The sequence below is a fragment of the Streptomyces sp. NPDC051940 genome, assembly GCF_040680895.1.
Lineage (GTDB): Bacteria > Actinomycetota > Actinomycetes > Streptomycetales > Streptomycetaceae > Streptomyces.
Genome location: NZ_JBFAXR010000045.1, coordinates 1 through 56317, shown reverse-complemented (window position 1 = coordinate 56317; position 56317 = coordinate 1). Strand labels below are relative to the sequence as shown.

The 56317-nt window shown below is 72.1% G+C and carries 53 protein-coding genes and 2 pseudogenes (1 of these 55 cut by a window edge); 32 read left to right on the top strand and 23 right to left on the bottom strand.

Annotated elements, in window-relative coordinates:
- Positions 1-642, top strand: the final stretch of a protein-coding gene (locus tag AB0M28_RS19350) for a glycosyl hydrolase family 28-related protein (RefSeq protein ID WP_365405921.1). It extends 1032 nt beyond the left edge of the window; only the last 642 of its 1674 coding nucleotides appear in the window; its start codon lies beyond the left edge, outside the window; it ends in the stop codon at positions 640-642.
- 51 nt (positions 643-693) lie between these two features.
- Here AB0M28_RS19350 and AB0M28_RS19345 read toward each other — a convergent pair whose 3' ends face one another.
- Positions 694-1956, bottom strand: a complete 1263-nt coding sequence (locus tag AB0M28_RS19345; protein WP_365405918.1) for an MFS transporter — start codon at positions 1954-1956, stop codon at positions 694-696.
- 421 nt (positions 1957-2377) lie between these two features.
- Here AB0M28_RS19345 and AB0M28_RS19340 point away from each other — a divergent pair, with 421 nt between their 5' ends.
- From AB0M28_RS19340 to AB0M28_RS19330, 3 genes are read left to right on the top strand one after another with little or no spacing between them, the layout of a single operon-like run.
- Entirely contained in the window at positions 2378-4642 is a 2265-nt protein-coding gene (locus AB0M28_RS19340) for an RNA degradosome polyphosphate kinase (RefSeq protein ID WP_365405915.1), read from the top strand.
- A 52-nt stretch (positions 4643-4694) separates the two neighbouring features.
- Positions 4695-5603, top strand: a complete 909-nt coding sequence (locus AB0M28_RS19335; RefSeq protein WP_365405937.1) for a CHAD domain-containing protein — start codon at positions 4695-4697, stop codon at positions 5601-5603.
- Positions 5600-6019: an NUDIX hydrolase gene (locus AB0M28_RS19330; protein ID WP_365405912.1), complete on the top strand. Its 420-nt coding sequence runs from the start codon at positions 5600-5602 to the stop codon at positions 6017-6019. Before AB0M28_RS19335 ends, AB0M28_RS19330 begins: the two co-directional genes overlap by 4 nt.
- Positions 6020-6193: 174 nt before the next feature.
- On the opposite strand, the gene mshD is transcribed toward AB0M28_RS19330, so the two are convergent.
- The gene (gene mshD / locus AB0M28_RS19325; RefSeq protein WP_365405909.1) at positions 6194-7123 is read right to left on the bottom strand and encodes a mycothiol synthase; all 930 of its coding nucleotides are present in this window, start codon (positions 7121-7123) and stop codon (positions 6194-6196) included.
- A 194-nt stretch (positions 7124-7317) separates the two neighbouring features.
- Here mshD and AB0M28_RS19320 point away from each other — a divergent pair, with 194 nt between their 5' ends.
- On the top strand, positions 7318-9093 hold the full coding sequence (locus AB0M28_RS19320; protein WP_365405906.1) for a bifunctional metallophosphatase/5'-nucleotidase: 1776 nt from the start codon (positions 7318-7320) through the stop codon (positions 9091-9093).
- A gap of 59 nt (positions 9094-9152) precedes the next feature.
- Here AB0M28_RS19320 and AB0M28_RS19315 read toward each other — a convergent pair whose 3' ends face one another.
- The 6 genes from AB0M28_RS19315 to AB0M28_RS19290 all read right to left on the bottom strand — a co-directional run bounded on the left by AB0M28_RS19315 (position 9153) and on the right by AB0M28_RS19290 (position 15333).
- Positions 9153-9695: an SSI family serine proteinase inhibitor gene (locus tag AB0M28_RS19315; protein ID WP_365405903.1), complete on the bottom strand. Its 543-nt coding sequence runs from the start codon at positions 9693-9695 to the stop codon at positions 9153-9155.
- Positions 9696-9718: 23 nt separating this feature from the next.
- The gene (locus AB0M28_RS19310) at positions 9719-11242 is read right to left on the bottom strand and encodes a HAMP domain-containing sensor histidine kinase (protein WP_365405900.1); all 1524 of its coding nucleotides are present in this window, start codon (positions 11240-11242) and stop codon (positions 9719-9721) included.
- Positions 11239-11961 (bottom strand): response regulator transcription factor, encoded by a 723-nt coding sequence (locus AB0M28_RS19305; RefSeq protein ID WP_365405896.1) that lies wholly within the window; start codon positions 11959-11961, stop codon positions 11239-11241. The genes AB0M28_RS19310 and AB0M28_RS19305 overlap by 4 nt, the downstream gene beginning before the upstream one ends.
- 4 nt (positions 11962-11965) lie before the next feature.
- On the bottom strand, positions 11966-13135 hold the full coding sequence (locus tag AB0M28_RS19300; protein WP_365405893.1) for a trypsin-like peptidase domain-containing protein: 1170 nt from the start codon (positions 13133-13135) through the stop codon (positions 11966-11968).
- A 324-nt stretch (positions 13136-13459) separates the two neighbouring features.
- Positions 13460-14476: a LacI family DNA-binding transcriptional regulator gene (locus tag AB0M28_RS19295; protein ID WP_365405890.1), complete on the bottom strand. Its 1017-nt coding sequence runs from the start codon at positions 14474-14476 to the stop codon at positions 13460-13462.
- Positions 14477-14574: 98 nt separating this feature from the next.
- Positions 14575-15333 (bottom strand): response regulator transcription factor, encoded by a 759-nt coding sequence (locus AB0M28_RS19290; RefSeq protein WP_365405888.1) that lies wholly within the window; start codon positions 15331-15333, stop codon positions 14575-14577.
- A 337-nt stretch (positions 15334-15670) separates the two neighbouring features.
- Between AB0M28_RS19290 and AB0M28_RS19285 the strand changes: the two genes are divergently transcribed.
- Entirely contained in the window at positions 15671-15964 is a 294-nt protein-coding gene (locus tag AB0M28_RS19285; protein ID WP_365405886.1) for a hypothetical protein, read from the top strand.
- Positions 15965-16082: 118 nt separating this feature from the next.
- Entirely contained in the window at positions 16083-16820 is a 738-nt protein-coding gene (locus AB0M28_RS19280) for an alpha/beta hydrolase (RefSeq protein WP_365405934.1), read from the top strand.
- Between the two features lie 63 nt (positions 16821-16883).
- On the opposite strand, the gene AB0M28_RS19275 is transcribed toward AB0M28_RS19280, so the two are convergent.
- The 7 genes from AB0M28_RS19275 to AB0M28_RS19245 all read right to left on the bottom strand — a co-directional run bounded on the left by AB0M28_RS19275 (position 16884) and on the right by AB0M28_RS19245 (position 22466).
- On the bottom strand, positions 16884-17126 hold the full coding sequence (locus AB0M28_RS19275; RefSeq protein WP_365405883.1) for a DUF3099 domain-containing protein: 243 nt from the start codon (positions 17124-17126) through the stop codon (positions 16884-16886).
- A 131-nt stretch (positions 17127-17257) separates the two neighbouring features.
- Complete coding sequence (locus AB0M28_RS19270; RefSeq protein ID WP_365405880.1) at positions 17258-17545, bottom strand: DUF1416 domain-containing protein; 288 nt, start codon at positions 17543-17545, stop codon at positions 17258-17260.
- Positions 17546-17580: 35 nt separating this feature from the next.
- Positions 17581-18423, bottom strand: a complete 843-nt coding sequence (locus AB0M28_RS19265) for a sulfurtransferase (protein WP_365405877.1) — start codon at positions 18421-18423, stop codon at positions 17581-17583.
- Between the two features lie 486 nt (positions 18424-18909).
- Complete coding sequence (locus AB0M28_RS19260; RefSeq protein WP_365405874.1) at positions 18910-19593, bottom strand: DUF2993 domain-containing protein; 684 nt, start codon at positions 19591-19593, stop codon at positions 18910-18912.
- A gap of 118 nt (positions 19594-19711) precedes the next feature.
- Positions 19712-20428, bottom strand: a complete 717-nt coding sequence (locus tag AB0M28_RS19255) for a DUF2993 domain-containing protein (RefSeq protein WP_365405872.1) — start codon at positions 20426-20428, stop codon at positions 19712-19714.
- Between the two features lie 106 nt (positions 20429-20534).
- The gene (locus tag AB0M28_RS19250) at positions 20535-22196 is read right to left on the bottom strand and encodes a hypothetical protein (protein WP_365405869.1); all 1662 of its coding nucleotides are present in this window, start codon (positions 22194-22196) and stop codon (positions 20535-20537) included.
- Between the two features lie 6 nt (positions 22197-22202).
- Complete coding sequence (locus AB0M28_RS19245; protein ID WP_365405866.1) at positions 22203-22466, bottom strand: MoaD/ThiS family protein; 264 nt, start codon at positions 22464-22466, stop codon at positions 22203-22205.
- A gap of 207 nt (positions 22467-22673) precedes the next feature.
- On the opposite strand from AB0M28_RS19245, the gene AB0M28_RS19240 reads away from it, so the two are divergent.
- The 6 genes from AB0M28_RS19240 (at position 22674) to AB0M28_RS19215 (ending at position 29818) form a co-directional block, all read left to right on the top strand.
- Positions 22674-24407, top strand: a complete 1734-nt coding sequence (locus tag AB0M28_RS19240; RefSeq protein WP_365405863.1) for an ABC transporter ATP-binding protein — start codon at positions 22674-22676, stop codon at positions 24405-24407.
- 122 nt (positions 24408-24529) lie between these two features.
- Complete coding sequence (locus tag AB0M28_RS19235) at positions 24530-26428, top strand: ABC transporter ATP-binding protein (RefSeq protein ID WP_365405931.1); 1899 nt, start codon at positions 24530-24532, stop codon at positions 26426-26428.
- Between the two features lie 131 nt (positions 26429-26559).
- Positions 26560-27102 (top strand): hypothetical protein, encoded by a 543-nt coding sequence (locus tag AB0M28_RS19230; protein ID WP_365405860.1) that lies wholly within the window; start codon positions 26560-26562, stop codon positions 27100-27102.
- Between the two features lie 141 nt (positions 27103-27243).
- The gene (locus AB0M28_RS19225) at positions 27244-28173 is read left to right on the top strand and encodes a hypothetical protein (RefSeq protein ID WP_365405857.1); all 930 of its coding nucleotides are present in this window, start codon (positions 27244-27246) and stop codon (positions 28171-28173) included.
- A complete protein-coding gene (locus AB0M28_RS19220) occupies positions 28170-28973 on the top strand; it encodes a hypothetical protein (protein WP_365405855.1) in 804 nt (267 codons plus the stop codon). Before AB0M28_RS19225 ends, AB0M28_RS19220 begins: the two co-directional genes overlap by 4 nt.
- On the top strand, positions 28970-29818 hold the full coding sequence (locus AB0M28_RS19215) for a hypothetical protein (protein ID WP_365405852.1): 849 nt from the start codon (positions 28970-28972) through the stop codon (positions 29816-29818). The genes AB0M28_RS19220 and AB0M28_RS19215 overlap by 4 nt, the downstream gene beginning before the upstream one ends.
- A gap of 42 nt (positions 29819-29860) precedes the next feature.
- Here AB0M28_RS19215 and AB0M28_RS19210 read toward each other — a convergent pair whose 3' ends face one another.
- A complete protein-coding gene (locus AB0M28_RS19210) occupies positions 29861-30229 on the bottom strand; it encodes a DsrE family protein (protein WP_365405850.1) in 369 nt (122 codons plus the stop codon).
- Positions 30230-30481: 252 nt separating this feature from the next.
- On the opposite strand from AB0M28_RS19210, the gene AB0M28_RS19205 reads away from it, so the two are divergent.
- The 6 genes from AB0M28_RS19205 (at position 30482) to AB0M28_RS19180 (ending at position 35592) form a co-directional block, all read left to right on the top strand.
- On the top strand, positions 30482-31411 hold the full coding sequence (locus tag AB0M28_RS19205; RefSeq protein ID WP_365405847.1) for a hypothetical protein: 930 nt from the start codon (positions 30482-30484) through the stop codon (positions 31409-31411).
- Positions 31408-32310, top strand: coding sequence for a hypothetical protein (locus tag AB0M28_RS19200; protein ID WP_365405845.1), 903 nt, complete (start codon positions 31408-31410; stop codon positions 32308-32310). The genes AB0M28_RS19205 and AB0M28_RS19200 overlap by 4 nt, the downstream gene beginning before the upstream one ends.
- Positions 32307-33287: a hypothetical protein gene (locus AB0M28_RS19195; RefSeq protein ID WP_365405843.1), complete on the top strand. Its 981-nt coding sequence runs from the start codon at positions 32307-32309 to the stop codon at positions 33285-33287. The genes AB0M28_RS19200 and AB0M28_RS19195 overlap by 4 nt, the downstream gene beginning before the upstream one ends.
- Before the next feature lie 256 nt (positions 33288-33543).
- Complete coding sequence (locus AB0M28_RS19190; protein ID WP_365405840.1) at positions 33544-34125, top strand: FABP family protein; 582 nt, start codon at positions 33544-33546, stop codon at positions 34123-34125.
- Between the two features lie 56 nt (positions 34126-34181).
- On the top strand, positions 34182-34607 hold the full coding sequence (locus tag AB0M28_RS19185) for a transcriptional repressor (protein ID WP_365405837.1): 426 nt from the start codon (positions 34182-34184) through the stop codon (positions 34605-34607).
- Between the two features lie 10 nt (positions 34608-34617).
- Positions 34618-35592, top strand: a complete 975-nt coding sequence (locus tag AB0M28_RS19180) for a folate-binding protein (protein ID WP_365405834.1) — start codon at positions 34618-34620, stop codon at positions 35590-35592.
- Between the two features lie 13 nt (positions 35593-35605).
- On the opposite strand, the gene AB0M28_RS19175 is transcribed toward AB0M28_RS19180, so the two are convergent.
- The 3 genes from AB0M28_RS19175 to dtd all read right to left on the bottom strand — a co-directional run bounded on the left by AB0M28_RS19175 (position 35606) and on the right by dtd (position 39137).
- Positions 35606-37135 (bottom strand): insulinase family protein, encoded by a 1530-nt coding sequence (locus AB0M28_RS19175; protein WP_365405831.1) that lies wholly within the window; start codon positions 37133-37135, stop codon positions 35606-35608.
- A 3-nt stretch (positions 37136-37138) separates the two neighbouring features.
- Positions 37139-38002 carry a hypothetical protein gene (locus AB0M28_RS19170; RefSeq protein WP_365405830.1) on the bottom strand — a complete coding sequence of 288 codons (864 nt, stop codon included), beginning with the start codon at positions 38000-38002 and terminating at the stop codon, positions 37139-37141.
- 709 nt (positions 38003-38711) lie between these two features.
- Positions 38712-39137, bottom strand: a complete 426-nt coding sequence (gene dtd / locus AB0M28_RS19165; RefSeq protein ID WP_365405827.1) for a D-aminoacyl-tRNA deacylase — start codon at positions 39135-39137, stop codon at positions 38712-38714.
- A gap of 166 nt (positions 39138-39303) precedes the next feature.
- Here dtd and AB0M28_RS19160 point away from each other — a divergent pair, with 166 nt between their 5' ends.
- The 3 genes and pseudogenes from AB0M28_RS19160 to AB0M28_RS19150 all read left to right on the top strand — a co-directional run bounded on the left by AB0M28_RS19160 (position 39304) and on the right by AB0M28_RS19150 (position 42389).
- Entirely contained in the window at positions 39304-39918 is a 615-nt protein-coding gene (locus AB0M28_RS19160; RefSeq protein WP_365405824.1) for an ABC transporter substrate-binding protein, read from the top strand.
- 145 nt (positions 39919-40063) lie between these two features.
- Positions 40064-40999 (top strand): annotated as a pseudogene (locus tag AB0M28_RS19155) (asparaginase); the annotation flags it as partial.
- A gap of 142 nt (positions 41000-41141) precedes the next feature.
- On the top strand, positions 41142-42389 hold the full coding sequence (locus AB0M28_RS19150) for a GNAT family N-acetyltransferase (protein ID WP_365405821.1): 1248 nt from the start codon (positions 41142-41144) through the stop codon (positions 42387-42389).
- A gap of 223 nt (positions 42390-42612) precedes the next feature.
- Here the strand turns inward: AB0M28_RS19150 and AB0M28_RS19145 are convergent, their stop codons facing one another.
- On the bottom strand, positions 42613-42801 hold the full coding sequence (locus AB0M28_RS19145) for a hypothetical protein (RefSeq protein ID WP_365405818.1): 189 nt from the start codon (positions 42799-42801) through the stop codon (positions 42613-42615).
- A gap of 229 nt (positions 42802-43030) precedes the next feature.
- Between AB0M28_RS19145 and AB0M28_RS19140 the strand changes: the two genes are divergently transcribed.
- The 7 genes from AB0M28_RS19140 to AB0M28_RS19110 all read left to right on the top strand — a co-directional run bounded on the left by AB0M28_RS19140 (position 43031) and on the right by AB0M28_RS19110 (position 51402).
- A complete protein-coding gene (locus AB0M28_RS19140; protein WP_365405815.1) occupies positions 43031-43936 on the top strand; it encodes a GntR family transcriptional regulator in 906 nt (301 codons plus the stop codon).
- Positions 43937-44197: 261 nt separating this feature from the next.
- Positions 44198-45241, top strand: coding sequence for an aminoglycoside phosphotransferase family protein (locus tag AB0M28_RS19135; protein ID WP_365405812.1), 1044 nt, complete (start codon positions 44198-44200; stop codon positions 45239-45241).
- A 243-nt stretch (positions 45242-45484) separates the two neighbouring features.
- A complete protein-coding gene (locus AB0M28_RS19130; RefSeq protein WP_365405809.1) occupies positions 45485-46486 on the top strand; it encodes a phosphotransferase in 1002 nt (333 codons plus the stop codon).
- Positions 46487-46645: 159 nt separating this feature from the next.
- Positions 46646-47383 (top strand): HAD-IA family hydrolase, encoded by a 738-nt coding sequence (locus AB0M28_RS19125; RefSeq protein ID WP_365405806.1) that lies wholly within the window; start codon positions 46646-46648, stop codon positions 47381-47383.
- A gap of 43 nt (positions 47384-47426) precedes the next feature.
- Complete coding sequence (locus AB0M28_RS19120) at positions 47427-49868, top strand: hypothetical protein (protein WP_365405803.1); 2442 nt, start codon at positions 47427-47429, stop codon at positions 49866-49868.
- Positions 49869-49895: 27 nt separating this feature from the next.
- Positions 49896-50942: a phosphotransferase gene (locus AB0M28_RS19115; RefSeq protein ID WP_365405800.1), complete on the top strand. Its 1047-nt coding sequence runs from the start codon at positions 49896-49898 to the stop codon at positions 50940-50942.
- Between the two features lie 55 nt (positions 50943-50997).
- Complete coding sequence (locus tag AB0M28_RS19110; protein ID WP_365405797.1) at positions 50998-51402, top strand: ankyrin repeat domain-containing protein; 405 nt, start codon at positions 50998-51000, stop codon at positions 51400-51402.
- 4 nt (positions 51403-51406) lie between these two features.
- On the opposite strand, the pseudogene AB0M28_RS19105 reads toward AB0M28_RS19110, so the two are convergent.
- Positions 51407-51601, bottom strand: a pseudogene (locus AB0M28_RS19105) (DUF6228 family protein); the annotation flags it as partial.
- A gap of 109 nt (positions 51602-51710) precedes the next feature.
- Here AB0M28_RS19105 and AB0M28_RS19100 point away from each other — a divergent pair.
- The 3 genes from AB0M28_RS19100 (at position 51711) to AB0M28_RS19090 (ending at position 53171) form a co-directional block, all read left to right on the top strand.
- A complete protein-coding gene (locus AB0M28_RS19100) occupies positions 51711-52142 on the top strand; it encodes a helix-turn-helix transcriptional regulator (protein WP_365405794.1) in 432 nt (143 codons plus the stop codon).
- Complete coding sequence (locus AB0M28_RS19095) at positions 52139-52732, top strand: hypothetical protein (protein ID WP_365405792.1); 594 nt, start codon at positions 52139-52141, stop codon at positions 52730-52732. The genes AB0M28_RS19100 and AB0M28_RS19095 overlap by 4 nt, the downstream gene beginning before the upstream one ends.
- Positions 52733-52841: 109 nt before the next feature.
- Complete coding sequence (locus AB0M28_RS19090; protein WP_365405789.1) at positions 52842-53171, top strand: DUF2516 family protein; 330 nt, start codon at positions 52842-52844, stop codon at positions 53169-53171.
- A gap of 18 nt (positions 53172-53189) precedes the next feature.
- Here AB0M28_RS19090 and AB0M28_RS19085 read toward each other — a convergent pair whose 3' ends face one another.
- Both AB0M28_RS19085 and AB0M28_RS19080 read right to left on the bottom strand, forming a co-directional pair.
- Positions 53190-54470 carry a SpoIIE family protein phosphatase gene (locus AB0M28_RS19085; protein ID WP_365405787.1) on the bottom strand — a complete coding sequence of 427 codons (1281 nt, stop codon included), beginning with the start codon at positions 54468-54470 and terminating at the stop codon, positions 53190-53192.
- A gap of 310 nt (positions 54471-54780) precedes the next feature.
- The gene (locus AB0M28_RS19080) at positions 54781-55845 is read right to left on the bottom strand and encodes an NlpC/P60 family protein (RefSeq protein ID WP_365405784.1); all 1065 of its coding nucleotides are present in this window, start codon (positions 55843-55845) and stop codon (positions 54781-54783) included.
- Positions 55846-56317: the final 472 nt, after the last annotated feature.

Genomic DNA, 56317 nt, shown 5'->3' with positions numbered 1-56317 from the left:
TACAACGGCGTCGTCCTGCAGTGCGCCTGGGACTGCTGGGTGGACCAGGTGCGCACCGTGCACGTCGACAACGGCTTCCTCTTCGTCGCCGCCAAGGCCTGCACCCTGCGCCGCACCTCGGTCGGCGGGCGCGGCAGCCACCATCCGTACGCCTGCCGCGAGCAGTCCCACGACAACCTCGTCGAGGACTTCCGGATCGAGGACCGCACCGCGCCCGCCGTCCCCGGCTCGGGGCTGCACGGCATCAACGTCGAGGGCCTGTCCAGCCACAACGTCTGGTCGCGGGGCGTGATGGAGATGGCGACGTTCGACACCCACCGCGGGCTGCCGTTCGCCAACGTCCGTACCGACATCACGGTGAACAACACCGGCGCCCACGGCGGCAGCGACGACGCGGGCCCGCTGTACGGGGCGCGCTTCGCCCACTGGAACGTGACCGTCACCAACGAGCGCGCGGGCTGCGTGCGGATCGACGACGTGGCGCCGCGCAGCGCGACGGTGGCGATCACCCCGGTGCGCCCGTTCGGCCAGATCGACCGGCCCGACTTCACCGGCGACCTGGACACGCGGCTGGAGCTGTACGGCACGACCCGCGTCACCCCGCGCAACCTGTACGACGCCCAGCGCACGCTCGGCGTCTGACCACCGGCCGTCCGGCCGGGCCCACCCCCGCGGCGCCCGGCCGGACACGCCCTAGGCGGCGGCCTCCGCCTTGCGCGCACCGGTGCCGGCCGCCGCGGCGACCGTGCCGGTGTCCGCGGGCAGCCCGCGCATCAGCAGCCAGTAGCCGAGCGCGGCCGCGGTGCCCACCACACCGCAGCCCGCCCACAGCCAGTCCGCGCCGTACCGGTCGATGACGAAGCCGCCGAGCAGCGGCGCCACCAGGGCGGCGACCGACCAGGACATGGAGTACATGCCCTGGTAGCGCCCGCGGCCGTGGACCGGCGAGAGCCGGACGACCAGGCCCGTCTGGGTGGGCGCGTTGATGATCTCGCCGAGGGTCCACACGCACACAGTCAGCGCGTACACGGCGATCGAGCCGGCGAAGGCGGTGAGCCCGAAGCCGTACCCGGCCAGCAGCGCCGAGACGATCAGCAGCCGGCGCGGGTCGCGGTGCTGGATGAACCGGGTCACGGGGATCTGCAGCGCGACGATGAGCACGCCGTTCACGGCGATGACGAGACCGAAGTCGGAGCTGGAGAAGCCGTCCGCGCCCATCGCCACGGGCAGCGTGATGCCGCCCTGCGAGAAGACCAGCGAGATCAGGAAGGACAGCCCCACGACGCCCATGAAGCGCCGGTCGCGCGCCACGGTCCGCAGGCTGACGTCGTCGCCCGCGCCCTTCGCGGCCGGACCTCGGTCGGGCCGCGACTCGGGCAGCTTCACGAACACCAGCACGGCACAGACGAGTGTCATCGCGCCTTCGAGGAGGAAGCCCGCCCGGTAGCTGTACTCGGCGATGAAGCCGGCGGCGGCCGAGGAGACGGCGAAGCCGAGGTTGATGGCCCAGTAGTTCAGGGAGAAGGCCCGCACCCGGTCCTCGGGCGCCACGATGTCCGCCATCATCGCCTGTACGGCGGGACGGGACGCGTTCGACGTGACACCGACGGCCAGCGCCACGGCGGGGATGGCCACGGGGTCGTTCATGAAGCCGAGCAGCGCCACGGTCCCGGCGGTCGACGCCTGCGCGAGCATCAGGGTGGGCCGCCGTCCCAGCCGGTCGGCGAGCACACCGCCGCCGATCGAGCCCAGCACGCCGCCGAGCCCGTGCAGGGCGACGACGAGACCGGCGTACGAGGCGGAGTAGCCGCGCTCCATGGTCAGGTACAGGGCCATGAACGTGGCGACGAAGGCGCCGAGGCGGTTGACCAGGGTGGAGGTCCACAGCCACCAGAACTCGCGGGGGAGCCCGCTGACGGTCTCGCGGGCGGCGCGTCTGAGGCGGGTGATGGACATGGGCGACCCCCGGACTGATGTAACTGGTGAAGCAGGCTTGCGCAGCTTACGTCGGCGGGATCCTCCACCGCCACGGACTTTCGCCGTATCCGGGCCCTAGGACCGGAGACGTGCGTCACGCCCGCGGAGGCCCGCCCTCCGCCGCGTTCCACGCCCGCCCCCGCAGCACGCCACCCCCGCACCCCGAATCCGTACGACGCTCAACTACCGCCCCGTACGAGATCGCCCGAAGCCGCACGACGCCTCACCGCCACCCCGCCGTTACCGCTGGTTAAGACTCGCTTGCGAGCCTGAGCGAATGCAGCGCCCCACCGCACCCCTCGCCGCTGTTCCCGATCCGCCGGGCGCGCGCGGCCCCGAACCCCCCGCCGGAGCACCCGCCGCCGTGCCTGAACCGGATGAGGCGCGGAACAATGGGGGTATGGAAGATCCCGCCTTCACCGCCGAGTCCGCATCCTCCAACGGCGCGAACTCCGCCGCGCAGCCCTCCGTCGGCTCCCTCGCCGCGCACCGGCCGCACGCGGTCGCCGCCGCGGTCGTGGGAGAGCTGGAGCTGGAACCGGACCTGGACGCGGACGCCGACGACTACGTCGACCAGACCGAGGGCGAGGAGCTGCCCCAGGGCCGCTTCCTGGACCGCGAGCGCAGCTGGCTGGCGTTCAACGAGCGGGTGCTGGAGCTGGCCGAGGACCCGGCCACCCCGCTGCTCGAACGGGCGAACTTCCTGGCCATCTTCGCCAGCAACCTGGACGAGTTCTTCATGGTCCGCGTCGCCGGCCTGAAGCGCCGCATCGCCACGGGCGTGGCGACCCGCAGCGCCAGCGGGCTGCAGCCGCGCGAGGTGCTGGAGCTGATCTGGACCCGCTCGCGCGAGCTGATGGCCCGGCACGCCGCCTGCTACCAGCAGGACGTCGCCCCGGCGCTCGCCGACGAGGGCATCCACCTGATCCGGTGGCACGAGCTCACCGACAAGGAGCAGGCGCGCCTGTTCACCCTGTTCCGCCAGCAGATCTTCCCCGTGCTCACTCCGCTGGCCGTGGACCCCGCGCACCCCTTCCCGTACATATCCGGGCTCTCCCTCAACCTCGCCGTGGTGGTCCGCAACCCCGTCACCGGCCACGAGCACTTCGCGCGGGTGAAGGTGCCGCCGCTGCTGTCCCGCTTCCTGGAGGTCGGCAACCACGGCGGCGTCCAGCGCTTCGTGCCGCTGGAGGACGTGATCGCGGCGCATCTGGAGGAGCTCTTCCCGGGCATGGAGGTGCTCGCCCACCACGCCTTCCGGGTCACCCGCAACGAGGACCTGGAGGTCGAGGAGGACGACGCCGAGAACCTCCTGAAGGCACTGGAGAAGGAGCTCATGCGGCGCCGCTTCGGCCCGCCGGTGCGCCTGGAGGTCGAGGAGTCCATCGACCCGTACGTACTGGACCTGCTGGTCCGCGAGCTGAAGATCTCCGAGGCCGAGGTCTACCCGCTGCCCGGTCCGCTGGACCTGACGGGCCTGTTCGGCATCGCCTCCCAGGACCGGCCGGAGCTGCGGTACAAGAAGTTCGTCGGCGGCGTGCACCGCGACCTCGCCGAGGTGGAGTCCGCGCAGGCACCCGACATCTTCGACGCGCTGCGCCGCCGCGACGTGCTGCTGCACCACCCGTACGACTCGTTCTCCACCTCCGTGCAGGCGTTCCTGGAGCAGGCCGCGGCCGATCCGGACGTGCTCGCCATCAAGCAGACGCTGTACCGGACCTCCGGCGACTCGCCCATCGTCGACGCGCTGATCGACGCCGCCGAGAGCGGCAAGCAGGTGCTGGTGCTGGTCGAGATCAAGGCCCGCTTCGACGAGCAGGCCAACATCAAGTGGGCGCGCAAGCTGGAGCAGGCGGGCTGCCATGTGGTGTACGGGCTGGTGGGGCTGAAGACCCACTGCAAGCTGTCGCTGGTGGTACGGCAGGAGGGCGAGACCCTGCGCCGCTACAGCCACGTCGGCACCGGCAACTACCACCCGAAGACCGCCCGGCTGTACGAGGACATCGGCGTGCTCACGGCCGACCCGCAGGTCGGCGCGGACCTGTCCGACCTGTTCAACCGGCTCTCCGGCTACTCCCGCCGCGAGTCCTACCGCCGGCTGCTGGTGGCGCCCACCTCGCTGCGCGACGGACTGGTCCAGCGGATCAACAAGGAGGCCGCGAACGCCCGGGCGGGCCGCCCGGCCCATGTCCGCTTCAAGATCAACTCGCTGGTGGACGAGGCGACCATCGACGCGCTCTACCGCGCCTCCCAGGCCGGGGTGAGCGTCGACATCTGGGTGCGCGGCATCTGCGCCGTACGGCCCGGCGTCGAGGGCCTGTCGGAGAACATCCGGGTGCGCAGCGTGCTGGGCCGGTTCCTGGAGCACTCGCGGGTCTTCATCTTCGAGAACGGCGGCGAGCCGGAGGTGTGGATCGGCAGCGCCGACATGATGCACCGCAACCTCGACCGCCGGATCGAGGCCCTGGTCCGGGTCACCGACCCGTCCCACCGGGCCTCCCTGGTACGGCTGCTGGACACCGGGGTGTCCGAGACGGTCGACTCCTGGCACCTCGGCCCCGACGGCAACTGGCAGCGCCACAACCTCGACGCCGAGGGGCAGCGGCTGCCGAACGTCCAGGAGATGCTCATCGACGCCCGGAGGCGCCGGCGTGGTACCGGGTGAGCCGGCCGCCCGGCCGGGAGCGGCGCGGCCGGTACGGGGCGGGGCGGGCACGCTGCTCGCGGCGTATCTGAGCGACCGGGCGACCGATCTGCTGCGCGGGCTGCGCGGACCGGAGACGGCCGGCGGCCTCGCCGCCGCGGAGGCGGCCTGGCTGGTACGCCGGTCCGCACGGCGGATCTGCGCCACGCTCGCAGCGCACGAGGCGCTGACCGACGAGGAGTGGGCGAAACGGGTGCGGGGCGAGCTGCAGTGGTTCTCCGGGCTGCTGGTGCTCGAGCACGTGTACGCCGCGCGGCTGGAGCGGCTGCTGGCCGGGCTGCACCGGCTCACCGGGCCGGACGAGGACGGTGACTCCCCTCCCGCCCGTGCCGTCGGCGCCGCGCGCGCCGCGGCGCTGCTGCAGCGGCGGCTGGGGCTGGCCCGCAGCCGGGCGCACACCGCGGCGCTCGACGCGATGGGCTCCGAACGCTTCCACGCCGCGGTGGACGCGGTGGCGCTGCTGGCGTCCGAGGCGCCGCTCGAGGGCGACGCCTCGCCGGAGGTGCTGCGGGCGGCCGTGGAGCGGGCGCAGCAGCAGCTGGCGGACGCGGTGGCCCGGCTGCCGCTGCAGCGGGCCGGTCATCCGTACAACGCCGAGGCGCTGGCCCGCGGCCTCGACCCGGCGCCCGCGCCGGAGCAGGACACGCCCTGGCGGCAGGTGCGCTCCCTGCTCCGCCAGGTCCGCTACGCCCACGAGGTGCTCGCCCCCGCTCCCCCGCCCCGGCTGCTCGCCGCCAGCCAGGCGCTGGACCGCCACCGCGACGCCGCGCAGGCGGCCGAGGCGGCCGCGAGCGCCGCGCACACCCCGCGCATCACGCCCACCACGGCGTACGCGCTGGGGGTGCTGCACGCCGATCAGCGGCACGAGGTGGAGGCGGCGCGTTTCACCTTCGGCCGGCTGTGGGAGAGGAGCACGGCATGACGACGAACCAGGAACCCGTGCGGGCCGCCGGCTGTGTGCTCTGGCGGCACGGGCCCGTGGACGGGCAGATCGAGATCGCGCTCGTCCACCGCCCCCGGTACGACGACTGGTCGCACCCGAAGGGCAAGCTCAAGGAGGGCGAGGAGGCGCTGGCGGGCGCCCTGCGCGAGGTGGAGGAGGAGACCGGCTACCGCTGCTCACCGGGCATCCGGCTGCCGTCCGCGTACTACGAGGTGGGCGGCCGCCCGAAGGTGGTCGTGTACTGGGAGGCGGAAGCCCTGACAGGCACGTTCACCCCGAACCCCGAGGTCGACCACCTCATCTGGCTCCCCGCCCCCATGGCCCGGCTCCGCCTCACACAAGACCGCGACCGCGACCTGGTGGACGCGGCCCTGGCGGTACTCCAGGCGGCATAACCACCGCGGAACGCGGAGGCCGCGGAACGCCAAGCCGGACCGCCAAGGCTGCGGGCAGTCGTGCCGCAGGGCGGCACGGGTGGGCGCAGCCGGACCGCAGCGTCCGCGCCGCCCGTGACCAGCCGCCCAACGGGGGTCCGGGGGCGGAGCCCCCGGGAAAAAAGAGAGACCCGCTCACCCCTCCGTGCGATACATCAGATCCGTCTCGTGCGTGGAAAAGCCGAGACGCTCGTACACCGTGACCGCCGCCACGTTGTCCGCGTCGACGTACAGCATCGCTGTCGGCATCGCCCGCTCCTCCGCGAGGTACCGCAGCCCCACCGTCGTGAGCGCCTTGCCCAGCCCCCCGCCCTGCGCGGCCGGATCGACCCCCAGGACGTACACCTCACCGAGCCGCTCCGCACTGTGGACCTTCGTCCAGTGGAAGCCGACGAGCGTGCCCTCCCGCTCCGCGAGGAAGAACCCCCGCGGATCGAACCACGGTTCACCCTTGCGGTCGTCGAGGTCGCGCTGCGTGAGCGACCCCTGCTCCGGGTGGTGCGCGAACGCGGCGGCGTTGAGCGCGAGCCACGCCGTGTCATCCGCCCCGGGGCGGAACGTCCGCACCGTCACCCCCGGCGCGAACACCGGGTCCGGCAGCTCGAGATCCGTCAGCGGACGCCGCAGCTGCCGCAGTTCGCGGAAGAGCGTGAGCCCCATCAGCCGGGCGAGATGCCGCGCCGCGGGATGCCCCCCGTGCGCCCACACCCGCAGCCGGTGCCCCGACTCCTGGAGCAGCGCCTCGGCCAGCGCCCGCCCGTGCCCGTGCCGGCGGTACGCCGGATGCACGACCAGCTCGGCCGCGGGGGCCTCCACCGGGTCGTTGTCCTCCAGTTGGGCGTAGCCCGCGAGCGCCGCGCGCTCGTGCAGCAGCAGATGTCTTACGCCGGGCCTGCGCCCGCCGCGCAGCTGCAGCCGCCCCTGCTCGGACACGGCCTGCTGCCCGTCGGTCCGTACGGCCGCGTCCAGCAGCCCCAGCACCGCGTACACCTGGGAGGGCGTGAGTTCGTCGTGGAACTCGACCCGGCGGGAGGAATGTGACAAGGCGGCCCGGGAGTCACTCATGCTGCGAATGCTAGGGCCTGTCGGCCCCGGTGCGGGACTCAGGCCCACTGCCGGAGTCCCGATCCGTGGAAGTCGGCCCTCCGCAGAACACACTTCAGGCACATTTCACTCGACCTTCGTGACACGCTACGCGCGTTGACCCTAGGCTGCCTCGCATCCTGACGGCCCGATGCGTACACACTTGGGGAGAGTGCATGAGGGTTCGGACCTTTGTGGGCGGGGTGGCCCTGCTGGCCACGACCGCCGGTTTGATCGGGGCGGCCCAGCCCGCCGGCGCCGAGGTGCGGACCGCCGCGGGCGGCGGCAGCCGCACGGTCGACGTACAACTCCTGTCGTTCAACGACTTCCACGGCAACCTCGAGCCGCCGACCGGCTCCTCCGCCCGGCTGACCGAGCTGCAGCCCGACGGCAGCGTGAAGACGATCAACGGCGTCGGCGGCGTCGAGTACCTCGCCGACTCACTGCGCACGGCCCGCTCGGGTCACCCGCTTTCGATCACCGCGGCGGCCGGCGACCTCATCGGCGCCAGCCCGATCACCTCGGCGCTGTTCCACGACGAGCCGACGATCGAGGCCATGAACGGCCTCGGCCTGGACGTCACCGGCGTCGGCAACCACGAGTTCGACGAGGGCCGCGCCGAGCTGCAGCGCATGCAGGACGGCGGCTGCCACCCGAAGGACGGCTGCTACGCCGAGGGCCGCACCTTCGAGGGCGCCGAATTCCCGTTCCTCGCCGCCAACGTCACCGACGACAGCACCGGGAAGCCGATCCTCGACCCCACCTACGTGTGGGAGAAGGACGGCGTCAAGATCGGCTTCATCGGCGTCACCCTGGAGGGCACGCCGAACATCGTCACCGCGGACGGCATCAGGGGCCTGACGTTCCACGACGAGATCAAGACGATCAACCACTACGCCGCGAAGCTGCAGCGCCAGGGCGTGAAGTCGATCGTCGCCCTGATCCACGAGGGTGGTCTCCCGGCCTCGGGCGCGTACAACTACGACTGCGACGCCGCCGGCGCCGGCTCCGGCATCTCCGGCCCGATCGTCGACATCGCCAAGGGCGTCACCGCCAAGGTCGACGCGCTGGTCACCGGCCACACCCACACCGCGTACGCGTGCACCATCCCGGACCCCGAGGGCAACCCGCGCACGGTGACCTCCGCCGCCTCGTTCGGCCGGCTGTACACCGACACCACGCTCACGTACGACCGCCGCAGCGGCGACATCGTCCGTACGTCGGTGGAGTCCGCCAACCACGTGGTGTACCGCACGAACGCCGCGGCGGACATGACCACGCTGATCAACCGGTACAAGAGCATCGCCGCCCCCATCGCCAACCGCCCGATCGGCTGGATCGGCACGGACATCGGCCCCGCCGACGGTCCCGACGACTCCCCGCTGGGCAACCTGATCGCCGACGCCCAGCTGACGTACGCCAGGTCGGTGGACCCGGGCACGTCCGTGGCGCTGATGAACCCGGGCGGCATCCGCGACGACCTCGACTACGTGTCGTCCGTCAACGGCGAGGGCGACGGCGTGGTGACCTACGGCGAGGCGTTCGCCGTCCAGCCGTTCGCCAACACCGTGAACGTCGTCGGCCTCACCGGGGCCCAGCTGCTCACCGTGCTGCAGCAGCAGGTCAGCGGCGTCAACCTGGCCTCGCCGAAGATCCTGCAGCCGGCGGGTCTGACGTACACGCTGGACCTGACGAAGACCGGCGCGGACCGGATCGTCGCCGACTCCGTCCGCGTGGCCGGCGCCCCGCTGGACCTGACCGCGACCTACCGGGTCGCGGCCAACTCCTTCCTCACGGGCGGCGGCGACGGCTTCGGAGAGCTGGCCAAGGGCGCGAACCCGCTGGTCGGCGCGGACGACCTGGTGGCCTTCGAGAGGTACCTGGCCGCCAACTCCTCGGCGACCAGCCCGCTGCAGGCACCTGCGGCGGACCGGGTGAACGTCGTCAAGTAGTCCGTACGCGAAAGGGGTCCGGGGCGCGCTGCCCCGGACCCCTTTCGCCGTATCAGGACTCAGAAGTCGAAGACGTGGCCCGTCGCCAGGTTCGCCTCGCAGCGGTTGCCGTAGAGCTTGGAGACGTACGCGACCGGCTCGTCCTTCCAGTGCCCGAACGCGTACACGCGCACCGGGGCGTACTCCTTGGTGCAGAAGCCGTCGGCCGGCTTCAGCTCCTCGAACCGCCCGCCGGCCTGCTGCAGCGTCTTGCACGCGGACCGGGGCTCGGGGTGGTTGCCGCCGGGCGGGCTGCAGACGAGGTACGCGGCGTCCAGCGGGCCGCGCCCCGTGGGCTGGGCGAGGAGCAGCAGATGGGAGCCGGGGCGGTCCTGCGACGGCAGGACCATCGCCCAGTCCGGGCGCGGCGGGCTCGCGGGCGCGGGCTCCGGGAGTACGGGCCGGGGCGTCACCGGCAGGACGGCCGGCTCCGGCAGCGGCATCGGCATCGCCGCCGGATGCTCTCCCGGGCCCGGTACGGGCGGCTGGCCGGCGGCGGCCGCCGGGCCGGCGAGGGTGAGCACGGCGGCCGCGGCGGCGGTGAGGGTGGTGAGGACTCGCATGGCCCCACGGATACCGTCCGGCGTCAGCCCGCCGCGGGACCCTCACCCGTCTGGGGCAATTCGCCCGCGGTGGCCGCCGTGTCCGGCGGCGGCGTCGCGGCGCCCGGCAGCCGCAGCACGGCCAGGGTGCCGCCGCCTTCGGCGGGTGTCAGATGCACGGTGCCGCCGGACTGCTGCACGGTCCGCGCCACGATCGACAGCCCCAGCCCCGATCCCGGCAGGCTGCGGGCGCCCGGGGAGCGCCAGAAGCGCTCGAAGACGTGCGGCAGCTCGTCCGGCGGGATACCGGGGCCGTGGTCGCGCACGGTGAGCTCGCCGTCCTTCAGCCGCACGTCGACGGCGGCGCCGGGCGGCGAGAACTTCACCGCGTTGTCGAGCAGGTTCACCAGCGCCCGCTCCAGCGACGCCGGCTCCGCCCGTACGAACCAGGGCGCGAGGTCCATGGCGATCTCTATCCCGGCACCGCGCAACCGGGCGCGCACCACGGCGCGCTCCGCGATGTCGTGCAGGCCGACGACCTGCAGCGGCCCGCGGTCGGGATCGGCGTCCGGCCGCGACAGCTCCTGCAGATCGCCGATGAGCGCGGCGAGCTCGGTCATCTGCGCCTTGACGGACGCGAGCAGCTCCCTGCGGTCGTCGGGCGGGATGGGGCGACCGGACTCCTCGCTGCGGGCGAGGAGTTCGATGTTCGTACGGAGGCTGGTCAGCGGCGTGCGCAGCTCGTGCCCGGCGTCGGCGACGAGCTGCTGCTGGCGGTCGCGTGAGGAGGCGAGGGACTCCGTCATGGCGTTGAACGACCGCGACAGGCGGGCGATCTCGTCGTCGCCCTCGACGGGGATCCGGACGGAGAGGTCCTCGGTCTGCGCGATGTGCTCCACGGTGTCGGTGAGCCGGTCGACGGGGCGCAGGCCCGCGCGGGCGACGGTCAGGCCCGCGGCCCCCGCGACGAGGACGCCGGCGCCGGCGACGGCGGTGAGGAGCCAGGCGAGGTTGGACAGGGCGTCCAGGGTGTCGGTGAGCGGCCGGGACACGGAGTACGCGATGGGCTGGCCGTCCAGCTCGGGGTCGGCACTGTCGACGATCTGGCCGGTGGCCTGGGTGTAGACCCGGAGCTTGGTGCCGTCCGAGGTGATCGTGTGCAGGGCCCATGCCTGTTCACCCGGGGGAGCGGCCGGGTCACCGCCCGAAGCGGCGACGTCCGTATCCGTCTTGGTCGCCGTAAAGATCCCTTCACCGGACAGCAGGCACCGCTTGCCGTTGCCCAGCACCAGCTGCTGCGCCGTCCCGTCCACCGGCCCCGCGGCCTGGGCGGGCAGTCCGAACGGATCCTCCGCGGGCTCGCTGCGGCACACCAGTCGCTGGGGGATCCGGATGTCCTGCGCACCGGAACCCGCCCGCCGGAGCGAGTCGTCCACCTGGCTGATCAGCCGGTCGCGGACGATCACCCAGCATGCCAGGGACACCACCGCCACCGCGACCGCCACCGCGCACGCGGTCAGCAGGGCGAGCCGCGACCGCAGGGGCAGCGAGCGGAAGCGTCTGGTCACCGCGTGCCGCCGTCCGCGGCGCGCAGGACGTACCCCACACCCCGCACCGTGTGCACGAGGCGCGGCGCCCCGCCGCCCTCCGTCTTGCGGCGCAGATACATCACGTACACGTCCAGGGAGTTCGACGAGGGCTCGAAGTCGAAGCCCCACACGGATTTCAGGATCTGCTCACGCGTGAGCACCTGCCGCGGATGCGACAGGAACAGCTCGAGCAGCGTGAACTCGGTCCGCGTCAGATCGATGACGCGCCCGCCCCGGGTGACCTCGCGCGTCGCGAGGTCCATCCGCAGATCGCCGAACTCGAGCACCTCGCCGTCGTCCGGGGCCTCACCGTCGGGCACCGCGTACGACGAGCGCCGCAGCAGCGCCCGGATCCGGGCGAAGAGCTCGTCCAGCTCGAAGGGCTTGACGAGGTAGTCGTCCGCGCCCGCGTCGAGCCCGGTGACCCGGTCGCCGACGGTGTCGCGGGCGGTGAGCATGAGGATGGGCGTGCGGACGCCCGTCGCGCGCAGCCGCCGGGCAGCCGTCAGACCGTCCATCCGGGGCATGAGGACGTCCAGCACGATGAGATCGGGCTGGTACGCGGCGGCCTTGTCCATCGCGTCGAGCCCGTCGACCGCGAGCTCCGTGGCGTACCCCTCGAAGGAGAGGCTGCGCTGCAGGGCCTCGCGGACGGCGGGCTCGTCGTCGACGATCAGAATGCGGGACTGTTCGGTCACGGGGTCAATTGTTCCGCAGGTCGTCGACGATCTTCTTGACGTCGTTGACGGGGATCGCGAAGCCGAGGCCCACGCTGCCCGCGTCGCTGCTGTTGGAGGAGGAGTACATCGCGGAGTTGATCGCGATGACCTCGCCGTTCATGTTGACCAGCGGACCGCCGGAGTTGCCCGGGTTGATGGAGGCGTCCGTCTGCAGGGCCTTGTACGTCGTGGTCTCGCCGGAGCCGAGGCTGCCGTTGTACTCCTGGCCGCCGAAGCCGAAGGGCCACTGGCCCTGGGACTGCTGCTGGCTCTGGTCCTGGTCCTTCTGGACGGTGACGTCGCGGTCCTTGGCGGAGATGATGCCGCTGGTCACCGTGCCGGTGAGGCCCTCGGGGGAGCCGATGGCGACGACCTCGTCCCCGACCTTGGCCTTGTCGGAGTCGCCGAGGGCGGCGGCCTTCAGCCCGCTCTTGCCGCTGACCTTGATCAGGGCGATGTCGTTGTCGGCGTTGGTGCCGACGACCTCGGCCTCGGCGGTGGAGCCGTCGTTGAACTGGACGGTGATCTGCTGGGCGCCGGAGATGACGTGGTTGTTGGTGACGATCTCGCCGTCCTCGCTGATGATCACGCCGGAGCCGGTGGCCTGACCGCCCTGCAGGGTCGCCTTGATCTCGACGACGCTGGGGCTGACGGCGCTGGCGACGGCGGAGACGGCGTTGGAGCCGCTGGTGGAGACGGGGGAACCGCTGACACTCCCGGAGCTGCCGACGGTGCCGGAGGCGCTGTCGTCCCACTGGTTGACGAGGGTGGCGGCGCCTCCGCCGGCGAGCGCGGCGACGAGCGCGACGGCGGCGAGCATCATGACGGGCCGCCCGGCCCGGTGCCGCGCGCGGCCTCCGGCCGCGGGGGCGGTTGCGCCTGCGCCCGGCTCGGCGAAGACGGTGCCGGCGCCCCACCCGGCGGGGGGCGGCGTGGCCCCGCCGCCGACGGCGGTCTCGGGCTGCGGATGGGCATACGCGACGGGCTCGGGCGCCCGGTGCCGCGGATCGGGCGCGGGCCACGCCGGATCCACACCGGAGCCCCCCCGCTCCCCCTGATAGCTGCCGGACGGCCACACCGTGGAACCGTCACCCATGGAAATGGGCTGCTGGTGATCCCTGCTCGGGTCGCGGAACGTCTCATCGCTGCTCATGCCAACGACTTTCGATCCCGAAGATGAGAACGCCCTGAGGACGAAGTGAGAAGCCCGACAGAACCCCGTATGCCCGATATAAAGACGCCTGGGCGCGCAGGGCAACCCCGGCGCGACCGGCACCCATCAAGCCCGTCCGGCGTTTGAGGACGAGCGCCGCAGGCGCGACGCGGGCGCAGCCCGCAAGGGGGCCCGGGGGCGAAGCCCCCGCAGCGGAACGCGACATGAAGCCCGTCCGGCGTTTGAGGACTGAGGCGCGAAGCGCCGACCGCGTCAGCCGACGCAAGGCGACCATTCGGCGCGACCGCCCCGCAAAGCGCAGCGTTACGCGCAGCCGCAGGACCGACGCACCACGAGCGCACAAGGAAATTGCCGCACGCGCTCCCGCCGCGACATCGGCCGCGGATCGTCGAGGAGCAGATCGACCGCCGCCCGAGCCATCGCCGGCCGGTCGGACGCGACCGTCGTCAGCGGCGGATCCGTGAGCGCCGCCTCCTTGACGTCGTCGAACCCGGCCACCGCGAGCGAACCCGGCACATCGATCCGCAGCTCCCGCGCCGCCCGCAGCACCCCGATCGCCTGGTCGTCGGTCGAGCAGAAGATCGCCGGCGGCCGGTCGGGCCCGGCCAGCAGCCCGAGCGCGATGCGATACGCGTCGTACCGGTTGTACGGCGCCTGGAACAGCCGCCCCTCCGTCGGGATACCGGCCTCGCCCATCGCCCGCCGCCACCCCTCGACATGGTCGGTGACGGGGTCACCGACCACCGGGGTCTCCTCCATGCCGCCGAGGCACGCGACGTAGGGGTGCCCGTGCTCCAGCAGATGCCGTACCGCGAGATGCGCGCCGCCCAGGTCGTCCGTGACGACGACGAAGTCGTCGACCGAGTCGCGCCGCTCGTGCAGCAGCACCACCCGCGCGTCCGCGGCGTCGATCTCCAGCGCGGCGGCCTCGCTCGGCCCCTGGCTGACGAGGATCAGCCCGGACACCCGCATGCCGAGAAAGGCACGCAGATAGTGGATCTCACGCTCGTCGAGATAGTCGGAGTTGCCGACGAGGACCATCTTGCCCCGCTCGGCGGCGGCCTGCTCCACCGCGTGCGCCATCTCCGCGAAGAAGGGCTGCCGCGCGTCCGGGACGATCATGCCTATGAGGTCCGTACGACGGGAGGCCATCGCCTGCGCCACCCGGTCCGGCCGGTAACCGAGCTCCGTGATCGCCGCCAGCACCCGCTCCCGGGTGGCGGGTGCCACGGGTCGGGGTCCGTTGTTGATCACATAGCTGACGACTGCGGTCGAGGTCCCCGCGAGCCGTGCAACATCGTCACGCGTCACCTTGGCCACGGGCGTAAGTCTACGCGGGATGAACGGCCCCCACCCAGGCCGGGATCAGGCCGGGATCAGGCCGGGATCAGGCCGCGCACCTGGACCGTCGCCGGGTTTCAGGCCCGGCGTGTGGACTCCTCCGCGGCCCGCTTGGCGACGGACTCCGCCTCGGCCGCGGCGGCCTCCGCGGCGGCCGCCTCGACCTTCTCGGGGGCGACGAACCGGTAGCCGACGTTGCGGACCGTACCGATGAGGGACTCGTGCTCGGGCCCGAGCTTGGCGCGCAGCCGCCGCACGTGCACGTCCACGGTCCGCGTACCGCCGAAGTAGTCGTAGCCCCAGACCTCCTGCAGCAGCTGGGCGCGGGTGAAGACCCGCCCCGGGTGCTGCGCGAGGTACTTCAGCAGCTCGAACTCCTTGAAGGTGAGGTCGAGCACCCGGCCCTTGAGCTTCGCGGAGTACGTCGCCTCGTCCACCGACAGATCGCCGTTGCGGATCTCCATCGGGCTGTCGTCGGCGGGGATGGCCTGGCGGCCGAGCGCGAGCCGCAGCCGGGCCTCGACCTCCGCCGGACCCGCGGTGTCGAGCAGCACGTCGTCGATGCCCCAGTCGGCGGTGACGGCGGCGAGGCCGCCCTCGGTGACGACGAGGATCAGCGGACAGCCGGGGCCGGTGGAGCGCAGCAGCTGGCACAGGCTGCGGACCTGGGGAAGGTCGCGCCGCCCGTCGATGAGGATGACGTCGGCACCCGGGGTGTCGATGAGGGCCGGGCCTTCCGCCGGCGCGACCCGCACGTTGTGCAGGAGCAGGCCGAGAGCCGGCAGCACCTCGGTCGAGGGCTGAAGGGCGTTCGTCAGCAGCAGCAGCGAGCTCATGATGCTCCTCCGGTCTTGCGGATCGTGCGGCTCGGCCTCCGGGTCGGCTTCACGGCCTGAACCAGTACCGTCCAGTACCAGCATCACGCTTTTGAAGCACAAAAGGACCCGGGGGCAACTCTGCCCGGGTCCTCTGCGCAGCAGAATAGCCCACTCGGCGGCGAGGGCACAGCAGCCGCCAGCATGCGGACTGTCACTCGGGGGGCCGGTGTAAAGCGCGCGCCCGTGTGCGCGGGGGGCCGTTTCCCCGGATGCCGTCCCCGGTACGGCGTGCTCTGCTGGCTGTGGGCCGGGGCCGTCACCGGGGCGGCCCGCCCCCACCAGTGAGGAGCGATCCGTGGCCGTTTTGGTGCACACCTTCCTGCCGGGCATCACCACCGAGCAGTACGACACCCTCAACGCGAAGCTGCAGGAGACCCCCGAGATCTTCGAGGGCTGCATCTCCCACGCCTGCGTCCCGTCCGGCGCCGGGCTGGACATCTACGACGTCTGGGAGAGCGAGCAGCACATGAGCACCTTCAGCGAGAAGGTGATGGCCAAGGCGGCCGAGGTCGGCCTCCCCGCCACGGACCCGGGGCAGCCCGAGACCCGGCCCGTCCACAACTACTGGTACCCGGGCCTCGAGGCCTGACGGGCCGCACCGGGCCGGAGCCCGCCCGCGCCCCGCGTATCGTGGGCGGGTGGCGCATTCCATACCTCCGCAGGCCGGCGGGCTGACGGCGACCCTCGTGACCGAGGACCGGACACCGATCGAGGCGGCCTACCTCCCGGGTCCGGCCGGCGACGCACCCGCGCTCGTCGTCGCGCACGGCTTCTCCGGCTCCCTGCACCGCCCTGCCCTGCGGCGCGCGGCGGCCGCTTTCGCCGCGCACGGCGCCGTGGTCACGTTCTCCTTCCGCGGGCACGGCCGGTCCGGCGGGCGGTCCACCGTCGGCGACCGGGAGGTGCAGGACCTGGCCGCGGCCGTCGCCTGGGCGCGGGCGCTGGGCCACGGCCGGGTGGCCACCGTGGGCTTCTCGATGGGCGGCTCGGTGGTCCTGCGGCACGCGGCGCTGCACCGCCCGGCCGGCCAGGGGGAGCGCGAGGGGCGCACGGCAGCACACGCGGATGCGGTCGTCGCCGTGAGCGCCCCCGCACGCTGGTACTACCGCGGCACCGCACCCATGCGCCGGCTGCACTGGGTCGTGGAGCGGCCCCTGGGGCGGGTCGTGTCCCGGGCGGCGCTGAAGACCCGGATCCACCACGAGAGCTGGGACCCCGTGCCGCTCTCCCCCGTGGCGGCGGCCCCTCTGATCGCGCCGACCCCGCTGCTGATCGTGCACGGCGACCAGGACGCGTACTTCCCCCTCGACCACCCGCGCTCCCTGGCCGCCGCCGCCCCGGAGGCGGAACTGTGGCTGGAGGAGGGCTTCGGCCACGCCGAGAACGCGGCCTCGCAGGATCTGCTGGACCGGGTGGCCCGCTGGGCGGTGAAGAAGGCGGCGTGACAGCCGCGGCGCCTTCCGCTCGTCAACACGACGAGCCGCGGCGGCGAACACCCGCCCGGGGGCTCAGAGCTCGTCCCACCACTTGTCGCCGCGCTCCCACCGGTTGCCGACTATGGCGGCCAGCGGCGGCATGAAGGCGGCGACGACGGCCATGCCGATGGCCACAGCCGGTGCCCACTGGTAGACGACGCCGGCGCCCACGAACAGGGCCACGGCGATGATCATCACGGCGAAGTAGCGCCGCCGGCGGTGGTACTGGCTGCGCGGAATCCGCGGGTCGAGGTCGAAGCCCGGAAAGCGCCCCATGGTCCCAGCGTACGACCGGGACCGGCCCCCCGTACGCACGGGGGCCGCGCCCCGGGGAAGGGGCGCGGCCCGTCGTCGTACAAGAAGGCCCGTCGTCGTGCGTGGAGGCCCGTCGTCGTCCGTGAACGCGGTCAGACCGCGATCGCGACCTCCGCCAGCCCGCCCTGCTGGGCGACGACCGTACGGTCGGCCTGACCGCCGGGGACGAGGGCGCGCAGCGTCCAGGTCCCCTCGGCCGCGTAGAACCGGAACTGCCCGGTGGCCGAGGTCGGCACCTCGGCGGTGAACTCGCCGGTCGAGTCCAGCAGTCGGACGTAGCCCGTCACGGGCTCGCCGTCGCGGGTGACCTGGCCCTGGATGGTGGTCTCACCGGGCTTGATCGACGAGGCGTCGGGGCCCCCGGCCTGTGCTCCGCACATGTATGTGTGTCCTTTACGTCTGAGGGGTCGGGGCGTTACTTGGCGGCGCCGAGCTCGATCGGCACACCCACGAGGGAGCCGTACTCGGTCCACGAACCGTCGTAGTTCTTGACGTTCTCCTGGCCGAGCAGCTCGTGCAGCACGAACCAGGTGTGGGCGGAGCGCTCGCCGATACGGCAGTAGGCGATGGTGTCCTTCGACAGGTCGACGCCCTCACCCTCGTACAGGGCCGTCAGTTCCTCGTCGGACTTGAACGTGCCGTCGTCGTTCGCCGACTTCGACCACGGGATGTTGCGGGCGGAGGGCACGTGGCCCGGGCGCTGCGACTGCTCCTGCGGCAGGTGGGCCGGAGCCAGCAGCTTGCCGGAGAACTCGTCGGGGGAGCGCACGTCGACCAGGTTCAGGCTGCCGATGGCGGCCACGACCTCGTCGCGGAAGGCGCGGATCGAGGTGTCCTGGGCCTGCGCCTGGTACGCCGTCGCGGGCCGGGCCTTGACCTCGCCGACCAGGTCGCGGGAGTCCAGCTCCCACTTCTTGCGGCCGCCGTCGAGGAGCTTGACGTCCTGGTGGCCGTAGAGCTTGAAGTACCAGTAGGCGTACGCCGCGAACCAGTTGTTGTTGCCGCCGTACAGCACGACGGTGTCGTCGGCCGCGATCCCGCGGGCGGACAGCAGGGCCTCGAACTGCCCCTGGTCGACGAAGTCGCGGCGGACCGGGTCCTGCAGATCCTGCTTCCAGTCGATCCGGATCGCGTTCCTGATGTGGTTCTTCTCGTAGGCGGACGTGTCCTCGTCGACCTCGACGATGGCGACCTTGGGGTTGTCGAGGTTGGCCTCGACCCAGTCGGCGTCCACCAGGACGTCACTGCGGCGGCTCATAAGATCTCCTCCGGGGCAGTTGCGGCGGTATGTGCGGGCAGGCGCCGGCGCGGCGGCGCTCCATCGCGCGGGGTGTGTGCAGGGCACGGGCCGCCGGAAGGGTCGCCGGTTGCGGGGAGGCACGGGCGGGCCGGGCGGCCGGGGATCCGGCCCTGGTCAGGGACGACGGACCCGGTTCGGGATCAAGGGCGACAGAGCATGGCGGCAACACGGCACAGGTCCACTGCCCGCCGCTTGGTGAGATCCGCCTGTCGCATCATGGGTCCGATCGTAGGGACGGGGACGCGGCCTGTCACCAGCATGTCGGATGCTGAGATGAGATCGTCCGGCATTCGGGATTCCGGGCGGCGGAATCGAGGCGCCTCCCCGGCCCGCGCTCCCGCGCCGGCGGCAGGATTCCGGGCTGTGGTCGCCTCGGTCTCAGTAATTGATACGGGCCATGGGTGAGGGGCTGAAAAGGGCCCCGGTCCGCGGCGGGTCCGCCGGTCAGCTCGTGAGCGAGACGTCCCTGCCCGTCAGGCCGATGTTCAGGCCGTCCGCGGTCGGGGTCACGTTCTTCAGGGTCAGTCCGCCGGGCAGGCCGGCGACCGGCTGGGTGAAGCCGATCTGCCGCCGCGCCGCGTCGACGGCCCCGTCCCCGTCCACCACGCGGAGCCTGATCGCGTCGCCGCCGGTCACTTCGATCTCCGCGGTGACCGTGGTCGCGACGGTGCGGCCGTTCACCTCGATGTCCGCGGTCACCTTCAGCCGCTCGTCCCCCGAGTAGGTCACCTTCAGCCGCTCACCCGACTGCTGCCGCAGCTGGTCGTAGCCGATCAGGGCGTGGCCCTCGGCGGTACCCGCGACCGCGGAGCCGAAGCCGCTGCCGAGCCTGATGTCCCGCAGCGTCGCCGACATCTCGGAGATCACGACCCGCCCCCGCTCGTCGCGGCCCGATGCCGCCTGTACGTCGCTGAGGTGCAGTTCCACGAGGTCCAGGTGCTTGCTCAGCACCTGGGTGAGGAAGGGGAAGCCCCGGATGGACACCGTCGTGTCGCCGGCGATGCCCTGCCGTGCCTGGATCCGGTCCGCCGCCTCGTCCTCGGCGACGCCCACGACCACGCGGTCGGCCACCACGAAGACGATCGCGAAGAGCGAGACGAGTATGAGAAGGATGCGAAGTCCGCGCATGGTCTGGGTCCCCCCGGGGTCGTCGGTGCCTGGAGGGAGCGTAGTGGCGGCTGGGGTTTCCGTGTTCAGTGCGCCAGGAGTGAGTTCGTCCCGGAAGACGCCGGGAGCGCGTTCGTGCTCAGCGCGCCAGGAGTACGTTCGTGCCGCCGCCGCTGATCGCGATACCCCGCTCGCTGACACTGACGTCGTCCAGCTCGATGCCCCGGGGGAGGTCGGTGATCTTCCACTCGAAGTCGATGCGCTCGCGGAGGAAGTCCTCCAGGCCCGGCACCAGTTCGCCGCCCTGGATCTCGGCGGCCTGCAGCCGGATCGTGTCGCCGTTCTCCACGGAGATCCGGCCGAGTGCGCTGCGTTCCAGGTGCTGGCCCAGGTAGTTGACCCGTACGGTCGCCTTGACCAGGTCCTTGCCGGCGGCGTCCCGGCCGCCGTAGGTGACCTTGACCACGTTGCCGGGGATGGCCCGCGTCACGTCGTCGTAGCTGATCCGCACCCGGCCCTCGGCCTTCGCGGCGGTGGCCCGGTCCCAGTTGTCCCCCTGCACCTTCAGCTCGTGCAGCCGCGCCCTCGCCTCCACGAGCGTGAGCCGTGATCCGGCCTCCCCGGCCGCCTCGATGCCGCTGAGGTCGACGTCGACCCGCTCGAAGCGTCTGCCGAGGACCTGCGTGAGGAACGGGAAGCCGTTGATCCGGATCTCCGGGGACTTCGAGAGGTCGTACTCCTGCCTGATCCGGTCTCCGGCCTCGGCCTGCACGAGCCGGACGGCCACGCGGTCGGCTGCGACGCCCAGGACGGCGAGGGTGAGTAGGACGATCACTGATATGCGGAGTGCGCGCATGATGCGGTTCAGATTACGGGGTTCCTTGTCCGGTCGGCCCTGTCGTGGAGCGGTTCGATCGGCCTGCGGGCACCCGGACTTCGGTCGTCACGGGTGCCCCGGTCCCTCAGCCCAGCCACTCCCCCAGGAGGTACGTCGCCGGGACGGACAGGGTCAGGGGGAGGGCCACCCCCGCCGTCATGTGGACGAACCTGGACGGGTAGTCGTACGACGCCACCTGCAGGCCCACCAGGGCCGTGCCGCCCGCCGCCAGGCCGAGCAGCGCGCCCGACGCCCCGAGGGACGTGAACGCTCCGGCGGCCGCGCCGATGCCCGTCGCCGCGAACAGCGCCACCAGCGGTGACGTCGTCGGCGGCAGCGGGATCGCCCGTACCAGGGTGGCCGTGGCCACCGACAGCGCGCCGACCACGACCGCGCCGGACGGTGCCGCGAGGTAGCCGGCGCCCAGGACCGCCAGCGCCGTCGCGGCGACCGTCGCCGTCAGCGCCGACAGCCGTTCGTCGCCGGGCTGCGTGCCGCGCATCTGGACCACGATCGCCAGCAGCACCCAGACACCGAGCGCGCCGAGCACCGCGCCCGGTGTGTGCTCGCGGCCGGTGAACAGCGCGGCGACCGTCGCCGTGAGCCCGCCCGCGAAGGCGAGGCCGATGCCCTGGCGGGCGGGCCACATGCCGTTCAGCCGGAACCAGCCCGCCGCGGTGACCGCCTGCAGGGCGAGCACGCCCAGGGCCAGTCCGGGACGGGCCAGGGGTGCCGTGACGGCGAGCAGCAGGGCGAGGCCCGCGGTGATCGCCGCGGGCTGCGGGCCCGGCGCGATGATCTCCGACGCGCCCTGCTCGCGCAGTTCCGCGGCCGAGGGCAGGGGGCGGCGCTTGGTGGGCGCGCCGTACACGGTCGGCGCGCTCTCGTTCGTCGGTATCCCGGGGGTGGGGGCTGCTGCCGGGGCGCCCGCGGGCTGGGGCGCCGCCCGCCTGGGGCCCGCCGCACCGGCGGGGCGCTCCCAGCCGTCGGGCCAGCCGCCGCCGGGCGCTTCGCCGCCCGCCTGCGGGCCGGGTCCGTCCTGCTGCGCCGGTACGGGCGGCATGACGGTGGTCATCTCCTCGCGGCGCCCGTCCTGCGCGTGCGGCTGCGCCTGGCCGGCGCCCTGCCCGTGCGGCTGCGCCGGGCCGCCGGTCACGGGCGGCAGGAAGGCGGTCTGGGCCGCGTCGGCACCGTAGGCCGCGCCGGCGACGCCCTGCGCACCCCCGTAGGAGGCGTGCTGCCCGAGCGGATCCGCTCCCTGGGCCACGCCGTGCTGCCCGCCGTAGGACTGCTGCTCGCCGGCGTGCGGCACGCCCTGCGCGCCGCCGTACGAGTCGTGCTGACCCGGACCGGGGACGCCCTGCGCGCCGCCGTACGAATCGTGCTGTCCCGGGCCGGGGACACCCTGAGCACCGCCGTACGAATCGTGCCGACCCGCCTCGGCGACGCCCCGCGCCCCGCCGTACGAATCGTGCCCGCCGGCCCCGGGCGCGCCGTAGGACTCGGGCCCCGGCTGCTGTCCGGCGGTGGGCGGCAGGTACGCCGTCTCGTCGTACGACTGGCCGTACGCGTCCGGGTAGCCCTGCTGCTGAGCGGCCGGGTACGCGCCGCTCTGACCGTACGGGTCGGCGTAGGCCGCCGGGTCGTAGCCGGGCTGCTGGGCGGCCTCCTCGTACGGGGGCCAGCCCGGGGGCGGGGCCTGGCCGTACGGGTCGTCGCGGTATGGATCCGGTGTCTGACTGGTCATCGCGCCCTACCCTCCCGCGAAGGGCGGCAGAACCTCAACCGTCCCTCCGGTGACAAGCTCCACCGAGGCATGGTCCCGGGTTCCCACCGGGTTGCCGTCGACGAGGAACGAGCACCGCAGCAGCACCCGGGCGAACTCGGGCCGCTCCGTGTGCCGCTCCCGCGCGGCGTCCAGCGCCTCGGCGAGCGTGGCCGCCTCGTACGCTTCCTCCCCGGTCCCCGCGGCCGCCTTGGCGGCGGCCCAGTACCGGATCGTGCCTCTGGCCGTCATCGGACGGCTCCCTTCTCACGAACGTGCGCCGTCCATGATGCGCCATCCCGCGCCGGCACCGGGACGGCCGCCTCCCGGACCGCCCGAAAGGAACCGTTGCGTCACGCCGGCGCGGTCGGCCAAGCCCCGGCAAAATCTGCGCTCCCGGCTCCGCTGTGCGCGAAAACCACTCGTAGCCCGGGGCAACCGTCACCTTAGGCTGCCAGGGTGCTCGTCCGAATCTTCCGAACCCACCTCAGCCCGTACCGGACCGACATCGCCTGGATCGTGGGCCTGCAGCTGCTGTCCACCCTGGCCGTCCTCTACCTGCCCACGCTGAACGCCGACATCATCGACAACGGTGTCATCACGGGCGATACCGGCCACATCCTCTCCACCGGAGGGTGGATGCTGGCCGTCACCGTCCTGCAGGTCGCCGGCTCGGTCGGGGCCGTGTACTTCAGCGCCCGCACCGCCATGGCCGTCGGCCGGGACGTGCGCGCGGCGGTCTTCGACCGGGTGCAGTCCTTCTCCGCCCGGGAGATGGGGCACTTCGGCGCCCCGTCCCTGATCACGCGGACCACCAACGACGTCCAGCAGGTGCAGATGCTGTGCCTGATGACGCTCATGATGATGATCGCCGCCCCGATGATGATGATCGGCGGCGTGATCATGGCGCTCAACCAGGACGTACCGCTGTCCGCCCTGCTGCTGCTCATCGTGCCGGTGCTGGCCGTGCTGGTGACGCTGATCGTGCGGCGGATGCGGCCGCTGTTCCGCGGCATGCAGGAGCGCATCGACGGGGTGAACCGGATTCTGCGCGAGCAGATCACCGGCATCCGCGTGATCCGGGCCTTCGTCCGCGACGAGCACGAGCGCAAGCGGTTCACCGGGGCCAACACGGATCTGATGGACTTCTCCGTCCGGGCGGGGAAGCTGATGGCGCTGATGTTCCCCACGGTGATGTTCGTGGTGAACCTGGCGAGCGTGGCCGTGGTGTGGTTCGCCGCGCACCGGATCGACAGCGGGGAGATGCAGGTGGGGGCGCTGACGGCGTTCCTCTCCTATCTGATGTACATCCTGATGTCGATCATGATGGCCACCTTCATGTTCATGATGGTGCCGCGCGCCGAGGTCTGCGCCGAGCGCATCCAGGAGGTGCTGCAGACGGAGACCTCCGTCGTCCCGCCGGTCTCCCCCGTCCGCTCCGTGGACCGGCACGGGCGGCTGGAGCTGCGCGGCGTGGAGTTCCGCTACCCCGGGGCGGAGGAGCCGGTGCTGCGCGACATCAGCCTCGTCGCCGAGCCCGGCCGGACGACCGCGGTGATCGGCTCGACGGGCAGCGGCAAGTCGACGCTGCTGGGGCTCGTACCGCGGCTGTTCGACGCGACGCGCGGCGGGGTGCTGGTCGACGGCGTCGACGTACGCGAGCTGGATCCGGCGGTGCTGGCGGAGGTCATCGGGTTCGTACCGCAGAAGCCCTACCTCTTCGCCGGGACCGTCGCCTCGAACCTGCGGTACGGCCGGCCTGACGCCACGGACGACGAACTGTGGCAGGCGCTGGAGACCGCCCAGGCGCGGGACTTCGTCTCGGAGCTCCCCGAGGGGCTCGGCGCGCCCATCGCCCAGGGCGGGAGCAACGTCTCCGGCGGGCAGCGCCAGCGCCTCGCCATCGCGCGGGCGCTGGTCCGGCGGCCCGAGATATACCTCTTCGACGACTCCTTCTCCGCCCTGGACTACGCCACGGACGCCCGGCTGCGGGCGGCGCTGGGCCGCGAGACGGGCGAGGCGACGGTGGTGATCGTCGCGCAGCGGGTGGCCACCATCCGTGACGCGGACCGGATCGTCGTCCTCGACGAGGGTCGGATCGTGGGCAGCGGCACGCACCACGAGCTGATGGAGAGCAACGAGACCTACCGGGAGATCGTCCTCTCCCAGCTGACGGAGGAGGAGGCCGCGTGAGTTCCCCGGACAAGTCCGCACCCGGCGGCGACACCGCGGGGCCCGCCCCCGGCGGCGACACCGCCAAGCCCACCGCCGCCCCGCGCCGCGGCCCGACGCCCGCCGTCGGCCCGGCCCGCTGGATGGGCGCGCAGCCCGCCGAGCACGCGCTGGACTTCAGGGCGTCGGCCGTACGGCTGCTGAAGCTGCTGAAGCCCGAGCGCGGCATCATGGCCGTCGTCCTGGTGCTGGCCGTCGCCAGCATCACCGCGTCCGTCGTCGGGCCCAAGCTGCTCGGCCACGCCACGGACCTGATCGTCACCGGGCTGGTGGGCCGCGGCCTGCCGGCCGGTACGACGGCCGCCGAGGCCGAGCAGAACATGCGGGAGTCGGGCAACGACACGCTCGCCGACATGATCGGCAAGCTGGACGTCATACCCGGCCAGGGCGTGGACTTCACGGCGGTCGGCCAGGTGCTGGGCTGGGTGGCGCTGATCTACGCGGTGGCGGCGGTGTTCGGGATCATCCAGGCGCGGATCGCGGCGGTGATCGTGCAGCGGGCGGTGTTCCGGCTGCGCGAGGAGGTCGAGGCGAAGCTGTCCCGGCTGCCCCTGTCGTACTTCGACAAGCAGCCGCGCGGCGAGATCCTCTCCCGTACGACCAACGACATCGACAACATCGGCCAGTCGCTGCAGCAGACCATCAGCCAGATCCTCGCCTCGCTGCTGACGATCGTCGGCGTACTGGCGATGATGTTCTGGATCTCGCCGCTGCTGGCGCTGGTCGCGCTGGTCACCGTCCCCGTCTCGGCGAAGGTGGCGACGCGGATCGGCAAGCGCGCGCAGCCGCAGTTCATCGCCCAGTGGAAGACGACGGGCAAGCTCAACGCCCATATCGAGGAGATGTACACCGGGCACGCGGTGGTGAAGGTCTTCGGCCGGCAGAAGGAGTCGGCGGAGGTCTTCGAGAAGGAGAACGACGAGCTGTACCGCTCGTCCTTCCGCGCCCAGTTCATCTCCGGGCTGATCCAGCCCGCGATGATGTTCATCGGGAACCTCAACTACGTGCTGGTCGCGGTGATCGGCGGCCTGCGGGTGGCGTCGGGTGCGCTGTCGATCGGCGACGTGCAGGCGTTCATCCAGTACTCGCGGCAGTTCAGCCAGCCGCTGAGCCAGATCGCGTCGATGGCGAACCTGGTGCAGTCCGGTGTCGCCTCCGCCGAGCGGGTCTTCGAGCTGCTCGACGCGGGCGAGCAGGAGCCGGACCCGGTGGACGCGGCGCGACCGGACCGGGTGCGGGGGCAGGTGTCCTTCGAGCGCGTGTCCTTCTCGTACGACCCGGAGAAGCCGCTGATCCGCGATCTGTCGCTGGCGGTGGAGCCGGGCCACACGGTCGCGATCGTGGGGCCGACGGGCGCGGGCAAGACGACGCTCGTCAATCTGCTGATGCGCTTCTACGAGGTCAACGGCGGCCGGATCGTCCTCGACGGGGTGGACGTCGCGACGATGTCGCGGGACGAGCTGCGCGCGCAGATCGGGATGGTGCTGCAGGACACCTGGCTGTTCGGCGGGACGATCGCGGAGAACATCGCGTACGGGGCGCCGTCCGGCACGTCGATGGACAAGATCGTCGAGGCGGCGCGGGCGACCCACGTCGACCGTTTCGTACGGACCCTCCCCGACGGCTACGACACGGTGATCGACGATGAGGGCACGGGCGTCTCGGCGGGCGAGAAGCAGCTCATCACCATCGCGCGGGCGTTCCTGGCGGAGCCGGCGATCCTGGTGCTGGACGAGGCGACGTCGTCGGTCGACACCCGTACGGAGGTCCTCATCCAGCACGCGATGGCCGAACTGCGCACCGGCCGCACGTCGTTCGTGATCGCCCACCGCCTGTCGACGATCCGCGACGCGGACGTGATCCTCGTGATGGAACACGGCGACATCGTGGAACAGGGCACACACGACTCACTCCTCGCGGCGGGCGGCGCGTACGCGCGCCTGTACGACGCGCAGTTCGCGGCGCCGGTGGCGGAGGGCTGAGCCCCGCTGCCACGACCCGGCAGCCCAGGGGTGCATCCGCTTGCCGGATGCGCCCCTGCTCCGTCTCCGCGGCCGGTGCCACACTCGCGTCGCCGCGGCCGCGGGGCCGCGCGGAGGGGTGGGGGGACGGGATGGAGATCGCGGCGGGGGACGCGGGTTACGGGGTCTACACGCTGTTGTGGGGGCTGCTGGCGACGCCGTTCTCGCTGGCGGTGGCGATCGACTTCCGCGGCTTGGCGCGCAGGCTCGCGAAGGCGCGGCCCGACCAGGCCGAGGAGGCGCCGCGCGGGTCGGTGCGCTTCCTCCGCGTGGTCGGCGGGGTCTTCACGGTCGCGGGTGCGGGGGCGATCGTCACCGGATCGCACTCCGTCCTGCAGGACAGGAACCTCTCCGGCCGGATCCCTGCCGTCCCGCTTCCGTTCGTCCTTCTCATGGCGGCCGCGCTGACGCTGGCGCTCGTGCACGACTCCCGCAAGGGAGCGCTCGGCAGCGCCTGGCGCACCGGGGGCCGGCGACGCTCCGGCGCGCTGCTGTACGTCGTCGGCTTCGCCGGCTTCCTCGCCGGGCTCGCGCTCGGCCAGGTGTACGCGCTGTTCGCCTCGTGCGTCGCGGCGTGGACGGGCACCCTCGCAGCGCGGTCCGAGCCGGACACGGCGGAGCGGGTCGACGGCTGACCCGGGCGGGCCCGGGGCGTGGCCGCCCCCCGGCGTGCGTGTTCGGGGTCGCAACGGCTTTGGTGACTCGTACAACCATTTGGATCACTGGGGAGTCATCCCCGCCACATTGACAGGATCACGTAACCCGTGGGGGATGTAGTGGATCACAGACAGGACCCGGAGGCGGACGCCGGGGAGGCGGCTGCTCCGGAGGACGCGGCGGTGGTGGAAACCCCGCCCGACGAGGGCGAACCGCCCGGCCCGGAGGAGACCGCCACGGCCGCCGAGGCACCGGCCGCACCCCTCCCGCACGCACCCGTTCCGCCCCCGCTGCCGCCCGCGGCGCAGGACCCGGCGCAGCCGTCGCTGCCGGATCCCGCCGCGCCGCGCCGGCGGCGCGGGAAGACGACGCTGCTCATCGCGTGCGCACTCGTGCTGGGCGCGGTCGCGGGCGTGTGCCAGGGGTACGTCACGCAGGCCGACCTGGAGCCGACCCCCCTGCCGCCGCTGGCGCAGGCGAAGCTCGGGGTGGACGAGGCGGCGGTGGTGAGCGGGGAGGACGCGCCGCGCGACAAGGCGAAGGGTGACCTGCGCAAGCTGCTGCTTCCGATGCCCAAGGGGTCACGGCTGCAGGCCGGGAACCCGAAGGCGGGCGCGTGGTTGCCGGCCTACGAGGTCGCCGACCACTGGAAGGACCCCGAGTGGGCGTTCGAGCACCATCTCGACGCGGGGTTTCAGCGCTGCGCGATCCGCGAGTGGGAGCGCGGCCACCAGGAGACCGACGTCTGGCTCGTGCAGTTCCGGGACGAGCTCGCCCAGGGTGCGCGCGGCTACGCCGACGGGCAGCTGGAAGCCCTGCGGAACGGTGACTGGGAGCACTCCAGGGCCAAGTCCATCCCGGGTTCGGCCACCGGGCAGGCCTTCGTTCTCGACAAGCCGCAGCGCGAGCCCGGCTACCTGCCGTACTACGAGGCTCGCGCCGTGGCCCGCCGGGGCAACGTGGTGATGCTGGTCTTCATCTCCGATTCGAAGCCGATCAGCAGCGCCCAGATCATGAAGGTCGCCAAGCAGCAATTGGAGCGCCTGTGAACGACGAACTCGCGGCCCCGGAGACTCCCCCGGCCCCCGGGGACCACACCACCCCGCCCGGCGAGCCCGCCGCACCGCGCCGCCGCCTGCGTCTGCTGGTGCCCGTGCTCGCCACCGTGGTCGTGCTGGGCGCGGTCGGCGGTGGTGTCGCGCACACCGCGAACTATGTGGACACGGCCGACAAGAAGGCCCCGACCACCTACTGGCGCAAGAGCGACAAGACCCGGAAGTCCGCCGACGGCGCCCCCGGCGCCAGCCACACCGGCGTCGGCAAGCTGCTGCTGCCGGTCGGCGACAACTACCGGCCCGGACCGGACATCGACGAGTTCGGCAACGACACCGAACTGACCGGCAAGCAGGCCCTCGCCCTGCTCAAGCAGGGCGCCCGCGGCCTCCCGGGCAAAATGCGCCGCGAGTACGTCAAGGCCGTGGAGAAGCAGAAGATCCAGGGCCAGGCGATGCGTTCGTACGCCGGGAAGAGCTCGGATCTCGTGGTGGAGATCCAGCTGACCCAGATGTCCGAGAAGGCGGCGAAGGACGCCGAGCGGTTCCAGAAGGCACTCGTCGACGTCTGGGACTCGTTGCCCCCCGGTCCGAAGATCAAGGGCTACAAGAACGCGGTCTGCGCCTTCGCCCCCAAGGACACCTGGGAGAAGCAGGACGTCCTGCACTGCACGGCGGCCAAGGGCGGCGTGCTGGTGACGCTGACCGCGTACGGCCCACGCAAGATCGACCGGAAGGCGGTGGCCACCATGCTCAAGGCCCAGCTCGACCGCGTCACGGACGGGGAGAAGGCATGACCGGGATCCAGATGGAACAGCCCCCAGTCGAGGAACCGGCCCGCACGGAGCCGGACACCGAGCCGCCGCTCACGGGCGGGCCCGCCGCGCCCCGCAAGCCCCGCCGGGTGCTGCGCGCAGTGGCCCGGTGGACGTGCGCCGTGCTCGCCTTCGCCGCGGCGGCAGCCGGTACGGCGTACGCCGTCACGGAGAAGGAGCGCACCGACCTGCCGGGGCTCGCCACCGAGTCCGACGGGCGCTGGGAGTATCCGGCGCTGAAGCTTCCCGCGCTGCCCAAGGGCACGCCGGGCCCGTTCGCGGCGTCCAACCTGGCCCGGATCCACCACGCCGACCTCCGGACGTTGCTGGTGCCCGCGCCCAGGGGTGCCAAGACGGACAAGGAGCTACCGGGGCGGGGCGGGTGGCTGCCGCTCACCTCGTTCGCCGCGGCCTTCCAGGAGGACAGGCGCAAGGACATCGTCGAACAGCTCAGGGAGGTCGGGCTCAAGCACATCGCGGCCACCGGCTGGACCATGCCCGACGGCACCCGCACCCGGATCTACCTGCTGCGCTTCGGCAACGACACGACGGTCAACGAACTCACCACCGGCGTGTTCCAGAGTCAGAGCTCGATGCTGATCGAGCAGGGCGACGCGGTCACGGACGACGTGTACGACGGGGACAGCTCCCCGGAGCCCGTCCTGGCGACCGTCCTCGACGAGGAGGAGCCGGCGAAGGTCCACGTCCGCCAGGCCTATCTCCAGGCGGGCGACGTCCTGGCCATGGTGGTGCAGGACAGGGCGGGCGCCGCCCCCGCCGTCCCGTTCCACCAGACGGTGATCCTGCAGAGCCAGCTCCTGACCTGATCGCCGGCCGCCCCGCGGGCAAGGGGAACCGGGTCCCGGCCGTCAGTACACGACGGCCTGGACCCCCTCCCCCATGATCTCGCTCACGAACACCTGCGCTCCCGCGATCCGCACCCCCTCCAGCACGTCCTTCTCCCCGATCTCCCGCCGCGCCGCGCACTGCGTGCACAGCGTGATGCGGCCGCCGGCCAGGATGCCGTCGATGAGGTCGGGGAGCGGGGCGGCGTGCGGGAGGTCGAACTCCGCGGCGCGGCCGGGGAGGGCGAACCACGAGGACTCGCCCGTCAGCCAGAGCGAGACCTCCACCCCGCTGGCCGCGGCGACCGCCGCCACCGTGAACGCCTGGGAGCAGCGTTCGGGGGCGTCGGCCCCCGCCGTCACCTTGATCACGAGCTTGTTCCGAGCAGCCATGGGGCCACTCTAGGGCGTACGCGGACACAGGCACCGGCCGTACCGGAGCCGGGACCTCCGCCGTAGCGCGGGGGCGTGGGGGGCCGTAGCGAGAAGCCCGCGTGTTACGTACAACCATTCGACCGGCCGGGGAGTCGTGCCAGTGCGCGGGTGACGGATTCAAACGTTTGATCGCTGTACGGATGACGGCATGAAAGCGCGTGCCGTCCGCCGTCCGGCAAGTCGCCCACGGTGACGTCGACAGGGGAACTCGTGGAGTCGAACCAAGAAAGCAGCAGCTGGAACGCCTTCGGCGGCGATCCGCGGTCGGCGGACGACCCGCCCACGACCCGGCTCGCCCGGATCGAGGAGCCGGTCGCCCAGCCGTCGGCGCCGGCCCAGGGCTGGGCCGGGGGCGCCCAGGAGCCGTCGTACGCGGCCGTGCCGCCGGCCGCGGAACCCCAGCCGCCCGCGCCGCCGCGCCGCCGGGGGCGGCTCGCGCTGCTGCTGGCCGCCGCCGCGCTGCTGGGCCTCGTCGGCGGGGTCGGTTACGGCTACCACGTACAGGCGGACGAGCCGCCCACCGCGCTGCCGCCGCTCTCCCAGCCCGGCCTGAAGTACCCGGCCCCGCTGGCCGCAGGCAAGGACCCCGGGCCGCTGGACGCCGCGCACGACCACCAGGTGAAGACGGGCGGCGATCTGCGCAAGCTGCTCGTGTCCGTGCCGAAGGGCACCACGAAGCCGGACTTCCTGCCCGGTGAGGGCGGCTGGATGTCGGTGTACGAGTTCGCCGACAACTTCGAGGACCCGGACTACATGTTCCAGAACATGCTGGAGAGCGGCTACCGGCGCACCGCCATGACCGCCTGGACCCGGTACGCGGGGCACGCCGTGGTCGTCCAGCTGATCCAGTTCCACGAGCACGAGTCCTCGGGCGCCGCCCAGTACGTCGAGGACCAGCAGTCCTACCTCCCCGACTCGGACTGGGCCGGAAACGAGGGCACGCCCGTGCCGGGGTCCGGCAACGCGCGGCTGTTCATCTACGACAGCCCGGACGTCGAGCCGGGCTACGAACCGCTGTGGGAGGCGGTGGCGATCGGGCGGGTCGGCGACGTGGTGATGGAGATCCACTTCGCGGACACGAAGAAGGTCAGCAAGAAGGAAGCCATGGCCCTGGCCAAGAAGCAGCTGGAGCGGCTGTGAGTTACGACGATTTCCTCGCACCGGAGCAGGCCGGACAGCCGCACCAGGCGGGACAGCCCCAGCAGACCGGGCAGCCCCACCAGGCCGCACCGCCCCAGCAGCCCCAGCCCCAGCCCCCGTACGCCCACCAGCCCCCGCCCCAGCCCCCGCCCGGCGCCCCCGAGCCCCCCGCCGCCCCCCGGCGGCGAGGCGGGCGCCTCGCGCTCGTGCTCGGCGCGGTCCTCGTGCTCGGCGCCGCCGGCGGCGGGCTGACGTACACCTATCTGCAGGCGGACAAGGCCGACCGCACGGCCCCGACGAAGATCTGGCAGCGGCCGGCCGCCGACAAGGACGACAAGGCGGGCGACGCGCTCACCGCCCACACCGGGCTCGGCAAGAAGCTGCTGCCCGTGCCGGACGGCTACTACGGCGGGCCGGACATCGCCGAGTTCGGCAACGACGCCGAGATGAGCAGCAAGCAGGCCGTCGCCCTGTTCAAGCAGAGCGGCCGCGGACTGCCGCGCAGCGAGCGCCGCGAGTTCGGCAAGTACGTCGACCGGATGAAGCTCGACGGGCTGGCGATGCGCTCGTACACCGAGGGCTCGGAGCTCGTCGTCGAGATCCAGCTGGCGCAGATGAGCAAGCGGGCCGTGCACGACTACGTCTCCTTCGAGACGCGGCTCAACCAGCGCATCGGCAGCACGAAGGGGCCGTCGATCAGCGGCTACAAGGACGCCAAGTGCTTCGTCCTGAAGGGCGAGTCGGGCGACAAGCTGCAGGTCATGGACTGCATCGCGGAAAGGGACGACATCCTCGTCAGCTTCACCGCGTACGGCACGAAGCCGCTGGACAAGAAGGCCGCGGCGGCGCTGCTGAAGAAGCAGCTCGACTACATCGAATCCCCGGGAGAGGCGGCATGACCGAGCCGACCATGGGAGGCTCGCCCTCCTACGAGCCCGCGCCGCACCAGGCCCAGCCGCACCAGGCCCAGCCGTATCAGCCGCAGCCCCCGGCGTACGCCCAGCAGGGCCCGTACCCGCAGCAGACCCAGCCCGGCGCGTACCCGCCGCCGCCTCCCGGCGGCACGTACGGCGGGCAGCAGCCCCTCTGGCAGCCCCCCGCCCCGCCCCGGCCGCCGCGCCGGGCGCTGCGGGCCGTGCTCACCTGGACGGCCGCCGTCGTGGTCCTCGCGGGCGTCGCCGGCGGCGTCGGCTACGGGATCACCAAGGCCGAGCGGAACGACCTGCCGCTGCTGTCCACGAAGAGCGACGGCCGCTGGGACTACCCCGAGCTGAAGCTTCCCGCCCTCCCGCACGGCGCCCCCAAGCCCCTGGAGGCGGGCCCGAACCCGGCCGCCGTGCACTACGCCGACCTGCGCAAACTCCTGCTGCCGCTGCCCGCGGACGGCAAGGAGGACCCGTCCGTCAAGATCAAGGACGGCTGGATCTCCTCCGCCGACTTCGCCACCGTGTACGCCGAGGACGACCGCTCCACCGTCCGCCAGGCGCTCCGGGACGACGCCGTACGGCACATCGCCGCGCGGGCCTGGACCATGCCGGACGGCACCCGGACGCAGATCTACCTGCTGCAGTTCAACACCGGCGCCCTCGCCGACCACTACTACGACGAGGTGCTCAGCGGCGGCATCAGCGCCGCCCTGGAGCTCGAGGCCGCGCCGAACACGGTGCTCGACGAGAGCTGGCCGGCCTCGGCCCGGCTGGACGGCGTCGACCTGTACGTCTACGACGAGGAGAAGCCGTACGGCAAGACGCACGCCCGCCAGGCGTACGTGGTCGCGGGCGACACGATCGGGCTGGTCGTACAGGAGAAGGCCGACGGGGCGGCGAAGGTCCCGTTCCAGCAGACGGTGATCCTGCAGCACCAGCTGCTCGGCTGACCCGGCGGGCACCCGGTCCCGCGGGCAACAGGCCCGGCGGACACCCGGTCCCGCAGGCACCCGGCGCGGGGTGCGCCACCTCGGCGCGCCCCGCGTCGCGCCGCCCACTAGACTCGGCGGTGTTCGCCAGTCGATGACGCTCGGAGGAGCGCGCACGTGATTCTGTTCTTCGAGATCCTGCTTGTCCTTGTCGCCGTCGCCACCCTCGGCTTCGCTGGCCTCGCCGTGATGAAGCTGTACCAGGGCCAGCGCTGACATGATCGAGATCCCCTCCGACCTGCACCCCGATCTCGTCCCCCTGGCGTTCCTGCTGGGGACCTGGGAGGGCGCGGGCGTCTTCGACTTCCCCGGCGACGAGAAGTGCAACTTCGGCCAGGAGGTCGTCTTCGGCCACGACGGCCGGGACTTCCTGGCGTACACGTCGTACACGTGGGTCCTCGACGCCGAGGGCAACAAGGTCCGGCCCCTGGAGTCCGAGACGGGCTACTGGCGGATCGGCAAGGACCGCGCGGTCGAGGTCGTGATGGTCCGCGACGCGGGCGTCGCCGAGCACTGGGACGGCGTGCTGGCCGAGGGCAAGCCCCAGATCGACCTGGTGACCGACGCGATCGCCCGGTCCGAGGACGCGCCCCCGTACTCCGGCGGCAAGCGGCTCTACGGCTACGTCAAGGGCGACCTGATGTGGGTCGGCGAGAAGGCCACGCCCGAGGTCGAGCTGCGGCCGTACATGTCCGCCCAGCTGAAGAAGGTCGTCGACCTGCGCGAGGTCGCGCAGAACCTCGCCGCGTCCGACTCCGACGAGGACCTGCCGGACGACGGCATCGCGTTCTTCCGCTGACCGGCTCCGGCTCTCGCGCTGATCCCGTTCCGGCCGCAGTACCTACACTGGGGCCTGTGGAGACCACGGACTGGAAGGCCGACCTGCGGCAGCGGGGCTACCGGCTGACGCCGCAGCGCCAGCTCGTGCTCGAAGCCGTCGACACCCTGGAGCACGCGACCCCGGACGCCATCCTGTGCGAGGTGCGCAAGACGGCGGCCGGGGTGAACATCTCCACCGTGTACCGCACCCTGGAGCTGCTCGAGGAGCTCGGGCTGGTCAGCCACGCCCATCTGGGCCACGGGGCGCCGACCTACCACCTCGCCGACCGCCACCACCATCTGCACCTGGTCTGCCGGGACTGCGACGAGGTGACGGAGGCCGACGTCTCGGTCGCGCAGCCGTTCGCGGACACCCTGCGGGAGACGTTCGGCTTCGAGACCGACCTCAAGCACTTCGCCATCTTCGGCCGCTGTGCGAAATGCTCCGCGGCGGCGCCGTAGTGTTGAACGTATGAACGCGCAACCGTCCCCTCTGCTCTCCCTGCCCGGAGCCGTGGCGGCCGAGGCCCCCGACGAAGGTGTCGCCGCGCACTACGGCGAGCTCTACCGCGAGCAGCGCGCCCTCGCCGCCGGTGAGGGCTTCGTCGACCTGTCCCACCGCGGCGTCCTCACCGTCTCCGGCCCCGACCGGCTCAGCTGGCTGCACCTGCTCATCACCCAGCACGTGGAGGGCCTGCAACCGGGCGTCGCCACGGAGGCCCTGGTCCTGTCGGCGAACGGGCACGTCGAGCACGCGCTGTACCTCGTGGACGACGGCGAGACGGTGTGGGCGCACGTCGAGCCGGGCACGCAGGAGGCGCTCCTCACGTACTTCGAGTCGATGAAGTTCTTCTACCGGGTGGAGCTCGCGGACCGTACGGCCGACTACGCCGTGGTCCATCTCCCGGCCGGTTCGATCGCCCCCGTCCCCGAGGGCGTGGTCGTCCGCGAGACGGCGTACGGCCGGGACCTGTTCCTGCCCCGTACGGAGCTGAAGGCGTTCGCCGACGGGGCGGGCCCCCCGGCGGGCGTGCTGGCGTACGAGGCGCTGCGCGTCGAGCAGCACCGGCCGCGGCTGGGGCGCGAGACCGACCACCGCACGATCCCGCACGAGGTCGGCTGGATCGGCTCGGCGGTGCATCTGCAGAAGGGCTGCTACCGCGGCCAGGAGACCGTCGCCCGGGTGCAGAACCTGGGCCGGCCGCCGCGCCGCTTGGTCTTCCTCCACCTCGACGGCAGCGAGGTCCATCTGCCGCAGCACGGCGCACCCGTCCGGCTGGCGTCCGACGGCGCCGAGGGCCGGCCGCTCGGGTTCGTCACGACGTCCGCCCGGCACCACGAGCTGGGGCCGATCGCGCTGGCGCTGGTGAAGCGGAACACGGACCCGGACGCACCGCTGCTGGCGGGGACGACGGCGGCGTCGCAGGAGATCGTGGTCGCGCCCTGAGGCTCTCGCCGGCTCACCGGCGCCGTCCGAAGAACCCCGACGACTGTCTGGTCTTCGCGGGCTGCGGTATGTCGGCCGCGGCCCGCGGGGGCTCCCGTACGACGCACTCCGGCGGCACCATCCGGTCGATCGACGCGATCAGCTCGATCGGCATCCGGAACAGCGTCGGCTCCACGGCCAGCGCGATCCCGTCGTACCCCGTCAGCCGCCGCGCCCCGTCCGGCACCGCCGCCATCAGCGCGCACTGCGCGAACCGCACCGTGGCCGCGCCCCCGGGCGTCACCAGGCTCACGCCGTCGGGCCCGACGACCAGCCAGACGCCGTCCTCCGCGACCGCCGGATAGCGCTCGCCGTTCACCACGTCCAGCGAGGACACCGGCGCCTGGACGAAGCCCGCCCACTCCGCGTCCCGCCCCCGCGGCACCTGCAGCAGCGCCGCCGCCGCGGCCTCCTCGGCGACCGCCCGTACGTCGCGCAGCGTCACCCGATCCAGCTCGCGCCGCAGGTCGGCGACGCTCTGGTTGCGGTGGCCGTGGAGCAGGTTCAGGGCGTACGACGGCAGCCGGGCGGCGCCGACGTCGGGGATGTCGAGGACGGCCAGCGCGCTCTCCCTCACCGCGGCCAGGTCCTCCTGCGCCAGCGTGCCCACCCGCATCCGCGCCAGTACGTCCACGAAGCCGCCGAGGACCGCGTCCTGCTTGTCCGGCAGGGCGTCGGCGAGGGCGGTGACCGTCGCGTGGTCGGCATCGCGCGGCGAGTAGTCGGCGGCGGCGGTGTACGAGTAGCCGCCCTTCTTCCGCAGGTCCCGGAAGAGCTCGCGGCCGAGCAGTTCGGCGTACAGGGTGGCGGCGCCGGATCGGCGCACCACGGTGTCGAGGACCACGCCGCCCTCGTCGCCCTCCAGATACGCCGGCGACTGCGGCAGAGCCGAGGTGACCGCCGGGGTGCCGTACCAGGTGCCGGAGGGCAGCGGCGAGAGGTCGAGACCCGCGGGGACCTCGTCGGCGGTGATCCACAGGACGGCGTTCTCCCGGGTGAACCAGGTGCGTACCCAGCTCTGCACGGTGGCCGCGTCCAGCCGGGGCAGACCCATCTCGGGGTAGCTGACCAGACCGTAGCCGCGGGCGCCGTAACGCCACAGGGGCAGCCGCCGGTTGGCGCCCGCGCCGCGGCCGGCCTCCTCGGTGCGCAGGATCTCCTTCTCGGTCTCCAGCCGCGGGAACGGCAGGTCGGCGAGGGCGGCACAGACCCCGTTGAGGTACGCGACGACGTCCCGCTCGCCGCCCTGGACGTGGAAGTGGGTGTACGAGGCTGCGGTGGCCCCGTTGTAGTGGCCCTCGCCCAGCCCGCTCTCGTACAGCGCGAGATGCTCGACGAGATGCGTCAGGCCGCTGGTGGCCAGCGTCTCGTCGGCCCGCCCGACGCGGAAGAAGAGCCCGGCGCCCACCGGCCCGGGACGGGCGGCGAGCACGGTCCGCACACCCTGCACGACCGTCTCGCGGACGCCGTCGCGGCCGCTTCCTCCTGTGTGCCGGATCGCCATCGCTCAGCCCCTCCCCAGCGCGGCCCTGCGCTGCCGCGTGTACGCCGCCACCGGATCGCCGTACAGCCGGTCCCACGGTGCCTCGCTGCCGCGGTTGCCGAGCTGCCGGAAGTGCCAGGCGGCCTTCTGCGGATCCTCGGCCACGGAGTACAGGCACGCGAAGAGCCCGTGGGCGTAGATCCAGTGGAAGTCGGCCCGGAACCCGTCGTGCATCACCGTGCGGTGCACCGCCTCCGTCAGCTCGCGCTGGGCGGCGGGGCCGGTCAGGTCGTACGAGGGGCCGTCCCGGTCCGCGTAGTGCTCCAGGTGCGCCTCGGCGACCAGCAGCGGCGACAGGCTGCCGGGCGGGGCGGCGGCCGCGCACTCGTTGGCGAAGCCGTGCGCCTCCTGCCAGGTGCCGCTCCACTTCGGGCACAGCTGCTGCAGGAGCTGCGACTGCGCGGAGTAGAAGTGCGGGTGGTGTTCGGCGACCCGCTCGTAGCGCCGCCGCGCCTCGCTCGCACCCAGCTGCAGGCCGCGGGCGGTCGTGATGCGGTGCAGCCAGGCGAGGGCGTTCGCCGGGTCCTCGGCGCACACGTCGATGAGCAGGCGCTCGGCACGGCGCAGATAGCCGAAGAACCGGGTGAACCGGTCGGCGGACACGTCCTTGGCCCGCGCCCCGGTCCGGATCCCCCACCCGACGTGGACCAGCGTCCCGGCCAGCAGCGTCCGGGCCAGCACGTCGCCCTTGTCCCGCCCGCTGACCCCGACCAGGAACTCCTCGGCACCGGGCGTCTCGGCCACGGTCTTCGCGGCGACCGCCTGCAGATCGGGCTCCCCGAGCTCGCCCACATACGCCCGCACGGTCGCCCAGTCCCGCCCGGTCACGGCGCCACGCAGCCGCCCCAGCTCAGGAAAGTTGACCAACGCCCTGAACTCGGGCGCCCCCACCCCCACAGAATCGAACACCGCGGGATCATAGGGGATCCGCGCCCGGGGTGCTGCGTTTTCCGGGGATGCCCCCCGGAAAACCCGGCTGGACAAGGGCGAAGCCTCGGGGGTGAGGGACGGGCACCGACGCTGGACGGGCATCGCAGCCGGCCGCAACGCGGCGCGGGACGCAGGCCGCTCCGGCCCGCCGCAGCACCTCGCGGGACGCTCGCGCGCTGCGGGCGGCTGCATCGCGGCGCGGGACGCGCACATGCTGCGGGCGGTCGCAACACCTCGCGGGACGCACGCACGCTGCGGGCGGCTGCATCGCGGCGCGGGACGCGCACATGCTGCGGGCGGTCGCAACACCTCGCGGGACGCACGCACGCTGCGGGCGGCTGCAACACGGCGCGGGACGCACGCTGCGGCGGTCGCAGCACCTCGCAGGGCGCACGCACGCTGCCGGCGCTGAAACGCGGCGCGGAACGCACGCACGCTCCCCGCGGCTGCAACGCGGCGCGGAACGCACGCGCGCTGCGGGCGGTCGGGCCGCCGAGGGGCGGCACGGGCGGGCGCAGCGGCCCCGCACCAGCCCCACCCCCCGCAACCACCACCAAGGGGGTCCGGGGGCGAAGCCCCCGCGGAAGCGGACCGCACCACGAAGAGCTCAGATCTCCACAAGCACCGTAAAAGGACCGCTATTGGTCAAAGACACCCGCATGCTCGCCCCGAACCGCCCCGTATGAACCTCCGCCCCCAACCCCCGCAACTGCGCGACGACCTCATCGACGAGAGGCTCCGCGACCTCCCCGGGCGCAGCCGCGTTCCACGTGGGCCGCCGCCCCTTCCGGGGGTCACCGTAAAGCGTGAATTGGCTGATGACCAGAAGCGGAGCACCGGAGTCCGAACACGACTTCTCCCCCTCCAGCACCCGCAGCGTCCACAGCTTCCGCGCCATCTGCGCCGCCTTCGCCGGAGAGTCGTCGTGCGTGACCCCCACCAGCACACATAGCCCCTCGCCGACGAACTCGCCGACCGTCTCGCCCGCCACCTCGACCCGGGCCCCGTCGGCCCGCTGAACCACAGCTCGCATGACAGACATCATGCCCCGCACGCCCCCGCGCCCCTTTACGCGCGTGTGCGCCGAGGGCCGTTCGGAGTCAGACCCCCTGCATGGCGACACTCCGCAGTGGCACGATGCTCATGTGTCCGGAGGTATGACTATGGCGTCAACCGGACGAAGGGGACGGAAGACACGCATGAGTTCACCAGGCGCCGGGCATACACCGAGTCCCGTACCGACCGCGCGTACCGAGGACCTGCCGATGCTCAAGTCCGATTCTCGCCGCACGCCGAGGCCGCCCGCTCCACGCACCCCCCTGGCGGACAGCGCGCACGGCGCGCGCCTGGGCGCACTCTCCCTCGACGAGCTCCGCGAACTGCGGCGCGCCTCGCAGCAGGAGGAGGCGGACCTGTCGTACGTACGCCGGCTGCTGCACGGCCGTATCGACATCCTGCGCGCCGAGCTGGCCCGTCGAAGCTCCCCGCACGCCCCGGTCCTGGACCGGCTCCCCGAGATCCTCACCGACGCCCCCACCGGCCGGACGTCCTCGGCGCGCCATGTGACGCTGGGGACGCCGCTGCGCGAGGAGTACCGGGAGCTGGCCGAGCGGATGCTCGGCGAGGTCGAACTGTCCGACCTGGCCGCCCGTACCGACGAGGAGCTGGAGCGGGGCCTGGCGGACCTCGCCCGCCACGAGTCGGGGGTGTCGCGCCGGCGCCAGCAGCTGCAGCGCACGGCGGACGAGTGCAGCACGGAGATCGCGCGGCGTTACCGTGAGGGGGAAGCGCAGGTCGACGACCTGCTCCGCTGACGCAAGCGCAGGGAAGGCCCGTATGCCCGCAACCTCCACCGCGGACGACCCGAACACCCCGCCGGACATACCCCGCCCTCCCGGGGGCCAAGCCCCTTCCAGGCTATCGGCCCCCACTGACACTCCACCCCCGCCCCACACCCCTCCCCCCGTCCTCGCCGAGGCCGTACGCTCCGGCTTCACGGAGAGCCGGCACCGCGGTTCGCTGGTGATCCTGGCGGCGGACGGCAGCGTCGAGCTGGCACTGGGGGACGTGGCCTCACCCGTCTTCCCGCGCTCCAGCAACAAGCCGATGCAGGCCGCCGCCGTACTGCGCGCGGGCCTCGACCTGGAGGGCGAACGGCTGGCGCTCGCCGCCGCCAGCCACTCCGGGGAGCCGTTCCATCTGGACCTGGTCCGCAAGATGCTGGCCGAGGCGGGCCTGTCCGAGTCCGATCTGCAGACCCCGCCCGACCTCCCCCTGGACCCGGACGCGCGCGACGCGTATCTGGCTGAGGGCCGCCCCCGAGACCGCGTCGCGATGAACTGCTCGGGCAAGCACGCCTCGATGCTGGCCGCGTGCGCCGCGAACGGCTGGCCGCTCACCACGTACCGCGATCCGTCCCACCCCCTCCAGCAGCTGATCCTCGCCTCGGTCGAGGCGGCGGCCGGCGAACGCGTCGCCCACATCGGCGTCGACGGCTGCGGCGCCCCGTTGATGTCCCTCTCGCTCACGGGCCTGGCCCGCGCCTTCCGTTCGTACGTCCTGGCCGACCCCGGCACGCCCGAGCGCCGCGTGGCGGACGCGATGCGCGCCCACCCGGAGTACGTCGCCGGCACCCACCGCTCGGACACCTGGCTGATGCGGGCCGTCCCCGGCACGTTGGCGAAGATCGGCGCGGAGGCCTGCCAGGCGCTGGCGCTCCCGGACGGCCGCGCCCTGGCGTTCAAGATCGAGGACGGCGGCGGACGGGCGGTGGGCCCGGTCCTGGCGTCGGCCCTGCGGCAACTGGGCGTGACCTCCCCGGTACTGGCCCGCCTCGCGGAGTCACCGCTGTACGGGGGCGGGGAGGTGGTGGGGGAGATCCGGGCGGCGTTCTGAGGTGGCGGGGGTCGCGTCCGCCCTAATGGGCCCCGTAAACGAGTCGCCGTAAACGGGAGAGACCCGCCGTAACAGAGGCCGACCGAACCCCCGCCGCGAAAAGCACGCGACGCCTGCTCGCGTGTCCGCATAGCGTGCCCCCATGACCGATGTCGCCATCCGCACCCTGACCGAAGACGAAGCCGCCGAGTGGCACCGAGCCATGGCCGTCGGCTTCCTCGGCGAACCCGTCGTCCACCCGGAGGACGTCGAGAAACGTCTGCAGACGATCGACCTGAACCGCACCCAGGGCGCCTGGGACGGCAAGCGCTGCGTGGGTACGTTCCGCAGCTTCGCCCAGCAACTGACCGTGCCCGGGGGTACGTCGATCCCCGCCACGGCGGTCTCCAACGTCACGGTCACCTCCACCCACCGCCGCCGCGGCCTGCTCACGCGCATGATGGCGAACGACCTGACGGCGGCGAAGGAGCGCGGCGAGATCGCCGCCACGCTGATCGCCGCCGAGTACCCGATCTACGGCCATCACGGCTTCGGCCCCGCCACCTGGGTCACGGAGTGGGAGGTCGACATCCCCCGCACCGGCCTCGACCCGCGCTACGCCGGCCCCGCGGACGGCGGCACGGTGGAGCTGGTCACGGGCGACGAGGTGCGGACCGTGGGCCCGGCGCTGTTCGAGAAGTTCCGGCTCCAGACCCCGGGCGCGGTGGACCGCGACGCCCGCTGGTGGCAGGAGTGGACCGGCGAGATCCGCTCCGCGGCGCGTACGTGGAAGGAGCCGTACTACGCCCTGTACCGCTCCGCGGACGGCGAACCCGAGGGCCTCGTGTCGTACACGACGGACAACCAGGACTGGCGCTCCAAGCTCCCCTACTGCGAGGCCAAAGTCGGCAAGCTCATCGCGACCACCCCCGCGGCGGAGCGCGCCCTGTGGCACTACCTCTGCTCGATCGACTGGGTGGCCAAGCTCAAGACGGGCTACCGCGCCCCGGACGACCTCCTCCCCCTCCTCCTGCCGGACCCCCGCGCGGCCCGCGTCCACTCCCACGCGGACTACCTCTGGATCCGCCCGCTGGACACGCCCCGCTTCCTCGAGGCCCGCGCCTACGGCGCCCCGGGCGAGCTGGTGCTCGAACTCGACGACCCGAAGAACCTCTCCGGCGGCCGCTACCTCCTCACGACGGACGGTCCGACCGCCTCCTGCACCCCCACCACCCGCTCGGCGGACCTGACCCTCCCGGTCTCCGAACTGGGCACCCTCTACCTCGGCGACGAGTCCGCGGTCCGCCTCACGGCCCTGGGCCGCGTCACGGAGAACACCCCGGGAGCGGCGGCCCGCACAGACCTGCTGTTCCGCACGCCGCGCCGGCCTTGGTGCCCGGACGTGTTCTGACGCACGAGGCGACACGGTCCGAATCCTCCACGCGCCGCCCGAGCTGCCCCCTCCGCAGCTCGGGCGGCGGTGTCTCAGTGGCCGCTGAACCACCACAGAAAACCGATGATCAGCAGCATCCCCAGACATCCGAGACAGCAGTCCTCGTCAGACAGCGCGACGACGACGATCAGCGCGAGGGCCAGGAAGACCATCGCCCCCACCCCCTGGGCGGCCCACCCGCTCAGCCGGCTGGCTGAGCGATGACCGCTGCGAGCATCGCGCCGCCGGCGATGCTGCAGGTGGCGTTCTTCGACTTGATGCCGATGATCATCAGGGTGAGTCCCGCGACCCCGATGGTTCCGTACTTCGTCTCGACGAGCCGGTCGAATGCGATGACCAACGCCGCCATGGCGATCGCGAATTTCGGCATAGTGGTCCCCCTCCTCGTCCACCGCTGAAAGATGCGCCGTGCGGAGCCGCCCGTACGCCGTTGGACGGGCGGGGAGAACTTGGAGCGGCTCTTGACCAACTCGGACCGTGTTGACCAAGTCCGGGAAGTTGGTCAGCCAACTCCTGAGTACTTACTGCCCGGTTGGCTGACGGCGAAAACTGTTGGCTAGTAACTCCCATTGAATGGCCCGAAGTTATACTGTTGGCTCGTGGAGGCGAGCAACGGCCAGGCAAACGGCAGGGCACGGCCGAAGGACCGTGTCGCCGCAGCGCTGCGCGAGCGCATCCGCACCGGTCACGAGGGCTACCGCCCCGGCCAGCAGATCCCCACCCAGGCCAAGCTGATGAAGGAGTTCGGCGTCGAGCGCGCCGCCGTCCGCCAGGCGCTGGATCTACTCAAGGACGAGGAACTGCTGGACAACGTGACTCAGGGGGCACCGCCGCGGGTGGCGGAGCAGCAGGCCGAGCCGCCCGTCGCCCCGCTGCAGCCTCAGGCGGCGGGTGCGGCGCTCGCCGACCGCATAACGTCCGCCTTCCGCTCCCGGCACGTCACGCTGGACACCCTCTCGCTCACCACCGAGACGCTGAACAGCGCGGTCGCACAGGTGACCATCGCCATGCAGTCGGGCGAGGTCTCGCCGCCCGAGTCGATCAGGGCACGGCTGCTGGTGCCCGCGCCGGGTACTGAGCTCGCACTGCCCCGCATGGTCGAGGATCCCGAGGACGAGCGCCCGCTCGGCCGGCTGCACAGGCTGATCAACCTGCACGCGACGGCCCTGCAGCACTCACTCTTCGCCATGGTCGAACGCGGACTCGTCCCGAACGTCAACGTGCAGTTCAAGACAATCCCGCTGACACCGTCGCACAAGCTCTATCTGCTCAACGGGAAAGACGCCCTGCTCGGGTTCTACCGGGTGGTTCCCCGTACGGTGCTGGACAAGGGCACCGAGCTGGAGATCTACGACGTCATGGGGATCGACACGACACTGTTCCCCTTCTCGGCACGCCCAGGAAACCCCAGCGGATCGGACACCGCTATGGTTACCGAGTTGCAGCAATGGTTTGACTCCCTGTGGGACACGATCGCCCAGGAATTCACACCAGGTGACGTATGAGCGGACAGAACCCGCCGTCGACCGAGGCACCGCACGGACCTGCGCTAGCCTCACTCATCCGCACGCCCGCCCTCACATGCCGCCCGGTGCCCGATGTCGACCGTTACCCCGACCCAGCACCTCTGGGTCCCCACTGAATGGCCCCGCCAGATCCGGCTCGAAGCACGCCGTCGATTCTCCGCGGGGCGAGAGGTCCTGCGCGGCCACCACAACGTGAACGTCGTGGTCCCGCTGGGGAGTTCCCTGGCCCGTCGGGTCTCCGTGCCCGAGGGCACCGAGAAGGCCAAGTTCCGGACCCCGCAGCGCACCCTCGAGGTGGTTCCGCGTCTCTGGCCGGACGAGTACAGCCTGCTCGAGGCCGTGCACGAGTACGTCCCCAACGTCCCTAAGCCCCTGATTCGCCACGGCTGGAACTCCGCCCTCCACGCCTATGTACCGGGCGAACCGCTCGGTTACCTCCACCCGCGCGGCAAGAAGGCCCTCAGCGACACGCTGCTGAGACGCATTGCCAAAGTCATGCGCCGGATCGCGGCCGTGCCGGCCGGGTCGCTCCCGCCGCTCCCGGTGGACTGGCCCGGGAATGGGGACAGCGAGGGCTTTCTGCAGCGGCTCGTGTCCTTCTCGGAGGAGAAGGTGCAGCGACGCTACCAGTCCAGGTTCGGCGAACTGTTCGACAGCCTCGGCATCCCCGAGGACGCAGTGTCCCGCTTCCGGGACCGCGCCGCGCACCTCGACAGATGGCCCACCGGCCTCACCACGCGGGATTTCTGCCTCGTCCACGCCGATCTGCACCGCGACAATCTGATCCTCTGCGGCAAGCGGATCTATGTGCTCGACTGGGAGCTGGCGCTGTACGGCGACCCTCTGCACGAGCTGGCCACCCATGTGGTGCGCATGGGCTACACGCCCGATGAGCAGAGCCGGCTGATCAAGCAGTGGCAGTACCTGGCCGAACCCAGGCACCAGCGGGGCATGGACGCCGATCTGCAGGTCTACACGGACTTCGAGTACGCACAGTCGGTCTTCGCCGACACGATGCGGGCCGCCGCCGGACTGCGCACCCGCCCCACCGAATCCGCCCTGGAAGGCGCCGCCCAGACCGTCCGTCGCGCACTGCGCAATGCCGAAGCACCACTGAAACTGGAGGGCGTCCCGGACTTGCGGGAGACGACCGCCGCACTGCGGACGTGGGCGAAAGGCAGCCGCCGGACCCGGCGATGGGTCGTCCGCGATCCCAGGGCTGCCCGGCCAGTACTCGCATGGGGTGTCCAAACAGCAGCTCCGGCACTGTCAGCCGGACAATGAGCTCTTCCGGACGGGTGATTGTGGGCAATTCCGTGCCCAGCGCGGGAACCGGCCCGCTAGCGTCTGCCATCGTCAGATGCACGTGGCTGCTCAGTCACGTGGCACAGGCGGACGGTAGCTATGTCATCGGCAGCCTCGCGGCGCCACCGGCTACAGCGTGAACTTCGGCTCCGGTGGCATTTCGCGCTGCACCGGCACACCCCGCGAGGCCGAACCGTACGCGGACACCACAACGACAACCATGTGGCCGGCCTGCGCGCCCCCCTGGCCCGCCTACTCGGCGTCGCACCCGGGACCCTCGGCAAACTGCGCACCCCCCTGCGCGTCCCCCAGGTACTCCCCCGCCCCTGGCCCGACGAGGGGGCGATCCTGCAGGCCGTCGCACCACATATCGACACCGCCCCCCGCTTCCTGGCCGCGGCGGGCCGCCGCGCCCTCCACTCGTACGAACCCGGCCTCCCCCTCACCGAGCTGCACGCCAAGGGCGAGGCCGTGCCCGACGCGACCCTGCGGCGGCTCGTCCTGCTGCTGGGCCGCGTCGCCACCGTCCCGTCGGACGTGCTGCCCGCCCTCCCCGGGGACTGGCCGCGGGACACGGACAGTGGCGCGTTCCTGCGCCTGCTCGTCGACTTCGCCGAGCACGAGGTGCATCAGCACAGCCGCGCCCACTTCGGGAACCTCTTCGCCGCCCTCGGCCTGCCCGGACACCCGCTGAACCGGTTCCTCGACCTGGCTCTGACGCTGTCGAGGCGCCCGTTCTCCCTGCTCCACGCCGACGTGCACCGGGACAACCTCGTGGTCCTCCGGGACGGCCGGCTCTTCCTCCTCGACTGGGAGTACGCCCTCTACGGCGATCCCCTGCACGAACTGGCCACCCACGTGGCGCGGATGGGCTACCCGGACCACCAGCGGGACGAGCTGCTGCGGATGTGGCGCAAGGAGATGGACCAGCTGGGCTTGTCCGCCCGTACCGCCGGCTTCGACCAGGACTTCCCCGTCTACCTGGACTTCGAGCGCGCCCAGTCCGTCTTCCCCGACACCATCCGCGCGGCCCTGTGGCTCAGGCACGGCGACGGCCCGGACAGGGTGGCCGAGGCCGCCGCCGCCATCCACGCGTCCTTGCTGCTCGCCCGCGGCCCGCTGGACCTCGACGGCGTACCCACCCGCAGGGAGATCGGAGCGGCGCTGCGGGACTGGCGGCGCGAGGACCGACATCGCTGGATGCGGCCGCGCTCCCGGCCCTGACCCGGCGTCAGACCCATCGCGGCACTCGGTTCACTTCCGTCAGTCTGGGAAGGCTTGGTGCTGCGGTTCCTCTCGTCTGCGACCCGGCCACCGGGCAGCTGGGGGTTGAGTACGCTGGATCGCGCTGTCCGATAGCTGACAACCGACGTTCGGAGAGATGTGGCCGACATCCACGGATCCGACGAGCAGGAAGAGCTCCGCCGGCTGCTTGGATCGGCCAGGTGCGTGCTCTTCGACTTCGACGGACCAGTGTGCAGGCTCTTCGCCGGGCAGACGTCCGGCGAGATCGCCGGGCGCCTCAGGGAATGGATGACCGCCCAGGGCTACGAGAAGGAACTCGGCCAGGTCGCGGATGCGTTCACCGACGCCTATGCGGTGCTCCGCCGGCTCGTCGCCCTCACCGTCGACCCAGCGGTGGTCTCGGCGGTGGAGAAATACCTGACCCAGGAGGAGCTTGCGGCCACGGACTCCGCGTGGCCCACTCGGCACGCCGACGCCCTGATACAGACACTGCGGGCGACCGACCGGAAGATAGCGATCGCGACCAACAACGCGCCCGAACCGGTCGTGCAGTATCTGCGCACCCGCAAGCTCACCGACGCTTTCGGCCCGCACATACACGGCCGCCGCCACGACGCCCGGCGCCTGAAGCCCGATCCGGACTGCTTGGAGCGCGCGCTGGCGTCCACGGGTGAGCCGCCCGCGGCGGCGGTGATGATAGGCGACAGCTGGGTCGACCTGGAAGCAGCCCGGGCACTCGGAGTCCCGTTCATCGGCTTCGCCACCAGACCGGAGAAGGGCACACTTCTCAGAGAGCGCGGCGCCACGATCGTCCTCGACGATCTGAAGCCGCTGCTCGCGGCAGCCCGGACCCTGCGGCCGTTACTGCGGTACTGACGCGCGGCAGACCGGCCGCCCCGGCGGTCCGAAGGGAGTTCCCGTGCGGAATCGCTCGACGCGGCAGCCGGCCGGCAACCGCGGGTTCTTCAACCAGCAGGCGCTGATCGCCGCGTACCGCCAGGAACTGCTCCGGCCGGTGGGCGAGCCCCGCATCCTCAACGTCACCGGTATGGGCGGCATCGGGAAGTCCCGCAGCCTGCGCCATCTGCGGCAGCTGAGCGACGAGCGGCGTACGGCCCTGGTCGACTTCCGGCTGCCGGGCAGTCATCAGCTGGAGAGCTTCCTCGCCCAGCTGCGCCAGGAGTTCGGTGCGCAGCACGTCCGCTTCCCGCGCTTCGACCTGGCCTTCCGCGAGTTACGCCGGAGAATGCACCCGGCGGAGAACCCCCGGCAACCGGACCCGTTCGGCGGCGGCGCCAACTCGCTGGGCCGGATGGCCGAGGCCTGGACCGGACCGACCATCACCGGGGCCGTCTTCGGCGGGGTGTGGATGGTCTGGCTGGGTCAGCGCAGACTGCACGACCAGCGGCTGATGAAGAGCGATCCCGACCTCGCGGACCTGCCCCAGCTGTCCACCGAGGCGCTGATCGGCAAGCTGATCGCCCTGCTCGGCGAGGAACTCGACCAGGGCTGCCAGGGCTCGCCCTACGTCGTCTTCGTCGACACCTACGAGTTCCTCCCGTCCGGCCAGGACAACTGGCTGCGTGCCCTGGTGCCCCGGCTGCGGCACGGCCTGGTGGTGATAGCCAGCAGGGATCCGCTCCTCCAGGAGTTCTGGCCCGTACCCATCACCTGGGCGGAGGTCGAGCGGCTCAACCCGGCGCACTGCGAGGCGTATCTGCGCAGGTCGGGGATGTCGGACCCGGACCAGCGCAGGGCTGTCGCCAAGGCGAGCGAAGGGCTCCCCTTCTATCTGGACCTCGCCATCGACACTCCCGGCGGACCCGGCCGCAACCCTCCCACGGGTACGGCGGTCTCCCAGGCGCTGATCGAGCGTCGCTTCCTGGAGCACGTGCCCGAGAAGACACAGAACGTCCTGCAGGTACTCAGCCTCGCCCGGCTGTTCAGCGAGGAGATGTACGAGCAGCTGCGCCGCGACCTGCAGCTGGCCTGGTATCCGCGGCTGTGGGACGAGCTCACGCGGTACTCCTTCGTCAGCGAGGGCCCGGAAGGCTGGTACCAGCTCCACCAGCTGATGGTCAGGGCGCTGCACGCCAACTGGCCCGCGTCCGGGCGGGCACGCGTCCACGGCCGGCTGCGGAAGTTCTGGGAGCGCCTCGCGGACAAGCCGGACGGGGCGGCCGGTCCCGGACCGGCCAGCTTCGCACCCCGGCAGGAGGCCGTGTACCACGGTCTGCGTTCGGGCTCGATGTCGGTCTCACGGGTCCTGGACCACGTGGACCTGAGCCAGGCCGGGACGGGCAGCCAGGCGGTGCGCGGCATCGCCGACGACCTGCGTGCGTTCGTACGCGAGTTCCCCGACGCCAGTGACCGGATCCGGTCACTGGCCGCCTGCGTCGAGGCCGAGGTCCTGCTGGCGCAGGGCGACGGCCCGGCTGCTCTGGAGGCGCTCGCAGGGACCTCGGCGCCGTCGGGAAGCACGCTCGACGCCCGGCTGACGATGGCGCGGGCCGACGCGATGCGGCTCAAGGGCACCACGCACGAGGCCCGGGACGGCTATCGCCGGCTCTGGCACGAAGGCACCGGGGCGACCCGGCTCCAGGGCGGCTACGCGCTCGCCGACATCATCATGTGTGCCGGGGACTTCCGTCAGGCCCGGTCGCTGGCCGCCGAGGTGTACGAGGCGCCCGACGGCGACCAGGTCCTGCGGGCCCGCACGCTGCGGCTGCTCCATCTGCTCTTCCGCTTCCAGCTCGACTTCCCCGCGTCGGAGGCGCTGCTCGACAGGGCGGAGGCCGGATTCCGCGAGAAGCCCAGACCGGACCATCTGGCCGACATCCAGACCAACCGCGTCGAGCTGCTGGCCTTCACCGACCCGCCGCAGGCCCTCGCCACCGCGGTGGGCGCGCTCGCCGCGCAGCGGGGCCTCGGTGCGTGGCACGAGGTCGGCAAGACGCTGACCGCCCAGGCCATCGCGTACACCCGGCTGGCCGACTTCGAGAACGCCGAGCACGCTTTCGCGGAGGCCAAAGAAGTTCTCCACATATCCAACTACCGGTCGGGAAGAATCCGGGCAGAGCTCTTCCACGCCTTCCTTCACCTGCGGCGCAATCGCGAGGAGGCGGCCCTGCGGTCGCTGCGCGAGTCCGGGCGGATGTTCGAGGCGGCCGGGGTGTACCCGTTCCTCTCGATGCTGGCGTACAAGACCACCGTGCACATCGGCCGGCCGAGTGCTGAGCTGGAGCACATGTGCGACCGGGCCGCACGGTCCGTGACCCTGACCGACCCCGACGACTCACTGGCGTCCTACGAACTGCGGATGGAGCGGCTGATCGCCGATCTCCTCTCGGACTCCCGCTGACCTCCCGCCCCTCACGAGGAGTACGACATGGACCTTGGCCCGGAAGACTTCGAGAGGGTCTACCGCCTGGCACTGGCGAACGGCGAGGGCGCCTGCGGCCACTACCACCGCAACATCAGAGTGGACTACGGGGGCCAGGCCGTCGTCGTGCGGATTCCCGAGGGCTGCGTCGAGCGGATGGACTTCAGCATCTGGCGGGAGGGCGAACTGCTCCGGGCGATCGAGCCGCACACCAAACTCAGCCCGCGGCTGATCCACGAGGCGGACTCCTATCAGGTACACGGGTTTCTGCCGGGGTTCACGGTCGCCGACAGCTATCCGCGGGGTACCAGGCTGCCGCCCGACATCACAGCCGGGGTGCGCGCGGCCTTCGCCGACATGCTCCAGGTCCCGCGGCGGCAACTGCCGCCGATCAGGCGCCGATGGCCGAAGGACGGCGACACCCGCGCCTTCGCCCGCGTCCTCATCGGCCATGCGCGCGGACTGCGCCGGGCCCACGGCCGGGAGCGGCCCGCGCTGTTCGAGCGGCTCGGGATGCCGGAGGACCCGTTCGGGGCCCTGGCGGAGAGGCTGGGGCCGCGGGGAGCCGGTATCGGGCGCCGTGACTTCCGCCTGCTCCACGGGGATCTGCACCGCGGCAATCTGCTGAGCAACGGGCCCGGAGAGGTCTACGTGCTGGACTGGCAGCTCGCCCTGTGGGGAGACCCCGTGTTCGATCTGGCGCGCCATCTGCACACCACGGGGTATTCCGCGGTCCAGGAGAAGGCGGTGATCCGGGAGTGGTGCGACACCGCGGCCGCGGCGCCGGGGCGGTGCCTCGAGCGCTGGGAGGAGGCGCTGGGCTTCTACCGGGCCTACGAGCAGGTGAAGTCGTCGGTGGTCGACACCGTCCGGTGGTCCCGGCGGATCGAGGCGCTGCGGCGGGGCTCGGACGAGGAGCTGGCGGCCGCGAGCGAGCTCGCGCGGCGCGTCAACGCGGGGCGCGAACACTGGCCGCGGTTCGCGGAGGCCGACGGGCTGACCGCGCAGGAGGTGCTGCACGCGGTGCGGGGAACCCGGGCGTTGCCCCGCTGAAGCCCCGGGGGTTCCTTCGTACAGTGGAGGCCACCCCGCAGAGAGGACCACGCCCATGAGTGCCACCGACGAGCCCGCGCACGACCCCGAGGTGATGGTGCTGGCCGCCAAGGTCTTCGATCTGGCGCGGGGCGGGGAGGCCGACACGCTCGCCGCGTACGTCGATGCGGGGGTGCCGGCCACGCTCACCAACGACGGTGGGGATTCGCTGGTCATGCTCGCCGCCTATCACGGGCACGCGCGCGCCGTGGCGGTGCTGGCCGAGCGCGGGGCCGACGTGAACCAGGTCAACGACCGGGGGCAGACGCCGCTCGCCGGGGCGGTCTTCAAGGGGGCCGACGACGTCGTACGGGTGCTGGTCGCACACGGGGCCGATCCGGGCGCCGGGTCGCCGTCCGCCGTCGAGACGGCCCGGATGTTCGGGAAGACCGAGCTGCTGGAGCTCTTCGGGGCGGAGTAGGCCGTCACGGCCGGCCTCCCGCCAGGAACGCGCGGACGTCGGCCGCCAGCTCGTCCAGACAGGTCTCCAGACCCGCGTCCCATTTCCACGCCACCACCTCGTCCACCCGGGCCGTGAGGCCCGGGGAGCTGAGTTCCACCGCGTAGTGCGTGGTGTCCTCGTCCGGACGGAAGCGGTCGCAGAGCCGGACGCCGACGGCGGGAGCGCCCCTCTCGTACGATTAACGCGATACATCGCGATAATGTGAAGTGCGTCACTCCTGCAAGCGGGTGCTTGCAATAGTTAGCACTCGGGTGCAGGCTGTCCGCATGGCAACGCTCAAAGTCGGCGATCTGGGCGAGTTCCTGCGTGAGCAGCGCAAGCACGCCCGGTTGAGTCTGCGACAGCTCGCGGACGCCGCCGGCGTGTCCAATCCGTATCTGAGCCAGATCGAGCGCGGGCTGCGCAAGCCCAGCGCGGAGATCCTGCAGCAGATCGCCAAGGCGCTGCGCATCTCGGCCGAGACGCTGTACGTACAGGCCGGGATCCTCGACGAGCGGCGGGACACGGAAGGGGTGGCCGTGCACACGGCGATCCTCACCGATCCGTCGATCAGCGAGCAGCAGAAGCAGGTGCTGCTGCAGATCTACGACTCGTTCCGCAGGGAGAACGCCCGGGACGGGGAGGACGACGTGAGCGCAGCAGAAGCAACAGAAGCAGAAGAAGGCGAAACCACAGCCCAGGGAGGGACACCCTCATGACCATCACCGACGACGTGAAGAAGACGTTCTCCGACCCGACCCCGCTGTACGCCGTGGCCGGCCTCGCCGACCTGGCGCAGGAGAAGCTCAAGGAGGTGCCGGCCCTGGTCGAGAAGCTGCGGGCCGAGGCTCCGGAGCGGATCCAGGCCGTACGGGATTCCGACCCGAAGGCCGCGCGTGAGCGGGTGACCGAGCGGGCCAAGGTGGCCCAGGCCAAGGTCGGCGAGGCGCTGTCGAACATCGACACCGATGTGAAGAAGCTCCGCGAGAACGCCCAGGACCTCGCCCTGCAGGGCGTGGGCCGGGCCGCCGAGTACGCGGTCAAGGCCCGTGAGGCCTACGACGAGCTGGCCGAGCGCGGCCGGGGCGCCGTGAAGATCTGGCGCGGCGAGGCGGCCGACGACGTGCAGTACACCGCCGAGGTCGTCCGGCCCGAGCCCGAGCCCGTGATCGAGCCGGAGCCCGAGCCCAAGCCGGAGCCGAAGGCCGAGGCCAAGGCAGAGCCCGCCAAGAAGACCTCCGCCGCGAAGAAGACCACCGCCCGCAAGACGACCACGGCGAAGAAGACCGCTCCGAAGAGCGAGAGCTGAGCCGACGGCGGTTTACGGCGACCGGTGCCGGGCACGGGCGGGGTGCCCGGACCGTTGAAACGGTACGGTTGACAGCAGTGCTTATCCCTGCGGACGGGTGGTGTCGGGCGTGTTGTTGCAAGGTTTCGGAACGGTCGTGTCCTTCCTCATGCTCGCGATCGCCGTTTTCTCGGTGGTGGCGTTCGTCGACGCCGCGGTGAAGCGGGAGGACGCCTACCGCGCCGCGAACAAGCAGAACAAGGGCTTCTGGCTGATCGTCCTCGGCATCACGGTCGCCGTGAACTGGCTGGTCCCGCTGTTCTTCCTGACGATCATCGGCCTGGTCGCCTGCATCGTGTACTTCGTCGACGTACGCCCCGCCCTCAAGCAGGTCACCGGCCCGCGCCGACGCGGCGGCAGCAGCTCGGACGGGCCGTACGGGCCGTTCAACGGGCGCTGAACACGGCCCCGGGGGCCGTCAGAGCCCCCGGTCCAGCAGCAGGACCGCCACGTCGTCCGTGAGTTCGCCGCCGTTGAGGCGGCGGACCTCCGTCACCGCCTCGTCCAGCAGCGGCTCGCCCCGCAGGCCGCGGTCCAGCAGGCCCTCGGTGAGGGTCAGCAGGCCCTCCTGGCCCAGGCGGTCGCCGCTGTCCTCTCCCGTACGGCCCTCGATCAGGCCGTCCGTGTACATCAGCAGACTCCACCGGCCGCCCAGCTCCACCTGCTGGCGCGGCCAGCGGGCGCGCGGGAGCAGTCCCAGCGCGGGGCCGTTGTGCTCGTCCGGGAGCAGCCGCGGGGTGTCGCCGGGGCGGGAGATGAGCGGGGCCGGGTGGCCGGCCAGGCAGACGCCCGCGCGGCGGCCGTCCGGGGAGATGTCGACCGTGCACAGCGTCGCGAAGATCTCCTCGTCCGCCCGCTCGTTCTCCAGCACCCGCTGCAGCGTGGACAGCAGCTCGTCGCCGCAGAGCCCCGCGAACGTCAGGGCCCGCCACGCGATGCGCAGCTCCACGCCGAGCGCGGCCTCGTCGGGGCCGTGGCCGCAGACGTCGCCGATCATCGCGTGCACGGCGCCGTCCGGGGTGCGGACCGCGTCGTAGAAGTCGCCGCCGAGCAGGGCGCGGCTGCGGCCGGGGCGGTAGCGGGCCGCGAAGGACAGGCCGGAGCCGTCCAGCAGCGGCGTCGGCAGCAGGCCGCGCTCCAGCCGGGCGTTCTCCTGGGCGCGCATCTTCGCGGCGGTCAGCCGGTGCTGCGCCATGTCGGCGCGCTTGCGCTCCACGGCGTAGCGGATCGCCCGGCCCAGCAGGCGGCCGTCCAGCTCGTCGCGGAAGAGGAAGTCCTGGGCCCCGACCCGTACGGCCTCGGCGGCCCGCTCGGCGTCCTGGCCGTCGGTGAGGACGAGCACGGCGTGCGAGGGCGCGAGGCGCAGCACGTCGTGCAGCGTGTCCAGCTCGTCGCCGGGGCCCTTCGCGCCCGGTCCGGGGCGGGAGAGGTCCAGCAGGATGCAGTGGACGTCCTGCGTGAGCAGACGGCCCGCCTCGGTGAGGTTACGGGCGGTGCGCACCCGGATACGGTCGCCGCGGTGCGGGCCCTCGGCGTGCTCCAGCAGTGCGGGCACGCTGAACTCGCCGCCCGGGTCGTCCTCGATGAGCAGCACGTTGATCTGGTTGACGGGCGCCGGGGGCTGGGTGCGCTGACCGGGCAGCAGCGAGCCGACGGAGCCCTGGGCTCCGCCGTTCGTACGCTGTGCGCTGTCGCTCATGGAGGGTGGCCCGGATGCGGGCATCACGTCTTCTTCCTTCCCTCCCCCCGAGGGCCGGCGGGCCGCGGATGCGCGGACTGCCACGGGGGACCCTAGCGCCTTCACGTGCACATTCGTAACGGCTGATCGTGAAGGGTGTGTGCAATGTGCGGGCTGCGGATGGTTTTTCGTGTGTCGGCGCAGGTCGGGGCATGACAAACATCACGAGTGCGGTGGGTCGCAGTCGCGGGGGGTTACGGGGGTACGTGCGGGGGTTCGGGCCCGGCGTGTGTGCGGGGCCCGGGCCCGTCGTACGTGCCGGGGGCTGCGGTCAGGCGTCCGGGCGTACCACGGCCAGGATCGGGAGGGAGCCCGCGCCCGCGACCGTGATCTGGCGGCCGGTGCGGGGGGCGTGGATCATCAGGCCCTGGCCTATGTAGAGGGCGACATGGCTGGCGTCGTTCTTGTAGATGATCAGGTCGCCCGGGCGCATGGCCATCACGCCGACCTGCGTCAGCCCGCGGTACTGCTGCTGCGAGGTGCGCGGGATCCGGTAACCGGCCGCCTGCCAGGCCCGCATCGTCAGGCCCGAGCAGTCGAAGGTGGTCGGGCCCTCGGCGCCCCACTCGTAGTCCTTGCCGATCTGGGCGGTCGCGTAGCGGATGGCCCGCTTGCCGGGCTCGGAGGCGGTGTCGCCGAGCGAGTCCAGGATGCCCGAGGCGAGCCAGGCGGCCTGGCTGGCGTCGGCGGCCTGGTCCTCCAGCAGGGTGAGGCGGGCGCGTTCGGAGGCGGCGAGGCGGGACTCCAGCAGCTTGGCCGTGGCCAGCTGCTCCTCGATCTCCTTCTTGGCCTCGGCCTGCTGCTTGCGGTCGCTCTCCAGCCGCTCCCAGAGGTCCGTGGCGTCGGCGGTGTAGCCGTCGAGGGCGTTCTTGGTCGACTCCAGTTCGCGGATCAGGCCGGCCTGCGCGTTGATGGCCTTGTCGGTGAGGTGCAGGCCGTCGAAGAAGTCCTGCGGGTGGTCGCTCAGCATCAGCTGGGCCTGGGTGGGGAAGCCGCCGCTGCGGTACTGGGCGCGGGCCAGGGCGCCCGCCTGGTCGCGCAGCGTCTGCAGCTTCTCCTTGGCCTTGGCGGTCTCCCGCGCCAGCAGGTCGACGGACTTCTGCTGCTCCGCGACGCGGGTCTCGACGGCGTTGTACGCGTCGGTGGCTATCTCGGCGCGGTGGTACAGCTCCTGGGCCTGGGCGTGCACCTGCTCCGCGGTGGGTGGGGGTTCGGCCCGTACGGCGGGGGCGGCCCAGCTCGCGAGGAGTGCGGTGGCCGCGGCCAGGGCGGTCTGTGCTCTACGGCGGCGGCCGAGGCCCCGCCGGGGCCCTGCCGGCCCCCTTCCCCCCGCCATACGTCCCCTTCGTCGTCCCCGTTGTGTCCGTGTTGTGCGTGTTCCGCTCGGCGCGGTGGCTTCGCGCTCTGCGCGTGATGCTGCCATGTGCGGGTGAAATGCGACAGACCCGGCTGGGGGTGGGTGGGTGAATTGCGCACCAAGTGCGGCTTTCCCTCCGGGGGTTGGGTGGGGGGTGCTCATCCGGTGCGGGTTTCCCTCCGGGGGGTGCGGGGGGCGCGTGGTCGGTGGGCTCTGCCTCCGGGCGGGTCGGGGTGGCGTGCGGTGCCGCTTGCGCGTCGGGGAGTTGCGGTGGTTGCGTCCCACGCCGAAGGCTGCGGTTCCGCTGCGCCCGCCCGTGCCGCCCCTCGGGCGGCGCGGCCGCCCGCAGCGTTGCGTCGTTTCCGCCACGGGCGTGCCTGGCGGCGCCCCGGCCGCGCGCAGCGTTACGCCGCTTCCGCCACAGCCGTGCCCGGCGGCGCCGGTGCCGCCT

Excerpts from the sequence above, each read along its gene's own strand:
- AB0M28_RS19345 (WP_365405918.1), bottom strand. The coding sequence starts at position 1,956 with ATGTCCATCACCCGCCTCAGACGCGCCGCCCGCGAGACCGTCAGCGGG.
- AB0M28_RS19340 (WP_365405915.1), top strand. The coding sequence starts at position 2,378 with ATGGAAGATCCCGCCTTCACCGCCGAGTCCGCATCCTCCAACGGCGCG.
- AB0M28_RS19330 (WP_365405912.1), top strand. The coding sequence starts at position 5,600 with ATGACGACGAACCAGGAACCCGTGCGGGCCGCCGGCTGTGTGCTCTGG.
- mshD (WP_365405909.1), bottom strand. The coding sequence starts at position 7,123 with ATGAGTGACTCCCGGGCCGCCTTGTCACATTCCTCCCGCCGGGTCGAG.
- AB0M28_RS19320 (WP_365405906.1), top strand. The coding sequence starts at position 7,318 with ATGAGGGTTCGGACCTTTGTGGGCGGGGTGGCCCTGCTGGCCACGACC.
- AB0M28_RS19315 (WP_365405903.1), bottom strand. The coding sequence starts at position 9,695 with ATGCGAGTCCTCACCACCCTCACCGCCGCCGCGGCCGCCGTGCTCACC.
- AB0M28_RS19300 (WP_365405893.1), bottom strand. The coding sequence starts at position 13,135 with ATGAGCAGCGATGAGACGTTCCGCGACCCGAGCAGGGATCACCAGCAG.
- AB0M28_RS19290 (WP_365405888.1), bottom strand. The coding sequence starts at position 15,333 with ATGAGCTCGCTGCTGCTGCTGACGAACGCCCTTCAGCCCTCGACCGAG.
- AB0M28_RS19275 (WP_365405883.1), bottom strand. The coding sequence starts at position 17,126 with ATGGGGCGCTTTCCGGGCTTCGACCTCGACCCGCGGATTCCGCGCAGC.
- AB0M28_RS19270 (WP_365405880.1), bottom strand. The coding sequence starts at position 17,545 with ATGTGCGGAGCACAGGCCGGGGGCCCCGACGCCTCGTCGATCAAGCCC.
- AB0M28_RS19265 (WP_365405877.1), bottom strand. The coding sequence starts at position 18,423 with ATGAGCCGCCGCAGTGACGTCCTGGTGGACGCCGACTGGGTCGAGGCC.
- AB0M28_RS19260 (WP_365405874.1), bottom strand. The coding sequence starts at position 19,593 with ATGCGCGGACTTCGCATCCTTCTCATACTCGTCTCGCTCTTCGCGATC.
- AB0M28_RS19255 (WP_365405872.1), bottom strand. The coding sequence starts at position 20,428 with ATGCGCGCACTCCGCATATCAGTGATCGTCCTACTCACCCTCGCCGTC.
- AB0M28_RS19250 (WP_365405869.1), bottom strand. The coding sequence starts at position 22,196 with ATGACCAGTCAGACACCGGATCCATACCGCGACGACCCGTACGGCCAG.
- AB0M28_RS19245 (WP_365405866.1), bottom strand. The coding sequence starts at position 22,466 with ATGACGGCCAGAGGCACGATCCGGTACTGGGCCGCCGCCAAGGCGGCC.
- AB0M28_RS19235 (WP_365405931.1), top strand. The coding sequence starts at position 24,530 with ATGGGCGCGCAGCCCGCCGAGCACGCGCTGGACTTCAGGGCGTCGGCC.
- AB0M28_RS19230 (WP_365405860.1), top strand. The coding sequence starts at position 26,560 with ATGGAGATCGCGGCGGGGGACGCGGGTTACGGGGTCTACACGCTGTTG.
- AB0M28_RS19215 (WP_365405852.1), top strand. The coding sequence starts at position 28,970 with ATGACCGGGATCCAGATGGAACAGCCCCCAGTCGAGGAACCGGCCCGC.
- AB0M28_RS19210 (WP_365405850.1), bottom strand. The coding sequence starts at position 30,229 with ATGGCTGCTCGGAACAAGCTCGTGATCAAGGTGACGGCGGGGGCCGAC.
- AB0M28_RS19195 (WP_365405843.1), top strand. The coding sequence starts at position 32,307 with ATGACCGAGCCGACCATGGGAGGCTCGCCCTCCTACGAGCCCGCGCCG.
- AB0M28_RS19190 (WP_365405840.1), top strand. The coding sequence starts at position 33,544 with ATGATCGAGATCCCCTCCGACCTGCACCCCGATCTCGTCCCCCTGGCG.
- AB0M28_RS19180 (WP_365405834.1), top strand. The coding sequence starts at position 34,618 with ATGAACGCGCAACCGTCCCCTCTGCTCTCCCTGCCCGGAGCCGTGGCG.
- AB0M28_RS19175 (WP_365405831.1), bottom strand. The coding sequence starts at position 37,135 with ATGGCGATCCGGCACACAGGAGGAAGCGGCCGCGACGGCGTCCGCGAG.
- dtd (WP_365405827.1), bottom strand. The coding sequence starts at position 39,137 with ATGCGAGCTGTGGTTCAGCGGGCCGACGGGGCCCGGGTCGAGGTGGCG.
- AB0M28_RS19160 (WP_365405824.1), top strand. The coding sequence starts at position 39,304 with ATGAGTTCACCAGGCGCCGGGCATACACCGAGTCCCGTACCGACCGCG.
- AB0M28_RS19150 (WP_365405821.1), top strand. The coding sequence starts at position 41,142 with ATGACCGATGTCGCCATCCGCACCCTGACCGAAGACGAAGCCGCCGAG.
- AB0M28_RS19145 (WP_365405818.1), bottom strand. The coding sequence starts at position 42,801 with ATGCCGAAATTCGCGATCGCCATGGCGGCGTTGGTCATCGCATTCGAC.
- AB0M28_RS19115 (WP_365405800.1), top strand. The coding sequence starts at position 49,896 with ATGGACCTTGGCCCGGAAGACTTCGAGAGGGTCTACCGCCTGGCACTG.
- AB0M28_RS19110 (WP_365405797.1), top strand. The coding sequence starts at position 50,998 with ATGAGTGCCACCGACGAGCCCGCGCACGACCCCGAGGTGATGGTGCTG.
- AB0M28_RS19100 (WP_365405794.1), top strand. The coding sequence starts at position 51,711 with ATGGCAACGCTCAAAGTCGGCGATCTGGGCGAGTTCCTGCGTGAGCAG.
- AB0M28_RS19095 (WP_365405792.1), top strand. The coding sequence starts at position 52,139 with ATGACCATCACCGACGACGTGAAGAAGACGTTCTCCGACCCGACCCCG.
- AB0M28_RS19085 (WP_365405787.1), bottom strand. The coding sequence starts at position 54,470 with ATGAGCGACAGCGCACAGCGTACGAACGGCGGAGCCCAGGGCTCCGTC.
- AB0M28_RS19080 (WP_365405784.1), bottom strand. The coding sequence starts at position 55,845 with ATGGCGGGGGGAAGGGGGCCGGCAGGGCCCCGGCGGGGCCTCGGCCGC.